This is a genomic window from Achromobacter pulmonis (assembly GCF_902859765.1).
Taxonomy (GTDB): domain Bacteria; phylum Pseudomonadota; class Gammaproteobacteria; order Burkholderiales; family Burkholderiaceae_B; genus Achromobacter; species Achromobacter pulmonis.
This window is the reverse complement of the sequence record NZ_CADIJV010000009.1, coordinates 1-55,597: the sequence shown is the minus strand read 5'-3', so window position 1 is coordinate 55,597 and position 55,597 is coordinate 1. Positions and strand designations below refer to the sequence as shown.

The following is a 55,597-nucleotide window of genomic DNA, read 5'->3' as shown; positions in this document are numbered from 1 at the left end:
GACAAGGTGCTGGCCTACCTGCGCGGGAACAAGCTCAACGACGTGTACATCAAGAACGGCGTGGTGCGTCCTGACGGCCGCGTGGTGCATGACATGTACCTGTTGCAGGTCAAGACGCCCGAGGAATCGAAGGCGCCCTGGGACTACTTCAAGGTGGTGCAGACCATCGACGGCAACGAGGCCTTCACCACCAAGGCCGAAACCCGCTGCGCCCTTTGGAAATAAGAGAACCGCCATGGCAAAACGCAAAGTGATCGTCACCATTGCCCCCACCGGGGGCATGGCGTTCAAGAGCCAGAATCCGCACCTGCCGACCCAGCCGGCCGAGATTGCCGAGGACGTCTACCGCTGCTACAACGCCGGGGCCAGTGTGGTGGCGTTGCATGCGCGCCGTCCCGACGACCAGGCCACCTGCGATGCGGCGATCTATCGCGACATGAACCAACGCATCCGCGAGCGCTGCGACATCGTGCTGAACAACTCCACTGGCGGCGGCGTGCATGGCGACATGGTCAAGGAGACCACGCCGGGCACCTGGGAGATCCTGTGGGAAGAGCGGCTCAAGGGCATGGATGCCGGCGCCGAGATGTGCACGCTGGACGCCACCACGCTGAACCTGGCTTTCGGCGACCGCGAATATCTGATGAACACGCCCTTGACCCGCGCGCGCGAGCTGGCGGCCGGCATGAAGGCGCGCGGCATCAAGCCCGAGTGGGAGGTGTTCAGCCCGACGCACATCCTGCAGGACGCGACCACGCTGATCAACGAGGGGCTGGACGAGGCGCCGCATTTCATCAACCTGGTGATGAACGTGCACCGCAACTTCCAGAACGCGATGCCGTTCTCGCCGCGCCACTTGCAGATGATGGTGGACCTGCTGCCCAAGAACAGCATCTTTTGCGTCAGCGGCATCGGGCCGTCGCAGCTGGAAGCCAACATCAGCGCACTGCTGCTGGGCGGGCATGCGCGGGTGGGGCTGGAGGACAACCTGTATTACCGCCATGGCGAACTGGCGACCAACGTGCAGCTGACCGAGCGCATCGTGCGCATCATCCGCGAACTGGACATGGAACCCGCGACGCCCGCCGAGGCGCGCGAGATCATGGGCTTGCCGCTGCGCAGCGGCGTGCGGCCGGAATTCGCGCTGTAGGCCATGATGCGGGGTGTCTCTAGGAGGGTAGCCTGATGATCGAATCGTTGAAGGGCAAGCGGGTCCTGATCACCGCGGGCGCGGGGGGCATCGGCCTGGCCATCGCGCGCAAGTTCCTGGCCTCGGGCGCGCAGGTGCATATCTGCGATGTGGCCGCGGAAGCGGTGCAGGCGGCGGTGCGGGCGCATTCCGGCTTGAGCGGCAGCGTCACGGACGTGGCCGATGAAGCCCAGGTGCTGGCCATGTTCGGGGACCTGGCGGGGCGCTGGGGCAAGCTGGACGCGCTGGTGAACAACGCCGGCGTCTCGGGCCCCACCAGCCGGCTCGAAGACACGGATCTGGCGGCCTGGCAGGCCACGCTGGACGTCAACCTGACGGGGACCTTCCTGTGCGCGCGCAGCGCGGTGCCGCTGCTGCGCGAGGCGGGGGGCGGGGCGATCATCAACATCTCGTCGGTCGCGGGCCGGCTGGGTTTTTCGCTGCGCAGCCCCTACAGCGCCAGCAAGTTCGGGTTGGCCGGGTTGACGCAGACCTGGGCGATGGAGCTTGGGCCGTCGAACATCCGCGTCAATTCGGTGCTGCCGGGCGTGGTGGCGGGCGAGCGGGTCGAACGCATCATCGCCGCGCGCGCGGCGGCGGCAGGCGTCAGCAACGACGCCATGCGCGCGCAACTGGTGGAAAAGGTGTCGCTGCGCAAGATGACCCAGCCCGAGGACATCGCCAATCAGGTGGCGTTCCTGTGTTCGGACGAGGGGGCGATGATCAGCGGCCAGAGCATTTCGGTTTGCGGCAACGTCGAATACCTGGGGTGACGCGGCTGCGCCGTGGCACGCGCGGGCGCGCCGAGCTCAAGGGGGCGGGATATCCGGGTCATCCCTGAGCCGCCGGCTTGCATTTCGGGACGCGAAACGGGCAAAAATGGTGTCTGATACAGGGGGTTGCCTTAGTGATTTTCCCCTCATAACGAGAACACCATGAGACATTTCCTGCCCGCCCTGGGCGCTGCCCTTGTTTTGTCCCTCGGCGCCCACGCCGCCTCGGCCCAGCAGGCGCCCGCCGCCGCCAGGCCGCCGCACGATCCTTTTTTCTGGCTGGGCGAGATCAACAAGGCCACGGCCGTGATCAATACCGACCAGGGACTGCTCGACAAGTCCATGGCGCCGCGCCTGGCGGCGGGCGTGGCCAAGGTGATCCATGACGGCAACCAGCCGGGCGCCAAGCGGCCGGCCACGGTCATCACCTTCGAGCCGCTGCTGATCAAGGCGGCGGGGGAGGATGTCACGCTGCTGCACGCCGGCCGTTCCAGCCAGGACATGCACGCCACCTACCGCAGCGCCATCCTGCGCGACAAGCTGCTGGACCTGGCCGATCAGCTCAATGCCACCTCGACCACGCTGGTGGAACTGGCCGCCAGGCACCGCGCCACCATCGTGCCGAACTACACCAATGGCGTGGCGGCGCAGCCCAACAGTTATGGCCACTATCTGCTGGGGCAGGCCGCCGGAATGGCGCGCGATGCCCAGCGCATCCGCGAGGCCTACGCGCGCATCGACCGCTCGCCCATGGGCACCACGGTGCTCAATGGCACCAGTTGGCCGCTGGACCGCAAGCGCATGGCGCAGTACCTGGGCTTTACCGCGCTGGTCGACAATGGCTATGACGCCTCGCAGATCTCGTCGATGGATCAGCCGGTGGAAGTGGCGTCGATCGTCACCAGCATCGCGCTGCGCACCGGCAACTTCGTCGAAGACGTGATGACGCAGTACGCGCAGCCGCGGCCCTGGATCCTGCTCGAAGAGGGCGGCGGCAACACCTATGTGTCCAGCGCCATGCCGCAAAAACGCAACCCGGGCCTGCTCAACGGCACGCGTAGCGACGCCTCGACCGCGGTGACGCTGGCCATGGGGCCGGTGATCCAGACGCACAACATCACCCCGGGCATGAGCGATCCGAAGGACGTCAAGCAGAACTCGGCGATGGTCGATGCCGGCATTTCCGCGCTCAAGCGCTGGGACCGCGTGCTCAAGGCCCTGGTGATCAGCCCCGAGCGTGCGCTGGAGGAACTGAACAGCGACTGGACCGCCTCTCAGGAACTGGCCGACGTGCTGATGCGCAAGTACAAGCTGCCGTTCCGCGACGGCCATCACTTCGCCTCGGAGGTGGTGAGTTACGCCAAGGCCAACAACATCAAGCCGCTGGACTTCCCCTACGACCAGGCACGGCGCATCTACGCCGAGGCGATGAAGGGCTCCAAGTATCCGAACGAACTGCCGATGAGCGAGGCCGAGTTCCGTTCGACGCTGGACCCGGTGGCCATCGTCAAGAACCGCGCCACCATCGGCGGTCCGCAGCCGGCGGAAATGGAGCGCATGATCAATGAGGCGCGCGCGCAACTGGCCGCGCAGGACAAGTGGATCAAGGCACGCCGCGCGCACATCGCCGACTCGCTGGCCAGGCTGGATAAGGATTTCGACGCCCTGGCGGCCAGCGCGCCGGAAGACAAGCGCCAGTAAGGCGCGGCCGGCGTGCGCCGGCCCGCGCCTCAGAAGCCGGACTGCGGCACGTGCACCCGGCCTTCCATCAGCACGCGCGCGCTGCGGCTCATGATGGCCTTGGTGACGGTCCATTCGCCGTCGATCAGCTGGGCCTGGGCGCCGACGCGCAGCGTGCCCGAGGGATGGCCGAAGTTGACCTGGTCGCGCTGTCCGCCGCCTGCGGCCAGGTTGACCAGCGTGCCCGGCACGGCGGCGGCAGTGGCGATGGCGACCGAGGCGGTGCCCATCATGGCGTGGTGCAGCTTGCCCATGGACAGGGCGCGCACCAGCACGTCGATGTCGCCGGCGCCGATCGGCTTGCCGCTGGAGGCCGTGTAGGCCTTGGGGCGGGCCACGAACGCCACCTTGGGCGTGTGCTGGCGCGCGGCCGCTTCCTCCAGGGTCTTGATCAGGCCCATGCGCAGGGCGCCGTGGGCGCGGATGGTCTCGAAGCGCGCCAGCGCGGCGGCATCGCCGTTGATGTCGTCCTGCAGCTCGGTGCCGGAGTAGCCCAGGGCTTCGGCGTCCAGGAAGATGGTGGGAATGCCGGAGTTGATCATGGTGGCCTTGAAGGTGCCCACGCCGGGCACTTCCAGGTCGTCCACCAGGTTGCCGGTGGGGAACATCGAGCCGCCGTCGCCTTCTTCGGCCGGGTTCATGAATTCCAGTTGCAGTTCGGCGGCCGGGAAGGTCACGCCGTCCAGTTCGAAGTCGCCGGTCTCCTGCACCGCGCCGTCGGTGATGGGCACGTGGGCGATGATGGTCTTCTGGATGTTGGCCTGCCAGATGCGCACCACGGCGATGCCGTCGTGCGGCACGCGGGCCGGATCGACCAGGCCATTGGTGATGGCGAAGGGGCCGACGGCGGCCGACAGGTTGCCGCAGTTGCCGCTCCAGTCAACGAAGGCCTGGTCGATCGAGACCTGGCCGAACAGGTAGTCGACGTCGTGTTCCGGCCGGCTGCTCTTGCCGATGATGACGGTCTTGCTGGTGCTGGAGGTGGCCGCGCCCATGCCGTCGATCTGTTTGCCGTAGGGGTCGGGGCTGCCGATGACGCGCAGCAGCAGCGCATCGCGCGCCGGGCCCGGCACGCGGGCGGATTCGGGCAGGTCGTCGAGCTTGAAGAACACGCCTTTGCTGGTGCCGCCGCGCATGTACGTGGCGGGAATCTTGATCTGGGGGGCATGGGCCATGGGGGGCAGTCCTGATGTCTTGGGTGGGGAAGGCGGGCGCCTTGGCGCCCGCCATGCGAAGGTGCGTCAGCCGGCCTGCTTGGCCGCGCCGGCGGCCGATTCGGCTTCCAGGAAGTCCTGCGCGAAGCGTTGCAGCACGCCGCCGGCCTCGTAGATCGACACTTCTTCCGCAGTGTCCAGGCGGCAGGTCATCGGCACTTCCAGCGTTTCGCCGTTGCGGCGGTGGATCACCAGCGTCAGGTCGGCGCGCGGCTTGCGCTCGCCCGTCACGTCGTAGGTCTCGGTGCCGTCCAGCGCCAGCGTCTTGCGGTTCACGCCCGGCTTGAATTCCAGCGGCAGCACGCCCATGCCGATCAGGTTGGTGCGGTGGATGCGTTCGAAACCTTCGGCGGCGATGGCCTCGACCCCGGCCAGGCGCACGCCCTTGGCGGCCCAGTCGCGCGACGAGCCCTGGCCGTAGTCGGCGCCGGCCACGATGATGAGCGGCTGCTTGCGGTTCATGTAGGTCTCGATGGCTTCCCACATGCGCATTTCCTGGCCTTCGGGTTCGACGCGGGCCAGCGAGCCCTGCTTGACCGTGCCGTCGGCGTTCCTGACCATCTCGTTGAACAGCTTCGGATTGGCGAAGGTGGCGCGCTGCGCGGTCAGGTGGTCGCCGCGGTGGGTGGCGTAGGAGTTGAAGTCCTCTTCCGGCAGGCCCATCTTGTGCAGGTATTCGCCGGCGGCGCTGTCCATCAGGATGGCGTTGGACGGCGACAGGTGGTCGGTGGTGATGTTGTCGCCCAGGACGGCCAGGGGGCGCATGCCGCGCAGGGTGCGTTCGCCGGCCAGCGCGCCTTCCCAGTAGGGCGGGCGGCGGATGTAGGTGCTTTGCGGGCGCCAGGCGTACAGCGGATCGACGGCGGCATCGCGCTCATTGCGCAGGCCGAACATGGGCGCGTAGACCTTGCGGAATTGCTCCGGCTTGACGGCGGCCTTGACCATGGCGTCGATCTCTTCGTCGCTGGGCCAGATGTCCTTGAGGCGGATCTCGCGGCCGTTGGCGTCCGTGCCGAGCACGTCGCGTTCGATGTCGAAGCGGATGGTGCCGGCGATGGCGTAGGCCACCACCAACGGCGGCGAGGCCAGGAAGGCCTGCTTGGCGTAGGGGTGGATGCGGCCGTCGAAGTTGCGGTTGCCGGACAGCACCGCGGTGGCGTACAGGTCGCGGTCGATGATTTCCTGCTGGATCTTCGGATCGAGCGCGCCCGACATGCCGTTGCAGGTGGTACAGGCAAACGCCACCACGCCGAAGCCGAGCTTTTCCAGGTCTTCGGTCAGGCCGGCTTCGTCCAGGTACAGGGCCACGGCCTTGGAACCGGGCGCCAGCGAGCTCTTGACCCACGGCTTGCGCGTCAGGCCGGCGCGGTTGGCGTTGCGCGCCAGCAGGCCGGCGGCGATGACGTTGCGCGGGTTGCTGGTGTTGGTGCAGCTGGTGATGGCGGCGATGATGACGGCGCCGTCGGGCATCTGGCCCGGCTGGTTCTCGACCGTACCGGCGATGCCGCGCTCGGCCAGGTCGGCCACCGGCAGGCGGCGGTGTGGGTTGGACGGGCCGGCCAGGGTGCGCACCACGGTCGACAGGTCAAAGCGCAGCACGCGCTCGTATTCGGCGGTCTTCATGCTGTCGGCCCACAGGCCGGCGGTCTTGGCGTAGGTTTCCACCAGGGCGATCTGCTCGTCCTCGCGGCCGGTCAGGCGCAGGTAGTCGATGGTCTGCTGGTCGATGGCGAACATCGCGGCGGTGGCGCCGTATTCAGGCGCCATGTTCGAGATGGTGGCGCGGTCGCCCAGCGTCAGGCTGGCGGCGCCTTCGCCGTGGAATTCCAGGTAGGCGCCGACCACTTTTTCCTTGCGCAGGAATTCGGTCAGCGTCAGCACCACGTCGGTGGCGGTGATGCCGGGGCCGGCGCGGCCGGTCAGTTCGACGCCGATGATGTCGGGCAGGCGCATCCACGAGGCGCGGCCCAGCATCACGTTTTCGGCTTCCAGGCCGCCCACGCCGATGGCGATCACGCCCAGCGCGTCGACGTGCGGGGTGTGGCTGTCGGTGCCGACCAGCGTGTCGGGGAAGGCCACGCCGTCCTGCGTGTAGATCACCGGCGACATGCGTTCCAGGTTGATCTGGTGCATGATGCCGTTGCCCGGGGGCACCACTTCGATGTTGCGGAAGGCCTGCTTGGTCCAGTCGATGAAGTGGAAGCGGTCTTCGTTGCGGCGGTCTTCCACCGCGCGGTTCTTGGCGAAGGCGTCGGGGTCGTTGCCGCCGTATTCCACGGCCAGCGAGTGGTCGACGATCAACTGCACCGGCACCACCGGGTTGACCTTGGCGGGGTCGCCGCCCTTGTCGGCGATGGCGTCGCGCAGGCCGGCCAGGTCGACCAGCGCGGTCTGGCCGAGGATGTCATGACAGACCACGCGCGCCGGATACCACGGAAAGTCCAGGTCGCGGCGGCGTTCGATCAGCTGTTTGAGCGCATCCGTCAGCAGCGCCGGATCGCAGCGGCGCACCAGGTTCTCGGCATGCACGCGCGAGGTGTAGGGCAGGCGGTCGTAGGCGCCGGGGGCGATGGCGTCCACGGCGGCGCGCGCATCGAAATAGTCCAGGCGGGTGCCTTGCAGGGGCTTGCGATAGGATTTGTTCATGCCTCGGTGCGCTTCAGGTTGCCCTGAGCGATCTGTTTTTCAATGTTGAGACGGGATGCGCGGATGTGGCGGCGCATCAGGAGTTCAGCCAGCTCGCCATCGCGGTCGGCGATGGCGTCGAGAATGCGGTGGTGCTCGGCATACGACTGCCGCGGGCGGTTGGGGGTGGTCGAGTACTGGATACGGTACATCCGCGCCAGTTGATAGAGTTCGTCGCACAGCATGCGGAACAGCATCTGGTTGCCGCTGCCTTTGACGATACGGTAGTGGAAGTCGTAGTCGCCCTCCTGCTGGTAGTAGCCGATGCCGGCCTGGAAGGCCTCGTCCTTTTCGTGGGCGTGCAGCACCTGGCGCACCTGCTCGACCTCGGCCGGCGCCATGCGCTCGGCCGCCAGGCGACAGGCCATGCCTTCGAGCGATTCGCGGATTTCGTAGAGTTCGGCCAGTTCCTGCGGACTGAGCGATACCACCCGGGCGCCGGCATGCGGCACCCGCACCAGCAGCCGCTGGCCTTCCAGGCGGTGCAGCGCCTCGCGCAGCGGGCCGCGGCTGACGCCATGCTCGCGCGCCAGTTCCGGTTCGGAGATTTTGCTGCCGGGGGCGATCTCGCCCTTGACGATGGCGGCCTGGATCTTGCGGAAAATCTGTTCCGCCAGGGTCTCGCTGTCGTCGGGCAGGGCGCCGGGAAGGGTCAGCACTTTGCTCATGGTGTCAACAATCGGATGTTTTTCCAGGTGAAAACCCGGGTTTGGACGCTGTTCGGCGTTCGATTGTCAACAATTTACCCTTGGTCCGGGAGCGCTGCAAGCGGCCTTGGTAATCCCGGCGTGACAATAGTAATGTTATTACATATCATTTGCAGTCTGGCTGCCGCCTGCGATGGGCGGCCAGACTCGTTCCACCCCCTTGCCGGAGCCTTCCGCATGAAAGTCCTTTCCTCGCTCAAAGACGCCAAGACCCGCCATCGCGACTGCCAGGTGGTCAAGCGCCGCGGGCGCATCTACGTGATCTGCAAATCCAATCCGCGCTTCAAGGCGCGCCAGGGCGGGGCCAAGCACAAGTAGCCGGGCAGCCTGGCCTGGGCCGGCTGCCGGACCGTGGCCGACGGTTCATGCTGCCCGGAGGCGGTCAGGGACCGGTGTCCGGATAGTTCGGACCGGCATCGTGGAAACCGCCGCTGCTGTACGGGTTGACGGCGCCCGGATGGGGCGGACCGCCCGGGCCCAGCGAGGAACAGCCGCCCAGGATCAGCAGGGCGGCCAGCAAGGCAAATGCGCGTATGGGGGTGGCATGCATGGTCATCTCCGGTGGCCGCCCCTCGGCGGCCACATGCAGCGTATGGTGCTGTTGCCAGTTTACGCCCGGCGCGGGGGGCGTGGTTTGTGCGGCTTGGGAGGCGCACGCCGGGTAATGTCGCCCAGTGGCCGCGTGCGCGGGCGACGCGGGGCGGCTTTGTGGCATGCTGCGGGCTGCCCGCCGTTTACCGGTTTTTCCCATGTCCAGATTGCTGTCGCGCCTGTGCGATTTCCTGTTGCTCTTCGCCACGGCGTCGTTGTTCGGCGCCTGTCTCACCGCCAAGCTGCGCACGGGCAGCTATGGGCTGGAAATTCCCCAGGCGCCCTATATGTACGAGCGCGCCGATTTCTTCCTGGATGCGATATTCGCCGGGCTGGTTGCGACGGCGGCCCTGGCGCTGGCGGAGCGGTTGTCGCGGGCCACGCTTTCGTCGCCGGGGCGCGCCGCGCGCTTCGCCGTGGCGGCGTTGCTTGCCATCTATCTCGGGCCGCCGGACCCGCGGCTGTTCGGCAACACCTGGGCGCCCTGGGAGGCGACGGTCGAGCTGTTCCTGGGCCAGTGGGATATCGCGCTGCCGCTGGCGTTGGCCGCCGCGGCCGTACGCGGCCTCATGCGGCAGACGGCCGGATCGCGGCGCTAGCCGCGCAACCTGCGATCCAGCTCCCGCACGGTCTGGTACAGCACGCGCGTGTCGTCCAGCCACTGCGCCCTCGGCTATGGCCCGATCCAGACGGTCTGGGCGGATGGCGGCACGGCGCGCTGAACGGCGGCCGCATGACGCTTGCAGGCGGGTGATTTGCGCTACATTTGCCCGACGCGCCGCCGGCCGGCAGCCGCCGCGAGCGCGGCCTCTCATCGCCACCCGGATCTCCAGGAGTCCCCCCGCATGTCCTCCCTAGACTCGTTCGCCATCACTCGGAAATGGCCCGCCCGCCATCCCGACCGCATCCAACTGTATTCGCTGCCCACGCCCAATGGCGTCAAGGTGTCGATCCTGTTGGAAGAGCTGGGCCTGCCCTATGAACCGCACCGCGTCAGTTTCGATTCGCAGGACCAGTTTTCGCCGGAATTCCTGTCGCTCAGCCCGAACAACAAGATCCCCGCGATCCTCGATCCCAATGGTCCTGACGGCAAGCCGCTGGCACTGTTCGAGTCCGGCGCCATCCTGGTCTACCTGGCCAGCAAGACCGGCCAGCTCATCCCCGCCGATACCGCCGGCCGTTTCGAGACGCTGCAATGGGTGATGTTCCAGATGGGCGGCATCGGCCCGATGTTCGGCCAACTGGGCTTTTTCCATAAATTCGCTGGCAAGGACTACGAGGACAAGCGTCCGCGCGACCGCTACGTGGCCGAATCCAAGCGCCTGCTGGGCGTGCTGGACAAGCGCCTGGAAGGGCGTGACTGGGTCATGGGCGAGCAATACACCATTGCCGATATCGCCATCCTGCCGTGGGTGCGCAACCTTGTCGGTTTCTACGGCGCCGGTGATCTGGTCGAGTTCCCGCAGTTCAAGAATGTCGCCCGCGTGCTGGAAGCCTTCGTGGCGCGTCCGGCCGTGATCAAGGGCCTGACGATTCCGGCCTGAGGGCCTGCGTAGGCGCCGGTCCGGCAGCGCATCGCGGTGCGCCGGACCGGATGGATCCCGCTTCCGCACAATGGCTTCCCTGTTAACTAGTCTGAGGAATCGGACCGGTTTGCGCCACGTCAAACAACGTCGGCGCACTCATGCCTCTTGGTCATATGCTTATTACTGAAAGGCGTAAGCTGCCTCCATAAGCTGGACCACGCAGTACGAACCCCCGACGTGCGCGCTGGCCGGCGGCAACGGAGGGTTGAATGAAGCATTTCGGGATCAAGGCGGTGGCGCTGCTGGCGCTGGCGGGACTGGGCGGCGGTATCGGCGGCGCCCATCTGTTGACCGCCATCCGCAAGACGGACAGCACGGTCGTCGTCGATACGCAGGATCGAAGGCTGGCCGAGGCCGGCGCCTACATCGCGCGCACCGCCGACTGTGTCGCCTGTCACACCGCGCCGGGCGACAAGTCTTTCTCGGGCGGCCTGGCAATGCAGACGCCGGTGGGTACCCTCTATTCTTCAAACATCACGCCCGACAAGGCCGCCGGCATCGGCGCCTACAGCTACGCCGATTTCAAGAACGCGGTGCAGTACGGCATCCGCAAGGACGGCGCGGCGCTTTATCCCGCCATGCCCTATCCGTCGTACGCCATCATGCCCGACGCCGACATCCAGGCGCTCTACGCCTATTTCATGTCGCAGGTCGAGCCGGTCGACAAGCCCAGCGCCGATTCCACCATTCCCTGGCCGTTGAACATGCGCTGGCCCATGGCCTGGTGGCAGTTGCTGTTCGCCGGCAAGCGCGACTTCGCCGCGCCGGTTGGCGCGGACGAGAAAGTGACGCGCGGCGCCTACCTGGTGGAGGGCCCGGGCCATTGCGGCGCCTGCCATACGCCGCGCGGCCTGGCCTACCAGGAAAAGGCGCTGTCCCTGGCCGACGGCGATGCCTTCCTCTCGGGCGCGGTGATCGACGGCTGGCGCGCCAAGAGCCTGCGCGGCGAAGCCCGCGGCCTGGCCTCCTGGCGCGCGGACGACATCGCCCTGTTTCTCAAGACCGGCCGCACCGACAGGGTGGCGGTGTTCGGCGCCATGGCCGACGTGGTCGAGCACAGCACGCGCTATTTCACCGATGACGACCTGGCCAGCATCGCGGCCTACCTGAAGCAGCTGCCGCCGGCGCCGGGCAAGGCGCCGGTGTTCCCAGCCAAGGCAGACACCACCACGGCGTCGTTGCTGGCCGGCCGCTATGATTCGCGCGGCGCGGTGATCTACATGGAGCACTGCGTCATCTGCCGCCGCGCCGACGGCCAGGGCATGCCGCGCATCTTCCCGGCGCTCGCCGGCAATTCGGCCGTCTTCGCGCAGAACCCGCAGTCCATCATCCAGATCACCCTGGAGGGCGGCAGCATGCCGGCCACCGAGCACGACACCATGGCCTTCGCCATGCCGCGCTTCAACCACCTGAACGATCGGGACATCGCCGACGTCATCAATTTCATCCGCACGGCCTGGACCAACCAGGCGCCGCCGATCGCCAGCGACGAGGTGGCGCACATCCGCGATTTCCTGGCCGGCAAGAAGCCCAACATCGTGTCGGGAGGCAAGCATGAATAACCTGCACAAGATTGCCGCCGCGCTGGCGCTGGTGGCCGCGGGCGGCACGGCCGCGCTGGCCGCCACGCCCGCGCCGGCGGACACCCAGACCTTCGCGGTGCTCGACAAGGATGGCAAGCGGCTGCCCGACTACACCATTCCGTCCGACACCCTGATCGACAGCGCGCCCAACGCCGAGCAGATCCGCTACGGCCAGCGGCTGCTCAACGAAACCCGCCGCCTGCTGCCGCACAACACCGGCGCCAGCCTCAATTGCAGCAGCTGCCACGTGCAACAGGGCAAGAAGCCGTTGGGCGCGCCTTACATCAATTCGTTCAACTCGTTCCCGCAGTTCAATCCGCGCGCCGGCCGCGATGTCACACTGGCGGACCGCATCAATGGCTGTTTCCAGCGTTCCATGAACGGCAAGCCGCTGGACAAGGATTCGCCCGAAATGGCGGCGATGCTGGCGTACATGAAGTGGCTGGCGCAGGACGTGCCGCACGGCGCCAAGGTGCAGATCAAGAACGCCTGGCCGATCGATACCAAACTGGTTCCGGATCCGGCGCGCGGCAAGCACCTGTACGCGGCGCAATGCGCTTCCTGCCATGGCGCGGCCGGCGAGGGCAAGCGTGACCGCGCGGGCAACATCGTGTTCCCGCCGTTGTGGGGCGACGAGTCGTTCAATATCGGCGCGGGCCTGGCGCGCACCTACAAGGCGGCCGCGTTCATCCGCAACAGCATGCCGATGGGCGTGAACACCCATGGCAATTGGGGCGAGGGCAAGGTGTTGTCCGACCAGGACGCGGTCGACGTGGCGGAGTACTTCACGCATATGCCACGGCCGGATTTCCCGCCCAAGGACAAGGACTGGCCGGACGGCAAGAAGCCCAAGGACGCGCGCTACTGAGGCCCGCCGGGAGCGGGCCGCCGGCTCGCCCCGCAGCCTACAATCGGCGGATCTTCCTTTGTCCGGGCCCGCCATGGAACTGCGCCAGCTTCGTTATTTCGTTCGTGTCGTCGAAGCGGGCAGCATTGGCCGCGCGGCCATGTCGCTGGGCATGGTGACGTCCGCGCTCAGCCAGCAGATCAGCCGGCTCGAAGGCGAACTGGCCACGCGGCTGCTGCAACGCAGCGCCAGCGGCGTGGTGCCCACCGACGCCGGGCTGGCGTTCTTTCGCCAGGCCCAACTGGCCCTGCGCCATGCCGACGATGCGGTCCAGGCCGCGCAGCAGGCGCGCCTGGCCGGCCACGTCAGTGTCGGCCTGTCGTCCACCACCGCCTCCATCCTGGGGGCGCCGTTCGTGCAGGCCATGAACGTCCGCTATCCGGATATTCGCCTGCACCTGGTCGAGGCGCTGTCGGGCCACCTGGCCGATATGCTCAACGGCCGTCAGCTCGACCTGGCCATCGTGTTCCATGCCGAGGCGGCGCGGCGCTGGAGCGTGACGCCGTTGCTGGACGAGCCGCTGTACCTGTGCGCCGGGCGCGGCATGGCCGGCCTGCCCGCCGGTCCGAACACCCGCCTGGAGGAGATCGCCGGCCTGCCGCTGGTGCTGCCCAGCGGCCGCCACGGACTGCGCGCCTCGGTCAACCAGGCCTTCCAGCAACTGGGCCTGGCGCCCCGCGTGGTGGCCGAGGTCGATGGCCTGGCGTTGCTGATGGATGTGGTGCAGCTGGGCTACGCCGCCACCATCCAGCCCAGTTCCGCCACCGCCCGCATCGCACCCGGGCAGCTGGTCATGGCGCGGATCGACGACGCTAACCTGTTCCGGCCCAATCTGCTGGCCAGCCTGTCGGATGACGAGCTGTCACCGGCGGCGCTGGCCGCGCGCCTGGTGCTGGCCGACGTGTCGCGCACCCTGGCGCGCGAGGGCAAGTGGGCGGTGAGGGCGCTGCATACCGGCTGAGCGGATGCCGCGCCCTTCACGAATCATGAAGACCTGTTGACGCCGCGCTGATATCGCGGCGCGCGGCGCCGGCCTACAGTCCGTTCCTTGATCCGGGAACGATGACATGGTCGATGTATTGGTGATAGGCGGGGGCAATGCGGCGCTGTGCGCGGCGCTGATGGCGCGCGAGGCGGGCGCCAGTGTATTGCTGCTGGAAGCCGCGCCGCGCGCATGGCGCGGCGGCAATTCGCAGCACACGCGCAACCTGCGCTGCATGCATGACGCGCCGCAGGACGTGCTGGTGGACGCCTATCCGGAAGAGGAATACTGGCAGGACCTGCTCAAGGTCACCGGCGGCCAGACCGACGAGAAGCTGGCGCGGCTGGTGATCCGCGAGTCCGCCACCTGTCGCGGCTGGATGCGGCGCCATGGTGTCAATTTTCAGCCGCCGCTGTCGGGCGCGCTGCACGTGGCCCGCACCAACGCCTTCTTCATGGGCGGCGGCAAGGCGCTGGTCAATGCCTATTACCGCAGCGCCGAGGCCCTGGGCGTGCGCATCCGCTATGACGCGCCGGTGGACGCGCTGGAACTGGAGGGCGGCCGTTTCAAGGCCGCCCGCATCGGCGCCGAGCGCATCGAGGCGCGCGCCTGTGTGCTGGCGGCCGGCGGCTTCGAATCCAACCGCGAATGGCTGCGCGAGGCCTGGGGCCAGGACGAGCGCGGCGAATGGCCGGCGGACAACTTCCTGATTCGCGGCACACGCTACAACCAGGGCGTGCTGCTCAAGTTCATGCTGGACGCGGGCGCCGACCGCATCGGCGATCCGTCGCAGTCGCATTGCGTGGCCATCGACGCGCGCGCGCCGCTGTACGACGGCGGCATCTGTACCCGCATCGACTGCGTCTCGCTGGGTGTGGTGGTCAATCGCGAGGCGCGCCGTTTCTACGACGAGGGCGAGGATTTCTGGCCCAAGCGCTATGCCATCTGGGGCCGCCTGACGGCGATGCAGCCGGGGCAGATCGCTTATTCCATCATTGATGCCAAGGCCGTCGGCCGCTTCATGCCGCCGGTGTTTCCCGGCGTCACCGCCGATTCCGTGCCCGAACTGGGGCGCCGCCTGGGCCTGGACCCGGTGGCATTCGAGCACACCATCCGCGAATACAACCAGGCCTGTCGCGCCGGCACCTTCGACCACACGGTGCTGGACGACTGCCGCACCGAGGGTCTCGCGCCCGCCAAGACCCACTGGGCCCGGCCCATCGACACCGCGCCGTTCTACGGCTACGCGCTGCGGCCCGGCATCACCTTCACTTACCTGGGTCTGAAAGTCGACGAAACCGCCGCGGTGCGTTTCGACGGCGTGCCCAGCGACAACCTGTTCGTGGCGGGCGAGATGATGGCCGGCAACGTGTTGGGCAAGGGCTATACGGCAGGGGTCGGCATGTCCATCGGCACCGCCTTCGGCCGTATCGCCGGCACCCGCGCCGCCGCCGCCGCTCAACGTACCCACCGCAACGGAGCCCAGCATGCGGCAGCTTGAGACCCTGGCCCGCGAGGCCGAATCTTTGGCGCAGTCGGCGCCGGCCATGATCGAACAGCCGGTGCGCTGGCATGGCCGGGGCGCCGCCGCCCTCAGTCAGGACGAAACCGAGGTGGCGCGGGTCATGCAGATCTGCAATGCCTGCCGCTACTGCGAGGGCTTTTGCGCCGTTTTCCCGGCGATGACCCGGCGCCTGGAGTTCGGCAAGGCCGATCTGAACTACCTGGCCAACCTGTGCCACAACTGTGGCGCCTGCCTGCATGCCTGTCAGTACGCGCCGCCGCACGAGTTCGCGGTGAACGTGCCGCAGGCCATGGCCAAGGTGCGGTTGCAGACCTATACGGAATACGCCTTCCCGGCGGCGCTGGGCAAGCTGTACCGGCGCAACGGGCTGACGCTGTCGCTGGCCGCGGCGGCCGCCTTGGCGCTGTTCCTGGCCCTGACCGTGATGCTGACGGGCGGCCTGTGGCACGCGCCGCTGGCGGGCAATTTCTATGCGGTGTTTCCGCACAACACGCTGGCGCTGATGTTCGGCGCGGTGTTCGGCTTCGCCATGCTGGCGCTTGGCATCGGCGCGGCGCGCTTCTGGCGCGATGTCAGCCCAGGGGCGGCCAGCGGCGCGGCGGTGGCCGAGGCCGCGCACGACGCGCTGCGCCTGCGTTACCTGGATGGCGGCCATGGGAAGGGCTGCAACAACGCCGACGACGCCTTTACGCTGTGGCGCCGGCGCTTCCACCACTTTACCTTCTACGGCTTCATGTTGTGCTTTGCCGCCACCTGCGTGGCCACGCTCTATCACTACCTGCTGGGCGAGCAGGCGCCGTATCCGTTCTGGAGCGCGCCGGTGCTGCTGGGCACCGCGGGCGGCATCGGCCTGTTGATCGGGCCGGCGGGACTGCTGTGGCTGAACCTGAAGCGCCACCCGTTGCAGGGTGACGCGGCGCAGAAGCCGATGGATCGGGGCTTCATCGCCTTGCTGCTGTTGACCAGCGCCACGGGCCTGGCGCTGCTGGCCGGCCGCGATACCGGCGCCATGGCGTTGCTGCTGGCGGTGCATCTGGGCGTGGTGATGGCGCTGTTCCTGACCCTGCCTTACGGCAAGTTCGCGCACGGCATCTACCGCTGCGCGGCGTTGCTGAAGTGGTCGATCGAGAAGCGCCAGCCCGACACCCTGCGCACGGGCGCCGACTGAGGCGATTGCCTGCCGCCGCGCGCGGGGCCCACGCGTTCGCATGACGGCGCCCTCGAAGGCGCCGCGATTCCAATATTCTTCAGGAGACTTGCATGTTCCCTCATTGCCTTGCCCGCCTGGCGCTCGCCGCCTGTCTCGTGTCAGCCCTGCCGGCGGCCCACGCGCAGTCGTTTCCCGCCAAGCCGATCACCCTGGTGGTGCCGCATTCGGCCGGCGGCACCTCGGACATCCTGGCGCGCACGGTGGCGGCCGAGGCCGCCAAATCGCTCGGCCAGACCATCGTGGTCGACAACAAGGGGGGCGCCAACGGCACCATCGCCGCCAAGCAGGTGGCGTCGGCCGCGCCGGATGGCTATACGCTGTTGCTGGCGACCGCCAGCACCCATGGCATCAATCCCTCGCTGTACTCCCGCATCTCGTACGACGCGGTCAAGGACTTCAAGCCGGTCACGTTGCTGGCGACCGTGCCCAATGTGCTGGTGGTCGGCCCCAATCTGAAAGTGAACAGCGTGCAGGAGCTGATCGCCTACATCAAGAGCCAGGGCGATCGCATCAACATGGGCTCGGCCGGGGCCGGCACGCCGGGCCACCTGGCCGGCGAGATGTTCAAGCGCGAGGCGGGGCTGCAGTTCACGCATGTGCCGTACAAGGGCGGCAGCCCGGCCATCACCGACCTGATCGGCGGCCAGATCGACTTCATGTTCACCACGATTCCGGGCGTGCTGCCGCACGTGAAGGCCGGCACCCTGCGGGCGCTGGCGGTGACCTCGCCGCAGCGCTCGCCCGCCCTGGCTGGGATTCCCACCATGGCGGAGTCCGGTCTGGCGGGTTTCCAGGCCCTGTCGTGGCATGGGGTGGTGGCGCCAGCGGGCACGCCGGATGCGGTGGTGGCCCGCCTGAACGAGGCCTTGAGCGGCGCGTTGGCCGCGCCGGCGGTCAAGCAGCGCCTGATGGAGGAAGGGGCGCAGGCGTCGACGCTGCACACCGCGGCCTTCGGCGAGTTCATCCAGCAGGAGATCGCGGCCTGGGCGCGGGCAGTGAAGGATTCCGGCGCCACCGTGAACTGAGCCCGGCGCCGACGCAGCGCGGCATGGCCGCGCCCGTCAGGCGGGGGCGTTCAGCGCGCCTGATAGGCGTCGCACAGGGCCAGGTATTCGTCGCCGCTGATTTCCAGCGCCATCGCCTGGACCAGCACCCGCTTGCGGTCCGGCAGCGAGGTCTTGAGCTGGATCTGCCGCGCGGTGGGGATGCCGACGTAGGTCTGATTGACGTAAGTGTTTTCGTTGATGGCGTGCCACGGAATGACGGCGCCGTCCGTCAGCCGCAGACCTTCGCGCGTGAAAGTGATCACCGGCTTGGCGGGGCCGAAGGCGCGCATCAGGCAGCGGATCACCAGCCAGACGCCGATGGCCGCGATGGCGGCGAAGAACGCCATGCCGCCGAGATTGTCCCGTGCGCGAACGGCCATGGCGCCGAACGCCAGCGCGGCCACCGTCCAGATGACGGCGCCGGTAATGAGGCGGTTGCGCGAGTAGTACACCGGGCGGTCGGCCAGGGTCTGGGCTTGGTGCGAGGTGGAGCTGTAGATTTCCATGTCGAGAGGTTGCGTGCGAAAGGAGGAGGGGCCGCCAGGGGCGGGATTTCGGCGTCAGGCGGGCAGATAGTGCCGTAGGCAGGCCAGCAGCACCGGCTCGTTGTCGATGCCGGATCGGTCGACTTTGTGGGTCTTGCCTTGGGCGACGATGATCAGCGTCTCGTCGGTTTCCATGCCTTCGCTGTCGGATTGCGTGCGGATGGTGTCGATGCTGGACCATGGAATCGACCGGCCCTTGTAGACCAGGCCGGCCGTGTTCATGCCGAGCGTGCCGAAGTCGACGGTGGCGCCGGCGTCGATGCGGCGTCGGGCGTCGGCTTCGAGATTGCCGCCCACGCGCGCATCCAATTGCTCCAGCAGCGCCTCGGCATGGCCCCAGATCGCCAGGCGCAGGCGTACGCGCCGGCCGTCGGCCAGCGTCAGCAGCAGGTGATCGCGGTTGTGCCGATGGCGCATCGAGGCGATGTCGGCGTAGGGCACCGTAAGCGTGCCCAGATGCAGCGCGCGCTCATCCAGCGTCAGCGCGGCCGGCGCGCGCCACCACGCGACCAGGTCGGCGCCGCGCCACAGCAGATAGCCCACGGTGGGCAGCGTCAGGAAAAAGACCAGCCACATGGCGCGATAGCGCAGCATCTCGACCAGCAGGCGGCGCGGCAGCAGCCAGATGTCGATGACGGCCAGCAGTTGCGCGGCGAACAGATAGAGCAGCGCCGCCGCGCCCAGGTAGCAACCCAGCGCGTGGCGCGGAAGAACACGAGGAAATGAAACCGTCATGGGAGTCGGACCGCGACGCGGCACCGTCCTGAACTTTGAAGGTTTCGCACTCTAAGGCGATGGCCGGCAGCTCGGGGTTTCCATCTGTATCAATATCGCGGATTTCATGTCGTCATCCGCGTGCCGGGCATCGACCTGCCGCGCGGCGCTTCAGAACGTTTCCCCCTGCCGCACCGCCAGCGCCGCCGCCGCCGCGCGGGTTTCCACGCCGAGTTTGACGTAGATGTGTTCCAGATGCTTGTTGACCGTGCGGGGCGCCATACCCAGGATCTCGGCGATATCCCGATTGGTCTTGCCCTTGGCCAACCAGCGCAGCACGTCGGCCTCGCGCGGCGTCAGGCCGTAGGCCGGCGCCAGGGGCGCCGTTTCCTGCAACAGCAGCAAGGTCTCGCCGCTGCGCCGCGATGCCGACAGGCTCAAGGTCAGGCGGCCCCGCGCGGCGACGATCTCCAGGGGCGCGGCGGCCGGCCCGGCCGCCAGATTGCCCGCCACCCAATCCGCCAAGGGCACCGGCAGCTCCGCCGCCTCCTCCGCGCACCCGAAATACGCCGCCAACCAGAGCCGTGCCTTGCCGGTCTTCCAGATCGGCCGCCCGCGCGCATCCAGCGCCACCACGGCACGCGCCGCCGCATCGATTGCATCGAAGGCCGCCGACAGGCTGCGCGCATTGCGCAGATGCGTCTGCAGCCTGGCCACCACCACATCCGGGTCCAGCGGCTTGGTCACATAATCCACGCCGCCCACCCGGAACCCTTTCAATACGTGCTCGGGCTCGGTCAGGCCCGTCATGAACACCACCGGAACCTGGCCCGCCGCCGGATGCGCCTTCAGGCGCGCGCAGGTCTCGAACCCATCCATCCCCGGCATCACCGCATCGAGCAGCACGATGTCGGGCACCACGAAGTCCACCCGTTCTATCGCCGACTGGCCATCGGTTGCCACCAGCACCTGATAACCCGCCTCGTCCAGCGCGGTGGAGAGCATTTTCAGATTGTCCGGCGCATCATCGACCAGCATGACGAGGTTTTTATCGGGCGTGGGCATGGTGACGCTGTACATGGTGTTTGAGCACCTGATTGAACTCACTCAGTTGAAACTCGCCCGCCAGCGCCCGCAGGTGCGCCGTCAACTCACGCGCCTCGGCCCGGCGGCCCTGTATTTCTTCCAGCTTGGCCTGTATGCCCTTGATATAGCCCATGGCCCCCAGTTCCAGCAGCGCCTCGGCATCCTCGCGTTCCAGCGCCACCCGGTGCAGATCGCCCGCCGGCAGCGCCGCCTCCACCTGGGCCACCTGCCAGTCCAGCTTGAGCAAACTGCCGAGCTGGTTGAGCAAGTCTTCGTACATCACCGGCTTGGCGATGAATGCGTTATGCCCGCTCTGCGCCGGGTCTTTCGGATCCAGCCCCAGGATATTGGCCGACAGCATCACAATGGGCACGGCCACGCCCGCTTCGCGCAAGCACCGCAGCACTTCCCATCCCGTCATGTCCGGCATCGAGACGTCCATCAATATCAGGGCCGGCCGCAGCGTGTGCACGCAGGCCAGGCAAGCCGCGCCGTGCGGCGCCTCATGCACCTCAAAGCCCAGCGGCTCCAGCAGATCGCGCACCAGGCGCCGCTGCGAAGGCTGATCATCCACCGTCAGGATCCGCAGCCGCTCTCCGCGATAGCCCACTACCAGCCCCGAGGGTCGGGCATCGCTGCGCGGCGAACGCACCTCCGGCAAAAACAGCTTGAGCGTAAACACACTGCCGCGGCCGACCGCGCTGCGCACCGTCAACTCGCCACCCATGATGCCGGTCAGCATGCGGCAGATGGTCAGGCCCAGGCCGGTGCCGGAATCGGCTTGCTCAGCCGCCGCCCAGCTGCGTTCAAAGGGCAGAAAGATGCGTTCCAGGTCCTCGGCCGGTATGCCCCGGCCGCTGTCCTCCACTTCGAACAGCACCATATCGGCCGCCGACTTCACGCGCATCGACACCCGCCCGGCCGAGGTGAACTTCAGCGCATTGCTCAACAGATTGATCAGAATCTGCCGCAGCCGCTTCTCATCGATATGCACGATGGATGGCAGTTCCGTCGCCTCGTAGCAAAAGGTCAGCCCTTTCAGCGCGCTCTGCGGCCGGAACATCTGCACGATCTGCTCCAGGAACTCCGGCAGGCGCAGTTCGCTGTTCTCCAGCCTCAGCCTGCCCGCCTCGATGCGGGCAATGTCCAGCAAGCCATCGATCAGGCCAATCAAATGCTTGCCGCTGCGGTGAATCACATCGATGGCCTCGCGCCGCGCCGGCGGCAAGGCCGGGTCGCGCTGCAGAATCTGGGCGTAACCCAGGATGCTGTTCAAGGGCGCGCGCAACTCATGGCTCATGCCGCCCATGAAACGGCTCTTGGCAAGATTGGCGCTTTCGGCCGCCTCCTTGGCCTGCTGCAACTGCGCGTCGGTCTGTTTGTGCGCCTCGATTTCGCGCAGCAGCAGATGGGTCTGGCGATCCGATTCCTCTTGCGCCACGCGCCGGCTCTCATGCGCCAGCACCAGCCACCAGGCGGCTACGCCGCCGATCAGCGACAAGGCGGCATACAGCTTGAAGAAGGTGGGCCGCAGACCCGAGGGGTCCAGGCCGGCCCGCATGTGACTGGCGTACTCCTGGTAGTAGATCAAGCCCAGAATGCCGGCCAGCAGCGTCCCCATCCCCGCCACGATCAAGAGGTAATGGCCCAGGCGGCTGTGCAGCAGCGGCGTGATACGCGCCGGCAACAGCCGGCCCAACACCGCCTGCACCTGGTCCTTCAAGCGGCCTTGCTGTTTGCAGCGATCCTGGCAGCGCGCATCCAGCGTGCAGCACAAGGAACAGATGGCGCCGTTATAGGCCGGACAATGGGCCATGTCCGGCTGTTCGAAACGGTTGGCGCAGATCACACAGACGTGATCCGATCCGGCGACGTCGACCGGCGTGCGCGCCAGGTTGTAGCGTCCCCGCGTGCGCCAGGCGATCACCGGCGCGCAGACAAAGGCCGCCAGCAAGGCCACGAAGGGCGACAACGCCTGCGCCAGCGCGCCCGCGGTGCCCGGAAACACGCCGGCAAAGGCCAGCAGGCCGAGTGTCATGGCGATCAGCATGCTGCCCACCCCGACCGGGTTGATGTCATACAGATAGGCGCGGCGAAACTCGATGCGGTCCGGCGACAGGCCCAGGGGCTTGTTGATCACCAGGTCCGCCACCAGCGCGCCGATCCAGGCCAGCGCAACGTGCGAGAACACTGCCAGCACATGCTCCAGCGCGCCGAACACGCCCATCTCCATCAGGACCACGGCGATCAGCACGTTGAACACCAGCCACACCACGCGGCCCGGATGGCTGTGCGTGATGCGGGCAAAGAAGTTGGACCAGGCCAGCGAGCCGGCATAGGCATTGGTCACATTGATCTTGACCTGCGAGACCACCACAAAGGCCGTCACCAGCGCCAGCGCGAGCGCGGGGTCGCTGACCACATAGGTATAGGCCGCCAGATACATATGGGTGGGGTCGCCGGCTTTGTCGGCCGGCGCGCCCAGCGACAAAGCCAGCCAGGCCAGAAAGGCGCCGCCCAGGATCTTGGCCGCGCCCGGCAGGATCCAGCCCGGACCCGCGCAGACCAGGGCGAGCCACCAGCGCCGGCGGTTGGCCGCCGTGCGTTCGGGCAGAAAGCGCAGGAAGTCGACCTGTTCACCGATCTGCGTCACCAGCGAGGCGGCCACCGCCACCGCCGAGCCAAACATCAGCAGGTTGAAGCTGCCGCCCCGGCCGTCATGGCCCGGAAACCGCAGAAATTCCCCCAGCGTTCCGGGATCGCGGAAGGCGATGAAGGCATAGGGCAGGAGCAGCAGCACCAGCCAGAGCGGCTGCGTCCACGACTGCAGCCGGCTGATGAAGGTGATGCCATAAGCCACCATGGGCAGGATGACCACGGCGCACAGGAGATAGCCGATGGACAGCGGCAAGCCAGTGGCCAGTTCGATGGCCAGCGCCATGATGGCCGCCTCCAGCGCAAAAAAGATAAAGGTAAAGGAGGCGTAGATCAGCGAAGTGATGGTCGAGCCGATATAGCCAAAGCCGGCCCCGCGCGTCAGCAGATCCATGTCCAGGCCATGGCGCGCGGCGTAATAGGCGATCGGCAAGCCGGTCAGGAAGGTGACCAGGGCCACGGCAATGATGGCCCAGAAGGCATTCACAAAGCCGTAGTTCAGCGCCAGCGCGCCGCCGATCGCTTCCAGCGCCAGGAAGGACACGGCCCCCAAAGCGGTATTGGCGACGCGGAACTCCGACCATTTGCGAAACGACACCGGCGTGAAACGCAGGGCATAGTCTTCCAGCGTCTCATTGGCGACCCAGGTGTTGTAGTCGCGGCGGATCTTGACAATGCGTTGAGGCGCGCTGGCTGACAAATCGGGCTCCGGGGGGGTAGGGGATACGTCATTGAACGTAGTTGCCGTTGTAACGCCGGGGGGGCTGGCCTGCCTCTACGTCAATCAACGTATGTTGCACTGCGTCATAGGCCCCTAGTATGCCCTCACCCTCCGGGCTGCGGCATGTGCCGCGCATGCTCGGTTTCCCTGGTCGTGATCCACTGAGGAGTCATCGATGTCTGGCAAACCCCCTTTTGATACTGCCCCGGAACTGCCCTCGCGCCGGCGCCTGGCCTTGGCTTTTGCCTCCCTGCCGCTGTTGGGCATACCGGCGCTGTCGCGCGCGGCCGCCCCGGCCACCTCGGCCATCAACACCACCGGCCTGGCCATTACCGACACCGAAGTCACGGTCGGCCAGTTGCACTCGGCGACCGGCACCATGGCCATCAGCGAAACGGGGTCGATTCAGTCCGAGCGTCTGGCCATCGAGCAGATCAACGCCATGGGCGGCATCCTTGGCCGCAAGATCAAGATCATCCAGGAAGACGGCGCCTCCGACTGGCCGACTTTTGCCGAAAAGGCCCGCAAACTGCTGGTCAGCGACAAGGTCGCCACCGTGTTCGGCTGCTGGACCTCGGCCTCGCGCAAGGCGGTCCTGCCGGTATTCGAGAAAGAAAACGGCCTGCTCTACTACCCGACCTTCTATGAAGGCCTGGAACAGTCCAAGAACGTCTTCTATACCGGCCAGGAGGCCACGCAGCAGATCCTGTCCAGCCTGGACTGGCTGGCGCGCGAGAAGAAGGCGCGCTCCTACTACCTGATCGGCTCCGATTACATCTGGCCGCGCACCTCGAACAAGATCGCCCGCAAGCATATCGAGAACGTGCTCAAGGGCGAAGTGGTGGGCGAGGAATACTACCCGCTGGGCCACACGCAATTCGGCTCGCTGATCAACAAGATCAAGCTGAAAAAGCCCGATGTCGTCTTCGCCGTGGTGGTGGGCGGCAGCAATGTGTCCTTCTACAAACAGCTCAAGGCCGCCGGCGTCACCAGCGGCAAGCAAAAGCTCCTGACCATCTCGGTGACCGAGGATGAGCTGCTGGGCATCGGCGGTGAAAACGCCGAAGGCTTCTGGTCGTGCATGAAGTACTTCCAGAGCCTGGACAACGCCAACAACAAGAAATTCGTCGAGGCCTTCAAGGCCAAGTACGGCGCCAATGCCGTCATCGGCGATGTGACCCAGGCGGCCTATCTGGGCCCCTGGTTGTGGAAGATGGCGGTGGAGAAGGCCGGCAGCTTCGATGTCGACAAAGTGGTCGCCGCCTCGGCCGGGCTGGAATTCAAGGAAGCGCCCGAAGGCTACGTCAAGGTCGACCCCAACCACCACCTGTGGAGCAAGACCCGCATCGGCCAGATTCGCAAGGATGGCCAGTTCGACGTGATCTTCGAAACCCCGGAGCTGATCAAACCCGATCCCTTCCCCAAGGGTTATCAGTAATCACCTCGATCCGGGCGCCGCGCGCGGCGCCCTTTCCACTGCCGGGAGCCATTCATGGAATCCTTCTCCGATCTCGGGGCCATCCTGCTGATGCAGGGCTTCAACGGTCTGTCGGTCTTCAGCGTGCTCTTGCTGATGGCCTTGGGCCTGGCGATCATCTTTGGCCAGATGGGCGTCATCAATATGGCCCATGGCGAGTTCCTGGCGGTGGGCGCCTACTGCACCTATCTCTGTTCCGAACTGGTCCAGCAATACGCGCCCGGCCTGATGCCGGCCTACTTCTTCGTCGCCATCATGCTGGCCTTCGCCGTGACCTTCAGCCTGGGCTGGCTGGTCGAGTGGCTGATGATCCGCCATCTCTACCGCCGGCCGCTGGATACGCTGCTGGCGACCTGGGGCCTGTCGCTGGTGCTGCAACAAACGCTGCGCTCGCTGTTCGGCCCGCGTGAAGTCAGCCCCACGCTGCCCGACTGGCTGATGGGCTCCTGGCAACCGCTGGACGGCGTGGACATCCCCATCAACGGCCTGTTCGTCATGTCCATCAGCATTCTGCTGACCGGCGCGCTGCTCTTGGCCTTGTATCGGTCGACCTGGGGCCTGCACGTGCGCGCCACGGTGCAAAACCGCGCCATGAGCGGCGCGGTCGGTATCGATACGAAGCGCGTGGACCGCGTGACGTTCTCGCTGGGTTGCGGGATCGCCGGCATTGCCGGCGCGGCCTTCACGACCATCGGTTCCACCGGTCCGACCAGCGGCTCGCTCTATATCGTCGACACCTTCCTGACCGTGGTGTTCGGCGGCGCGGCCAGTCTTTTCGGCACCATCGCCTCGGCTTTTGTCATCGCGCAGACCCAATCGATCTCGGAGTTCTTCATGACGGGTTCGATGGCCAAGGTGCTGACACTGTCGGCCATCGTGATCATTCTGATGCTGCGCCCGCAAGGCCTGTTCAGCATCAAGGTACGCAAGTAGGAGGCCGCGCATCATGCAGAAATTCTTTCGCAACGTCGTGGGCGGGCGCGAAGGGCTGGCCGGGCTGGCGATTCTGGCGCTGCTGCTCTTTGTGGTGTTTCCGCTGGGCCTGGACGTCTTCCGGCTCAATCTCGTCGGCAAATACCTTTCTTATGCCTTTGTCGCGCTGGGCCTGGTGCTGTGCTGGGGCTATGGCGGCATCCTGAGCCTGGGCCAGGGAGTGTTCTTCGGCTTGGGCGGCTATTGCATGGCCATGTTCCTGAAGCTGGAAGCCTCGACGCCCGAGGCTACCCGGATTCAGTCCACGCCCGGCATCCCGGACTTCATGGACTGGAACCAGCTGACCGCGTTGCCGTGGTTCTGGGTGCCCTTCAAGAGCTTCTGGTTCACCCTGATGGCGGTGCCGGTGCTGCCCTGCCTGCTGGCGTTGATCCTGGGCGTGGCCATGTTCAAGCGCCGCGTCGGCGACACCTACTTCGCCATCGTGACGCAGGCCGTGGCGCTGATCCTGTCGGTGCTCATCATCGGCCAGCAGGGCTGGACCGGCGGCGTCAATGGCATCACTGATCTGAAGACGCTGCTGGGCTGGGATATCCGCACCGACAGCGCCCGGCTGATCCTGTACTTCGTCAACGGCGCGCTGCTGTTCGCCTGCATCCTGTTCGGCCGTTACCTGCTCTCGTCCAAACTGGGCAAGCTGTTGATGGCCATGCGCGACAAAGAGGAACGGGTGCGTTTCTCGGGCTACGACGTCGCCAGCTTCAAGGTCTTCGTCTTCTGCGTGGCCGCCGTCTTCTCGGCCATAGGCGGAGCCATGTTCACCTTGCAGGTCGGCTTCATGTCGCCTTCGTTCGTGGGCATCGTGCCCTCCATCGAAATGGTCATCTTCGCCGCGGTCGGCGGCCGCCTGTCCCTGCTGGGGGCGGTCTACGGCACGCTGCTGGTCAACTTCGGCAAGAGCTATTTCTCCGAGAGTTTTCCGCAGCTCTGGCTGTTCCTGATGGGCGGCCTGTTCATTGCGGTCGTGATGGCCTTTCCCAACGGGCTGGCCGGCCTGTACAACCAATACACCCAGAAACGCCAGGCACGCAAGGCATTGCGCCGTCAGGCCGATGGCGCCACGGAGGCAGCATGAACCCCTCAGCGTTCGCGTTGTACATCGAAGGCCTGACCGTCTCGTTCAACGGCTTTGTCGCCGTCAACGACCTCAACCTGTATGTCGATCAGGGAGAGCTGCGCGTGGTCATCGGCCCCAATGGCGCCGGCAAGACCACGCTGCTGGATCTGATCTGCGGCCGCACCAAGGCCACCGCCGGCTCCATCCGCTTCAAGGACACGGAACTGACTGGCCTGGCCGAGTATGAAATCGTGCGCGCCGGGGTCGGCCGCAAATTCCAGACGCCCTCCATCTATGAAACCCTGTCCGTCCGCGAAAACCTGGAAGTGTCGTTTCCGGCCGGGCGCAGCGTGCTGGGCGCGCTGACCTTCAGACGCAGCCCGGCGGTGCTCGAACGGGTCGAGCAGGTGGCCGAGGAGATCTTTCTCGCCGATCAACTCGACCGCTCGGCAGAGCTGCTCTCGCATGGCCAGAAGCAATGGCTGGAGATCGGCATGCTGCTGATGCAGGAACCCGAGCTGATGATGCTGGACGAGCCGGTGGCCGGCATGAGCGTGTCCGAGCGCGAACGCACCGCCGACCTGCTCAATCGAATCAGCCGCAATCGGTCGCTCATCGTGATCGAGCATGACATGGAGTTCGTCAAGAACATCGCGCACAAGGTCACGGTGCTGCATCAGGGGCGGGTATTGGCCGAGGGCAGCATGGACAAGGTGCAGTCCGACCCGCGCGTGGTTGAAGTCTATCTCGGCCACTGAGGCCAGGAGGCAGTATGTTCAATATCGCTGGCCTGGTCTCAGGCTATGGCCAAAGCAAGGTCATCCACGGTGTCGACCTTGCCGTGGCTCCCGGTGAAATCGTCGCCGTGATGGGCCGCAACGGCATGGGCAAGACCACGCTCTTCAAAACCATGATGGGCATGCTGCCCGCCATGCACGGCTCGATCTCGCTGGACGGCAAGGCGCTCGAACGCCTGGAGAGCCATCAGCGCGTGCGCAGTGGGGTGGCTTACGTGCCGCAGGGCCGCATGATCTTCCCGACGCTGACCGTCGAAGAGAACATCCGCACCGGTATGCGCGGGCGGGCGCTGCGCAACACCATTCCGGAGGACATCTATGCCCTGTTCCCGGTGTTGCACGACATGCGCGGCCGGCGTGGCGGCGATCTGTCGGGCGGGCAGCAACAGCAGCTCGCCATCGCCCGCGCGCTGGTCACCAATCCGCGCGTGCTGCTGCTGGACGAGCCCACCGAGGGGATCCAGCCGTCCATCATCAAGGACATCGCCCGCAGTCTGCTGGAGATCCGCAAGCTGCGCCATCTGGCGATTGTGGTGTCCGAACAAGTCTTGAGTTTCACCATGCAGATCGCCGACCGGCTCATCGTGATCGACAAGGGCCGCTTCGTGCACGAAGACCCGCGCGAGCGCGTTGACGAGCAGACGATCAGCAAATACCTGTCTGTCTAAGTCGCTGTCCATCTCAAAGGAGCATGACATGCCCGAAACCCTGATCAAGGTCGATCTGGCCCAATCCCCCTACGAAAACGAAGGCGTGCACAATCGCTGGCATCCCGATATTCCCATGGCGACGTGGGTCAGGCCGGGCGATGATTTCGTGCTCGAAACCTACGACTGGACCGGCGGCGCGATCAAGAACGATGACGATGCCTCCGATGTGCGCGATGTGGACTTGTCCACGGTGCACTTCCTGTCCGGCCCGGTCGGTGTCGAAGGCGCCGAGCCTGGCGACCTGTTGGTGGTGGACCTGCTGGATATCGGCGCCAAGCAGGAGAGCCTGTGGGGCTTCAATGGTTTTTTCAGCAAGAACAACGGCGGCGGTTTTTTGACCGAGCACTTTCCCTCGGCGCAGAAATCGATCTGGGATTTCGAAGGCATGTTCACGACCTCGCGCCATATTCCCGGCGTGCGCTTCGCCGGCCTGATCCATCCGGGCCTGATCGGCTGCCTGCCGGATCAGGCGCTGCTGGACAAGTGGAACGAGCGTGAACAGAAGCTGATAGACAGCGATCCGCAGCGCGTTCCGCCCCTGGCCAATCCGCCGGCGCCCAAGACGGCGCACATGGGCAAGCTCAAGGGGGCTGAGCGCGATCGCGCCGCCGCCACCGGCGCGCGCACGGTACCGCCGCGCGAGCATGGCGGCAACTGCGACATCAAGGATCTGTCGCGCGGTTCCCGAGTGTTCTTCCCGGTGTACGTCAAAGGGGGCGGCCTGTCCGTGGGCGATCTGCACTTCTCGCAGGGCGATGGCGAGATCACCTTCTGCGGCGCCATCGAGATGGCTGGCTGGGTGCATATGCGGGTGTCGCTCATCAAGGGCGGCATGGCCAAGTACGGCATCCGCAATCCCATCTTCAAGCCCAGTCCCATCACGCCCAACTACAAGGACTACCTGATCTTCGAAGGCATTTCGGTCGATGAGGGCGGCAAGCAGCACTATCTGGACGTGCACATCGCCTATCGCCAGGCCTGCCTGAATGCCATCGAATATCTGAAGAAGTTCGGCTATTCGGGCGCGCAGGCGTACTCGATATTGGGCACGGCGCCGGTGCAGGGCCATATCAGCGGCGTGGTGGACATTCCCAACGCCTGCGCCACGTTGTGGCTGCCGACCGAGATCTTCGAGATCGACATCCAGCCGAATGCGCTGGGCGAGGTGCCGCAGATACAGCGTGGCATGGACATGCCCATCGCCAAAGACCTTTGAGGAGCCGGCATGCCGCTCTATGACTATCGCTGCCAGGACTGCGGCGAGTTCTCCGTGCTCAGGCCCTTGTCGCAATGGCGCGATCCCGCGCCGTGCCCCGATTGCGGCAGCGCCTGCGAGCGTTGCGTCAGCGGCGCGCCGGCGGTATCGGCGCTGTCTTCGGCCATCAACCGCGCCCGCGCCGTCAACGAACGCGCCGCCCATGAGCCCCGCAGCACCCGCGGCGGCCATGGCATGGGGTGCGGTTGCTGCTCGGGCGCCAAAGCCACTGGCCGGACACGCCAGACGGCCGACGGCGGCAAGACCTTCGCCGGCGCCCGGCCGTGGATGATCAGTCACTGAAAGCGGGCCGCGATCGTCGCCGGCTCCGAAAGGGGAGGGGCTGACCGAGCAGGGCGGCGGCGCGGTCGCGGATTGCCGGCCGCGCGCGCCATTCATGTCGCCATCAGTTTGCCCAATGTCGCCATGCCCTGTTCCATCGCGTCGTTCCAGGGATGCCCGTAGTTGAGCCGCAGGAAATTGCCGAACGCGCCGGATGGCGAGAACAGCGGCCCCGGCGCGATGCTGATGCCGTGGCCGAGCGCCGCGCGGTGCAGGCGCAGGGTGTCTATGCGCGTGGGCAGTTCGACCCAGGTGAAGTAGCCGCCCAGCGGCCGCGTGGCGCGCGTGCCCTCGGGAAAGTAGCGCGCCACCGCTTGCAGCATTTCGCCCTGCTGCAGGGCCAGCGTCTGGCGGAATTGGCGCAGGTGGCGGTCGTAGCCGCCTTGCGCCAGGTAGGCGGCGATGGCGGCCTGCGTCGGCGCGGCGGTGGCCAGGCTGGTGGTGAGCTTGTTGCGCATGATGGCGCGGGTGTAGCGCCCGGCCGCGACCCAGCCGACGCGGTAGCCCGGCGCCAGCGTCTTCGAGAACGAGGCGCAGTGCATCACCATGCCGTCGGTGTCGAAGGCCTTGGCCGGCCGCGGCCGGTTGGCGCCGAAATACAGCTCACCGTAGACGTCGTCCTCGATCAGCGCCACGCCGTGGCGCGTCAGCAGCTTGACCAGCGCCTCCTTCTTGGCCTCGGGCATCAGGCTGCCGAGCGGATTCTGGAAAGTCGTCATCAGCCAGCAGGCGCGCGGCTGGTGCTGAACGATGGCCTGTTCCAGCGCCTGCAGGTCGATGCCTTCGCGCGGATGCGTGGCCACTTCGATGGCGTGCAGCTGGTTGCGTTCGAGCGATTGCAGGGCGGCGTAGAACGTGGGCGATTCTACGATCACCGCGTCGCCGGGCCGCGTGACCGCGCTCAGGCACAAGTTGAGCGCATCGAGCGCGCCGTTGGTGATGATGATGTCGTCCACCGGCACCGACAGGCCGTCGGCCAGGTAGCGCAAGGCGATGGCGCGGCGCAGCGCAGCGTCGCCGGGACTGAGGTCGTCGATTGATCCCCACGGGTCCAGTTGCTGCACGGTGGCCGCCATGAAGCGCGCCAGCCGGCCATAGGGCAGCAGCGATGGGCTGGGAAACGCGGAGCCGAACGGCAGCATATCGCGCCGCAAGGTGGCGTTGAGCACCTGCAGCACGTTGTCGCTGACGTCCACCGGGTGGCGGCCGGCGGCGGCGCTGGACAGATCGTCGGGTTCGGGCAGCGCGGCCTGCGGGTCGCGCAGCACGTAGTAGCCGGAACGGTCGCGCGCGCGGATCAGGCCGCGCGCTTCCAGCAGGTAGTAGGCCTTGAACACCGTCGACGGGCTGACGCCCCGGCTGGCGCTGGTCTGGCGCACCGAGGGCAGGCGGTCGCCCGCCCGCAGCAGCCCTGACAGGATCGAGGCGGTGATTTCTTCGGTCAGCCGTTCGTAGCGTTTCATGAGGGGGGCCGGGGAGTACGGCGGTTCAGGTCGACATGCCGATGGCGCGCATCACCAGCCGCAGCGCGCCGGCGGCCAGGCCCAGCGCCGCCACGCCGCCGGCCCAGATCAACAGCAGCCACAGCAACCGGCTGCGCCAGGAAGGCAGGGAGGTCGGCGCGGCCATCAGTGAAACGCCTCGCCGGTGCGCACCTTGCCGCGGAACACATAGTAGGACCAGGCGGTATACATCAGGATAATCGGAATGATGGCGAGCGCGCCGACCAGCGCGAAGCCCAGGCTCTGCGGCGGCGCGGCCGCGGTCCAGATCGACACGTCGGGCGGGATCACGGCGGGCCAGATGCTGATGCCCAGGCCGCTGTAGCCCAGGAAAACCAGGCACAGCGCCAGCACGAACGGCCCCGCGCCGGGCGTGCCGCGCACGCGCCGCATCAGGTCGATGCCGGCGGCCGCCACCAGCAGCGGCACCGGCAGGAACCAGAACATATTGGGCAGGCTGAACCAGCGCTGCGCGATGTGCGGCTGCGCCAGCGGCGTCCACAGGCTGATCGCGGCGATCACCGCCAGCAGCGCCAGCGTCAGCGGCCGCGCCAGCGCGCACATGTGGCGGTGCAGGCGGCCTTCGGTCTTCATGATGAGCCAGGTGCAGCCCAGCAGCGCGTAGGCCGCCACCAGGCCCATGCCGGTGAACAGCGAGAACGGGCTGATCCAGTCCCACGGCCCGCCCTGGTAGGCGCGGCCGACCATCGGGATGCCCTCGATGTAGGCGCCCAGCGTCACGCCCTGGAAGAAGGTGGCGCACAGCGATCCCAGCACGAAGGCGCGGTCCCACAGCGCGCGGTGGCGCGGGTCGGCCTTGAAGCGGAACTCGAACGCCACGCCGCGAAAGATCAGCCCCAGCAGCATGAACACCAGCGGCAGGTGCAGCGCGCTCAGGATCACCGAGTAGGCCAGCGGAAACGCCGCCAACAGCCCCGCGCCGCCCAGCACCAGCCAGGTCTCGTTGCCGTCCCACACGGGGGCGACGGTGTTGACCATGGCGTCGCGCTCCTCGGCGTCGGCGACCAGGGGAAAGAGGATGCCGATGCCCAGGTCGAAGCCATCCATCACCACGTACATCATCACGCCGAACAGGATGATGACGGCCCATATCAATGCAAGGTCGATGCCCATGGCGTCAGGCTCCTTTGAATCCGGGTTGGGCGGACGTCGCGTCCGCCGAGGTGGACGCGGCCGACAGCGGCCGCGACGGTTGGCGCGGCTCGCCCGGGCCGCCGGACAGCGGCGCGTGGCCGGGCGCCGGGGTCGGGCCCATGCGGATCAGGCGCAGCATGTACGACACGCCGGCGCCGAACACGAACAGGTACACCGCCACGAACAGCGCCAGCGTCAGCGTCAATTCGCCCAGGCCGTGGCGGGTGGCGGCGTCGGCCGTGCGCATCACGCCGTAGACGATCCACGGCTGGCGGCCGATCTCGGTGACATACCAGCCGGCCAGGATCGCCACCAGGCCGGACGGCCCCATCCACAGCGCGAAGCGTTGCAGCGCGCGCGACTGGTACAGGCGGCCGCGCCAGCGCGCCCACAGCGCCCAGCCGGCCAGCAGGATCATCAGCATGCCCAGGCCCGCCATGACACGGAATGACCAGAACACCACGGTGGCGTTGGGACGGTCCTCGGGCGGATACGATTTCAGGCCGGGAAACTGGCCGTCCCAGCTGTGCGTGAGGATCAGGCTGCCCAGGCGCGGCAGGTTGAGCGCGTAGCGGGTCTCCTCGCGTGCCATGTCGGGAATGCCGAACAGGGTCAGCGGCACGCCCGCGCCGGGCTCGTTGTCCCAATGGCCTTCGATCGCGGCGATCTTGGCGGGCTGGTGCCTGAGCGTGTTCAGGCCGTGGAAGTCGCCCACCAGCGCCTGCAGCGGCGCGCAAATCGCCAGCATGGCCATCGCCATCGCGAACATCTTCTTCACGGCCGGGCCGCGGTCGCCGCGCAGCAGATGCCAGGCGCCGGACGCGCCCACCATCAGCGCGGTGGCCAGAAACGCGGCGATACCCATGTGCGCCAGCCGGTAGGGGAACGAGGGGTTGAAGATCACCGCCAGCCAGTCGGTCGGCACCACGCGGCCGTCCAGGATCTCGTAACCCGCGGGGGTCTGCATCCAGCTGTTGGACGCCAGGATCCAGGTGGCCGAGACCAGCGTGCCCAGCGCCACCATGATGGTCGAGAAGAAGTGCAGGCCCGGGCCCACGCGCGACCAGCCGAACAGCATCACGCCCAGAAAGCCGGCTTCCAGGAAGAACGCGGTCAACACTTCGTAGGCCAGCAGGGGGCCGGTGATGCTGCCGGCGAAATCGGAAAAGAAGCTCCAGTTGGTGCCGAACTGGTACGCCATCACCAGGCCGGACACCACGCCCATGCCGAAGTTGACGGCGAAGATCTTGGTCCAGAAGTGGTAGAGGTCGCGGTAGACGGTGTTGCGGGTGCGCAGCCAGCAGCCTTCGAGCACGGCCAGGTAGCTGGCCAGGCCGATGGTGATGGCCGGAAAGAGGATGTGGAAGGAAATGGTGAACCCGAACTGTATCCGGGCAAGTAGTAGCGCGTCGCTATCCATGGCGGGTGATTCCTGACTTCAAGGCCCGCGCGATCCTGCCGCCGAGGGGCGGCGCGCGCGGACAGGCCGATGCCTGCCGCGCCAGAATAGGTCCGTGACACTGTGCAGTACAGATTCAGACGGCGACGAAAAAAGCGGATCAGTTTGGCGCGGCGGTCACGCCTCGATCCGGATTCCCATAGGGAAAACGAGGTGGATGCGATGAGGGGGGCAGATGACGGCGTTACAAAAAAAACGGCGCAGCGGTGAGGCTGCGCCGCTCGATCCGGCCGCCGCGCAGGGGCAACTGGCGGCGGGCCCCGTCAGGTTGCCTGCGCGGCGCGCTGTCGCTGGCGCAGCGCCGTGACGGTTTCGCCGGCCACGCCCCAGCTGTCGGTGTCGACTTCCTCGATGACCACGAACGTGGCCTGCGGGTCCTTGCCGAGCACACGGACCACCAGGTCGGTGGCGCCCTTGATCAGCTCGGCCTTCTGCTCGCGTGTGGCGCCTTCGCGGGTGATCTGGATGTTGATGTAAGGCATGCGGATTCCTCGATGTAGGCCGGCGCGCGCGCCGGCGGGGCTTGTCAAAGGGCTTACCAACGACCGGCCGCGGCGCCGCCATCGACGGGCAGGATGGCGCCGGACGTGAACGACGAATCGGTCAGGTACAGCACCGCATCGACCACGTCGCGGGTGTTGCCGCGGCGGCCGGACGGCGACAGGCGGTCCAGGAAATCCGTGTCGCCGCCGTCATGCATGGGCGTCTCGATGATACCCGGGGCGACCGCGTTGACGCGGATGTTGTGCGGCGCCAGTTCCAGCGCCAGCGCTTCGGTGGCCTGGTTCAGGCCGCCCTTGACCAGGACCGGCAGCAGCGCGGGCACCTGTTGCTGCGGTTGCAGCGCGATGCTGGCGGTGATGTTGACGATGTGGCCGCCGCCGTGCGCCGCCATGTGCGCGGCGGCCTGCTGCGACGGGTAGAAAAAGCCCTTGAGGTTGGTGCTGAACAGCGCGTCGGCGTCGTCGGTGGTGTACTCGCCCAGCGGCTTGGCGATGAAGATGCCGGCATTGTTGACCAGCACGTCGACCTTGCCGAAGGCCTGCGTGGCGCGTTCGAACAGGGCGCGCGCGGTGTCGGGGTGGCCGATGTCGCCGGCCACGCCCAGAAAGCGCGGCGGGTTGCCCAACTGGCGGGCGGCGTGGGCCAGGCGTTCGGCGCTGCGGGCATTGCCCACCACGTTGTCGCCGCGCTCCAGGTAGGCGCGGGCGATGGCCAGGCCGATGCCGCTGGAGGCGCCGGTCACGATGATGGTCTTGGTTTGCTTGGACATGTGTGGACTCCGAGATAAGAGGGGGTAGCGCCACTCTACTTATGACTCGAAACGTGATAAACACATCAAATATCAAATCAATGAATACACCATGTAATGAATTGGGTGGCCGCGCTTCGGCCGGTTCGACGCGCGGCCGAACCGCCGCGGTGAACCCCGCGCGCGGTTCCGTCATGCACGAGGACATGTCATGCAGCGCCGTTTTGAAGACCTGATGCTGGGCAGCGTCGAACTGTTCTGTCTGGCGGCCGAACTGCAGAGCTTCACCGCCGCCGCCAATGCCGCGGGCGTGACGCCGGCCGCGGTCAGCCGTTCCGTGTCGCGGCTGGAAGAGCGCCTGGGTGTGCGGTTGTTCGTGCGCACCACGCGCCAGATCCGCCTGACCGCCGCCGGCCAGCGCTACATGGAGCAATGCCGTTCGGCCCTGGCCCTGTTGAACGAGGCCGAGCGCGAGGTCACCGGCCAGCAGGCCGAGCCGGCCGGCAAGCTGCGCATCAGCCTGCCGACGCCGTATGCCCATCACCGCGTGCTGCCGCTGCTGGGCGAGTTCCGCCAACGCTATCCGCTGGTGCAGGTCGACGTCCACATCAGCAACCGCAACATCGATTTTGCCGAGGAAGGCTACGACCTGGCGATCCGTGGACGCCTGCCGCCCGATTCCAACCTGGTGGCGCGCAAGCTCGAGGACGCGGAGGTGGTGCTGGTCGCCGCGCCCGGCTATCTGCGGCGGGCGGGCACGCCGCGTACGCTGGAGGACCTGCGCGAGCACGACTGCATCCAGTTCGAACTACCCAGCACCGGCCGCGACATCCCATGGATCTTCATGCGCGATGGCCGCCAGATCGAGCTGCCGACCACCGGCGGCACCCGCTGTTCGGGCGACGTGCTGGGCGGCGTCAGCCTGGCGCGCCATGGCGCCGGCTTGTTCCAGACTTATCGCTTCGTGGTGCAGGACGACCTGCGGCGCGGCGATCTGCTTGAAATCATGCCGGCGTTCGGTGGCGCCTCGCGCGCATTCACCCTGCTTTATCCCCATGTGCGCCATGTGTCGCTGCGGGTGCGGACGTTCGTGGATTTTCTGCTGGAACGCCTGCGCCCGTGAGCGCCGCGCGCCGTTGCACGCGTTGGCTCAGCCACACGCTGGCCACCACGATCGCCATGCCGGCTGTCTGCGCCGCGCTCAGGCGCTGGTCCAGCAGCGCCCAGCCCAGCAGCACCGCCGACACCGGGCTTAAAAAGCCCAGCGACGACACCACCGCGGGCTCCAGCCGCGCCAGGCCGCGGAACCAGATGACGTAGGTCAGCGCGGCGCCGATGAGTCCCAGGTAGGCGATGCCCAGCACGTTCAGCATGGTCGGCGCGGGCAGCGCCGGTTCGGCCAGCAAAGCGAGGGGCACGAGCAGCACGCCGCCCGCCGTCAATTGCCAGGAGGTGAACGTCAGCGCCGACACCGGCGGCTGCCAGCGGCGGCTCAGCACGGTGCCCAGCGCCATTGACGCGGCGCTGGCCAGCCCGGCGGCCACGCCCACCGGATCGAGCGCCGCTTTGGGGCCGAGCACCAGCAGCGCCACGCCGCCGATGCCGGCCAGCGCCGCCAGCACCGCCAGCCCGCGCACCGGCGACCCAAGCAAGGCGCGCGCCAGCAGGATCACCACCAGCGGCTGTATCGCGCCCAGGGTCGCGGCCACGCCGCCCGGCAGGCGGTAGGCGGCCACGAACAGCAGCGCCCAGAACACGGAGAAGTTCAGCGCGCCCAGGATCGCGGTGCGCAGCCACCAGATGCCGTGCGGGAGCTGGCGCACGGCCAGCAGCAGCAGGATGCCGGCGGGCAGGGCGCGCAGCATCGCCACGGTCAGGGGATAGCCCTGCGGCAGCATCAGGGTGGTGACGACGTAGGTGCTGCCCCAGATGGCGGGGGCGGTGGCGGTCAGGAGCAGGTCGGTGCTGCGGTTCATAAGGCGTTCCTTCAGGCGGGCGCGCGTGGCGCCAGAGGCAGTACCGACAGGCTAATTGAATCGCTTCATGGCGATAATATGCATTTCAATCGTTAGATAATTCACCGCTGGTAAATAATAGCGCCCATGGACCATCTCACCGCCCTCAAGGTCTTCCGCCAAGTGGTCGAGCAAGGCGGCTTTGCCGCCGCCTCGCGCCAGGTGGGGTTGTCGCCCGCCGCCGTCAGCAAGAACATCGCCGAACTCGAGGCGCACGTGGCGGTGCGCCTGCTGAACCGCACCACCCGTCGCATGAGCCTGACCGAGGCGGGGCGGCAATACTACGAGCAGATTGTCCGCGTCCTGGATGACCTGCACGAAGCCGAGATGTCCCTTGGGCCATTGCAGCATGAACCCACCGGCACGCTGCGCGTCAGCGCGCCCATGTCGTTGAGCCTGACGCTGTTGTCGACCGCCATGCCGCGCTTCCTGGCGCGCCATCCGCGCCTGTCGCTGGACCTGCATCTGGAGGATCGTCGCATCGACCTGGTGCGGGAAGGATTCGACGTAGCCATCCGGGGCAGCGACCGGCTGGAAGAATCGAGCCTGGTGGCGCGCAAGCTGATGACGCTGGAACATGTGCTGTGCGGCGCGCCGGCCTACCTGCGCGAGCACGGTGAACCGCAGCAGCCCGCCGACCTGCGGCGCCTGGAGTGCGTGCGCTTCACGCTGTCCGGGCATGCCGATGAATGGACCTTCCAGCGCGGCGGCCAGCTCGAACGGGTGCAGGTGCGGGGACGCTACAAGGTCAATTCCAGCCTGGCGGTGCGGGATGCGTTGCGCGCCGGATTGGGCGTGAGCCTGGTGCCGCGCGTCTACGTGCAGGCCGACCTGGAAAGCGGCGCGCTGCGCCGTGTGTTATCCGACTGGACGCCGGCGAAAACCGACGTCTACGTGGTCTATCCCTCGCGCCGCCACATGGTGGCGAAAGTGCGCGCGCTGGTCGACTTCCTGATCGAGGAAATGGCGTCGCCGGCAGCCTGAGGCCGGCGGCGGCGCCAGCGTTGCGCGGCCCGCATCAATACATGTGCTGCCCGCCGTTCATGGCGACATTGCTGCCGGTCATGAACGCCGCCGCGTCGCTGCAGATAAATGCCACCAGCGCGGCGATTTCGGCGGGCTGGCCCAGCCGGCCCAGCGGGATCTGCGGCAGGATCTTCTCCTTGAGCACGTCCTCGGGCACCGCCTCGACCATGCGCGTGGCCAGGTACCCCGGCGATACGGTGTTGACCGTGACGCCCTTCCTGGCCAGCTCCAGCGCCAGCGACTTGGTGAAGCCATGGATGCCGGCTTTCGATGCGGCGTAGTTGGTCTGGCCGAAAGCGCCCTTGGAACCGTTCACCGACGAGATGTTGACGATGCGTCCCCAGCCGCGGTCGGCCATCGGCCCGCACAGGGGTTGCGTCATGTTGAACATCGAGTCGAGATTGCTGTGCAGGACGTCGTGCCAGTTTTCGTAGCTCATCTTGCGCAGGCTGGCGTCGCGGGTGATGCCGGCGTTGTTGACCAGGATGTCGATCTGGCGGCCATCGTCGGCCAGGCGCCGCGCCAGCGCCTGGCATGCATCGTAGTCGGCCACGTCGATCTTGACCTGGTCGAAGCGGCGTCCCTGGCGGGCCTCCTCGTCGATCCAGGCCCGGGCGCCGGCTTCGTCCGAGTGATAGGTGACGATGACGTCGTGGCCGGCGTCGTGCAAGGCCAGGGCGATGGCGCGTCCCAGGCAGCCGGTGCCGCCGGTGACGAGCGCGGTGCGTTTAGTCGCCATGGCGTGCTCCGAACTGGCTGGCTTCGCGCATGGCCGAGCAGGCCGAGGTCATCTGGTCGAAATAGGAGGACCACATGCGCGTCAGCGGCGATTCGGCCAGGCCGCCGCTGGCCGCGGCCGAGGCGCTGCGCAACCAGCCGCTGACGGCTTCGCTGACGCCCGCGGCCAGCGCCGCCTGGTCTTCCAGCGCGGCGTGGGTGATGGCCTGGCTGGCCTCGAGCTGGCTCTGCCATTGCTTGCGCGTGACCTCGCCCAGCGCGGGAGCGATGTTCTGCCAGTTGCCGTCGAGTTTGAGCGGCGCCAGCGTTGACAGGTACTGGCCGGTGCCGTCGCTGGCCAGGCGCTGGCCCAGTTGCAGCCAGCGCTGCTGGCTCTCGCGCGCCAGTTCGCCCAGGCGTTGGCAGTAGGCGGCGTTGGCGCCGGCGAGGTCCTGGGGCGTGGAAGCGGTTGTCTTCTTCATCATGCGTCCTTTTAAGAGTGAGTGGTAAGGGGCAACGAATGCACAGGCCTCACGCCATCTGGCTGAGGGTCTTGCGGAAACGGGTCAACGAGAAGGCGAACAGGACGCTGCCGATCAGCGCCAGCGCCAGGAACGGTTGCCAGACGACGCTCAATCCCGCGCCGCGAAAGAGAATGGCCTGGCCGAGTTCCACGAAATGGGTGGTGGGGGCGGCCAGCATGATGTTCTGCACGAATTCCGGCATGCTCTCGCGCGGCGTGGTGCCGCCGGACAGCAGTTGCAGCGGCAGCAGCACCAGCACCAGCAGCATGCCGAATTGCGGCATGCTGCGCGCAAGGGTGGCCATGAAGATGCCCATGGAGGTGGTCGCGAACAGATGCAGCGCCACTCCGGCCAGGAACAGCGCCACCGATCCCTCGACCGGCACGTGCAGCAGGCCACGCACGACGAATGTCAACGATAGCGCAGCGGACACCAATACCACCAGCCCCATGGACCACACTTTCGCCAGCATGATCTCGGTGGGAGTAACAGGCATGACCAGCAGGTGTTCGATGGTGCCGTGCTCGCGTTCGCGGATCAGGGCCGCGCCGGTCAGGATGATGGACAGCATGGTGACGTTGTTGATGATCTCCATCAGGCTGCCGAACCACGCCTGGGTCAGATTCGGGTTGAAGCGCATGCGCACCGCCAGGTCCACCGGCAGTTCGGTCGGCTTGCGGTAGCGCTGGACGAATTCGTTGATCTCGTCGGTGATGATCTGCTGGATGTAGCTGCTGCCGGTGAACGCCTGGCTCATGCGGGTGGCGTCCACGTTCAGCTGGATCTCGGCCGGCCTGCCGGCCAGCACGTCGCGCTGCAAATTGGGGGGCACGTTGACCACGAAGGTATAGCGCCCGGCGTCCATGCCGGCGTCGGCCTCGGCCAGGTTGACCATCGCCGGCCGGGTGAAATGCGGCGGATAGAACGCCGAGGTGATGCGCGCGGACAGGGGCGAGGCGTCCTCGTCCACCACCGCGATCGCGGCGTTGTGCAGCGATTCGGGCACGGCGGTGGCGGCCGTGTAGATCATCAGCGTGAACGACACGCAGATCAGCACCAGCATCATCGGGTCGCGCGCCAGGCTCCACAGTTCCTTGACGCCCAGGCGGAAGATATTGGCGGCATGTCGCGGCATGGCTCAGGTCTCCTGCTTTCTCAAAAGGAGTGTCGACGCGCCCAGGATCACGGGAATGGCGACCAGCAGCGGCCAGAACGATCCCTGCAGATTGGAGAAGTCCAGCGCCTTGCTGAACACGCCGCGGCTGATGGTCAGCATGTGCGTGGCGGGGTAGACCTGGCCGATCAGCTTGCCGGCGCCTTCCAGCGACGATACCGGGTTGAGCAGGCCGGCGAACTGCACCGCCGGCACCAGCGTGCCGATCATGGTGAAGAACAGCGCGGCGATCTGGCTGCGGGTGAAGGTCGAGGCCAGCAGACCGATGGCGGTGGCCACCACGTTGTAGATAAAGGCCGCCGCCAGCAGGGTGGCGAAGCTGCCGGTGATCGGCACTCCGAACAGGGTCACGGCCATCAGCGCCATCAACAGGAAATTCAGCATCGCCAGCGCCACGTACGGCGCTTGCTTGCCCAGCAGGAATTCCAGCCGCGTCACCGGGGTGACGTACAGGTTGATGATCGAGCCCAGTTCCTTCTCGCGCACCACCGCCAGCGCTGTCAGCATTGCCGGCATCATCAGCAGCAACAGCGGAATCACGGCCGGCACCATGGCCGGCAGGCTGCGCACATCCGGGTTGTAGCGAAAGCGGGTTTCGATGCCGACCTGCTGGGTGGCTGCCGCGCCCAGGCGTTCGCGCGCCTGTTGCTGCAGCCAGCCCTGGTGCATGCCGAGCACGTAGCCGCGGATGGTTTCGGCGCGCTGCGGCATGGCGCCATCGATCCACACGCCGATCTGGGCCTTGCGGCCGCGTTCGGCGTCGCGCGCAAAGCCCTGTGGAATCTCGATCGCCAATGACAGTTCGCCGCTGCGCATGCGCGCGTCCATGTCCTGGTAGCTGGTGATGGGGGGCTGCTCGATGAAGTAGCGCGATCCCGCCAGGTTCAGGCTGTAGTTCTGGCTCAGCGCGGTCTGGTCGCGGTCCATGACGGCATAGCGCAAGTCTTCGACATCCAGGCTGATGCCGAAGCCGATCACGAACATCAGCAGCAGCGACCCGGCCAGCGCCAGGGTGGCGCGCACCGGGTCGCGGCGCAGTTCCAGCGCCTCACGCCACATATAGCTGTACATGCGCTGCAGACTGAAGCCGCGCATTTCTTGGGCCGGTTCCGCGGCCTCCTGCGTCGGCCCGGCCGCTGCCGCCGCGCCGGGTCGGGTGCCCGCGCCGGCGTCGACCAGATAGGCGATGAAGGCCTCTTCGAGCGTGCTGGCGCCGCGCATCCGGGTGATCTCGTCGGGCGCGGCGCTGACCAGCACTTTGCCCGCATGCATCAGCGACATGCGGTCGCAGCGCTGGGCCTCGTTCATGAAGTGGGTCGAGATGAAAATGGTGACCTGGTCCTGCCGCGCCAGCGCGATCAACAGGCGCCAGAAGTTGTCGCGCGCCACCGGGTCCACGCCCGAGGTCGGTTCGTCCAGGATCAGCAGCTCGGGCTTGTGCACCATGGCCACCGCCAGCGACAGGCGCTGGCGCACGCCCATGGGCAGTTTCTCGGGCAGTTCGTCCAGCGCTTCGCCCAGATCGAAGCGCGCTACCATTTCGTCCACGCGCGCCGGGATGTGCGCCTCGGGCACGTGGAACAGCCGCGCGTGCAGCACCAGGTTCTGGCGGACGGTCAGCTCGCCATAAAGCGAGAATGCCTGCGACATATAGCCGACACGCCGGCGCGTGTCGAGATCGCGCGGGTCGACTTCGGTGCCGAACAGCCAGGCGCGGCCCTCGCTGGCCGGCAACAGGCCGGTCAGCATCTTCATGGTGGTGGACTTGCCGCAGCCGTTGGAGCCGAGAAAGCCGAAGATCTCGCCCTTGCGGATACGGAAGTTGACGTGGTCCACCGCGACGAAGTCACCGAAGCGCATGGTCAGGTCGCGCGCCTCGATGGCAATGGGCGCGTCGTCGCCCAGCGCCAGCGGCGTGATCTCGACGGGCTTGTGCCCGCGCCGTTTCTCCTCGGGCAGCAGGGCGATGAAGGCGGCCTCCAGCGATCCCGTGCCGGTGCGCTGACGCAGTTCGTCCGGGGTGCCGGTGGCCAGCACGCGGCCGTCGTCCATGGCGATGAGCCAATCGAAACGCTGCGCCTCGTCCATGTAGGCCGTGGCGACGATCACGCTCATGCCCGGGCGGTCGCGCCGGATCTGGTTGATCAGGTCCCAGAATTGCGCCCGCGCCAGCGGGTCGACGCCGGTGGTGGGTTCGTCCAGGATCAGCAGGTCGGGGTCGTGGATCAGCGCGCAGCACAGGCCCAGCTTCTGCTTCATGCCGCCGGACAGCTTGCCGACCGGGCGCGACAGGAACTCGGCCAGGCCGGTGCTTTGCGTCAGGCTGTCGATGCGGCGGCGCCGCTCGGCCGCGCCATGGCCGAACAGGCGGCCGAAGAACTGCAGGTTCTCTTCCACCGACAGGGTGGGGTAGAGGTTCTTGCCCAGCCCCTGCGGCATGTAGGCGATGCGGGGGCAGACGTCATCGCGGTGGCGCTTGTCGGCCATGTCGCCGCCCAGCACCTGGACCGTGCCGGTCTGCACCGCGCGCGAGCCCGCGGCCAGCGCCAGCAGGCTCGACTTGCCCACGCCGTCCGGGCCGATCAGGCCCACCATGCGGCCGGCCGGGATGTCCAGCGAAATGGCGTCCAGCGCCAGCGTCTTGCCGTAGCGCAGCGATACCCCCGACAGCTTGACCACCGGAGCGGGGGAGGCCGTCGTGGTCGCGGTCATCACGGCACCTTGACTTCAAGGTTGGCGGGCCACTGCGCATCGGCGTCCAGCTTGAGCCAGGCCACGCCGGGCAGGCCGGTCTTGACCTGGCGCAGGTGCTGGCGCAGCAGCTCGGGGTCGATCTGCGCCTTGACGCGGAACATCAGCTTCTGCCGCTCGGTGGCCGTCTCGACCGTCTTGGGCGTGAACTGCGCGGTGCTGGCCACGAACGATACCTTGGCAGGAATCACATATTGGGGCGCCGCGTCCAGCACGATGCGCACGTCCTGGCCCAGGGCGACGCGGCCGGCGGCCTGCTCCGGCAGGAAGAACGTCATGTAGACATCGGCCAGATCGACCATATTCAGCACCTTGCCGCCGGCGCCCAGCACCTCGCCGGCCTGGGCCACGCGATACTGCACGCGGCCGTCGCGCGGGGCGCGCAGTTCGCTGTCGGCGATATCGGCCTCGATGCGGGCAATGGTGGCCTGCGCCGCGTCGATCGCCGAGCGGGCGCCCACCTGCGCGGCGCGGGTGGCGTCAATGGCGGCCTGCGCCGCGTTGACCTGCGCGCGTGCGGCGTTGACCGCGGCCTGCGCGCTGCGCACCCGGGCGCGGTCGTCGTCCAGCTCCTGAATCGACGAAGCGCCTTCCTTGGACAGGGTCTCGGACCGCGCCAGGCGCCGGCGCGCGGCGTCCAGTTCGCTTTCGCGCTGCACCACCACGGCCTCGGCGGCGAGCTTGTCGCTTTCGCGCTGCGCCACCTGCGCGGCGGCGCTGGCGGCGTTGTTGACGGCCTGCTGGTACTGGGCGCGGGCCTCTTCGCGTTGCGCCTGCAGCGTGTCGATCTGCATGCGGGCCAGCGGCTGGCCGGCGCTGACGAAATCGCCCTCGGCCACCAGCACGTCCTGCACCCGTCCGGCCAGTTTGGTGGCAACGTCGACCTCGGTGGCCTCGATGCGGCCATTGCCGCTGATGAAGCCCGGGCCGGGGCCGGTGTCCGACAGCATGCGCCAGCCATAGTAGCCGGCGGCGGCCAAGACCGCGATCGCAAGCAGGGGAATCAGTTTTCGGGTGGGCAGCTTCATGGTGCGTATCCTGTATTGATCGGCGCGGGGGCGGTGGCAGCGGGAGCCGCACCGGCGCGGTCTGGCGTCGCGCGCCCCGCCGGCGGGGCGGATGCCGCTTGCGGCGAGGGGGCGGCCGGCGTCGCCACGCGCGTGCCGCCGCCAAGCGCGGCATACAGCCCGACCCGTGCCGCCAGCAGGGCGCGGCGCGTCTGCACCAGCGCCTGCTGCGCCGCCAGCAGGTCGCGCTGTGCGTCCAGCACCTCCAGGTAGGGCGAGGCGCCGTGGTCGTAGCGCAGCTTGGCCAGGCGCGCGCGCTCGCTCTGCGCCTGCACGGTGGCGCGCAATACCTGCACCTGTTCGGCCAGCCAGCGGCGTGCCGACAGCGCATCGGCCACATCCTTGAAGGCGCTCTGAATGGCGCGTTCGTAGCCGGCCACCGCCTGGTCGCGGCGCACCTCGGCCAGGTCCAGATTCGCGCTCCGGCGCCCGGCGTCGAACAGGGGCAGGTCGAGGCTGGGCGCGAAGTTCCAGGCGCGGCTGCCGCCGCCGAACAGGCCATCCAGTTCGGCGCTGGCGGTGCCGAACGCGCCGGTCAGCGTGATGCGCGGAAAGAAGGCGGCGCGGGCCGCGCCGATGTTGGCATTGGCGGCGCGCAGTTGGTGTTCGGCGGCAACGATGTCGGGCCGGTTGGCCAGCAGGTCCGAGGGCAGCCCGGCTGGCAGGTCGCGCATCACGCTGTCGTCGTCCAGGCCCGCGCGCGGCAGTGGCAGGGCCAGCGGCTCGCCGGTCAGCAGTTCCAGCGCATGGGCTTGCGTGGCGCGGGCCTGCTCCAGCTCGGCGCCGAGCGCCCGCGCCTGCTGCCATAGCGTTTCGACCTGGGTCAGGTCCAGCTTCGAGATCGATCCCACCTCGAAGCGGCGGCGGAAGATGCGCAGCGATTCCTCGCGCGAGGCAATGGTGGCGCGGGTCAATGCCAGCCGTTCGTCCAGTTCGCGCAGCGACAGGTAGCTGTCCGCGACCTGCGTCACCAGGCTGAGCGTGGCTGCCTTGGCGGCCGCGTCGGAGGCAAGGTAGTTCTCCAGCGCAGCATCCTTGAGGCTGCGCACGCGGCCCCAGAAATCCAGTTCCCAGGCCGCCATGCCCACGCCTACCTGGTACTGGCTGGTCACTTGCGGCTGGCCGGTGAGGTTCAGGTCGCCCGGCGTGCGGGCGCGGGCGCCTTCGGCCTGCGCGCCGATCGTGGGGAACTGGTCGGCGCGCTGGATGCCGTAGAGCGCGCGCGCTTCCTCGACACGCAGCAGGGCCACGCGCAGGTCGCGGTTATACGCCAGGGCGGCGTCGATCAGGCCCTGCAGCACGGGGTCGGTGAAGTAGTCGCGCCAGCCGATCTGCGCCGCGTCCCGCGCGGTGGCGCCGGGCGTGGCGGAGGCGGCCTGGCCGGGATAGACGGCGGCCACCGGCGCCGCGGGCCGGACGTATTGCGGCGCCATCGATACACAGCCCTGCGCCAGCAGCGCCGCCAGGATGGCCGGCGCCAGGCGGGCGGCGCGCCGCAGCGGAAGGGGGCGGCGGGTCATGCTCATTTCTCCGTGACGTAAATGCCCGGCGCATCGTCCAGCGCCGGATAGCCCTTGCGCGCGGCGCCGAGGCCGGGGGGGCTGACCGGCTTGCCAGAGCGCGCGTCCAGCCAGGCGAGCCAGTGCGGCCACCATGAGCCCTCGTGCGGCGCGGCGCCGGCCAGCCAGGCGTCCGGCGTCAAGGCCGGTTCACCGGCCGCGCGCAAGCGGCTGCGGAAGTGCCGCCGCGGATGCCCTGGCTCGCTGACGATGCCGGCGTTGTGGCCGCCGCTGGTCAGCACGAACGTCAAGGGCGCCGGCGCCAGGCCATGCAGCTTGTAGACCGAACGCCACGGCGCGACGTGGTCGGTTTCCGTGCCGACGCAGAATATCGGCAGGCGCAGGTCCTGCAGCCGCACCGGACGGCCGTCCACGAGATAGCGGCCGGAAGCCAGGTCATTGTCCAGGTACAGGTGGCGCAGGTATTGGCCATGCATGCGCGCCGGCATGCGGGTGGAATCGGCGTTCCAGGCCTGCAGGTCATTCATGGGGCGGCGCTGGCCCAGCAGATATTCCGAGATCATGGGCGCCCACAGCAGTTGCTGCGCGCGCAGCAACTGGAACGCGCCGCTCATCTGGCGCGCGGGGAAGTAGCCCAGCGCCGCCATTTCCGTCTCTATCAGCGCCACCTGGTAGGCGTCGATGAACAGGCCCAACTGGCCGGGCTCGCTGAAGTCGGTCTGCGCCGCCAGCAGGCTCAGGCTGGCCAGGCGCCGGTCACCGTCGCGCGCCATGGCGCTGGCGGCCATGGTCAGCAGGGTGCCGCCCAGGCAGTACCCCACCGCGTGCACCGCAGCGCCGGGCACGATCGCCTCGATCGCCGCCAGCGGCTCGCGCACGCCCAGGCGCAGGTAATCGTCCAGGCCCTGGTCGCGGTCGGCGGGCGTGGGATTCTTCCAGGACACGCAGAACACCGTATACCCCTGATCGACCAGATAGCGGATCAGTGAGTTGTGGGGCGACAGATCCAGCACGTAGTACTTCATGATCCAGGCCGGCACGATGAAAATCGGCTGGGGGCGCACGCGCCCGGTGGTGGGCCGGTATTGGATCAGTTCGGCCAAGGCATTGCGCAGCACCACCTTGCCCGGCGTGGTCGCGACCTCATGGCCGGGGCGGAAGTGTTCGGCGCCGACGGGCGGCTGCCCGCTCCATTGCCGCACGCCGTCTTCCCAGGCGTTGTAGGCGCCGCGCAGCAGGTTGACGCCGCCTTCGCTCAGGGTCTGGCGCCACACCAGGGGGTTGGTATAGGGATTGTTGTCGGGGGCCAGCGGTTCCAGCCACAGGCGCGCCGCGAACGCCGCCAGTTGGCGCTGGTGCGCGTCCGTCAGCGGCAGGGCGCCCGCCCACGCATCCCAGCCCTGCTGGGCCAGCTCGAAACCCTGTCGCCACAGCGCGAACGGCCACTGCTGCCAGGCCGCATCATCGAACCGGCCTGCGGGTCGCGCATGCTGCTGGGGGGGGCGCTGGGGGCATGATCGGCATGGTGGCTCCGGGATGCAAGAGCGGCGGGAGTGCCGCTCGAGGAACGGTTTGTCGCGCAACCGGGCGATGGCCCTGGGGTCGGACAAATCCGACTTCTTGATCATTGTGCCGCCGCCCTCCTGGGCTCTCCTTGATCAGGATCAAGATAACGACTGACCGGTCGGTTTTTAATGGAGGGGTCGGCGCGCGGCATGGCCACGCGTCGATTCGCACAGGGAGCAGTGGTGATGAGCACGCAACGTTTGCGTCTGCCTCCGACCGTGCGCGTCGAGCAGATTCTTGACGCCGCGCTGCAGGAGTTCTCGGCCGCCGGCTATGCCGGCGCACGGATGGATGACATCGCCTTGCGCGCCGGTTTGTCCAAAGGCGGCCTGTACGCGCATTTCGCCAGCAAGGAAGAGGTGTTCGAAGCCCTGCTGGCGCGTTATCTGAGTCCGCCGCGGATCGATGCCCGCGCCCTGGTTGACGGGTCGGACACGCCCCGTCAACTGGCCGAGCGTATCGTCAATCACCTCCATGCCAGCCTGGCGAATCCGGCCATGATTACCGCCATGCGGCTGCTGCTGGCCGAGAGCGCGCGCGTGCCGCACCTGGCGCGACGCTGGCGCCAGGCGACCGTCGACGCGCATCTGGCCGATATCGCGCAATTGCTGGCATTGGCCCGCGAGCGCGGCCTGTGCGGCGATGGCCCGGCGCTGCGGCACCCCTGGCTGCTGCTGTCGCCGGTGGTGCATGCCATCTTCATGGCAATGCTGCCGGGACCGGACGAGCGTCTCAACCTGCCCGAACGGCGCGAGGCGCATGTGGCGATGATCTGCCACTTGCTGTAATGGCAGCCATCCTGGATGCGGGGTGCGCAGCGGATGCGTCACCCTGTATCCTTGCGTCACTCCATGACTGAACGCAGCGAGGACGATGTGCCTACCTCAGGAATGACGGTCCGCGTACCGTCCTGGCGCTATTTCCCGGTGGCCCTGGCCCTGGTGCTGCCCGCGCTTGGCTGCATCGGCTGGAGCTGGCTGTACGCATTGAACAGCGAACGCGCGCAGGCCGCCACGGTGGGGCGGATCGTGCGGGTCCAGACCGAGCAGATCCTGACGCACGCCCTGGATATCCTGCCGCGTGTCACCGCCTTGGCCGCGCAGCCTTGCCCGGCCGTGCATGCCAGTCTGTTGCGTTGGGGGACGCTGAACCCGTATTTCCGCTCATTGCTGCTGGTCCGGCGCGATCGCATCTATTGTTCCTCCGTGCTGGGCGACGTGGACTATGACACCGGCACTTTCCCGCGCTGGCCGGTCGGCACGCCGCCGACGCAGTGGTTTGTCAGCGTGACGGGGACGCCGCTGGCCCCCGAGCGGCCGGCCCTGCTGCTGGGCATGGCCGGGGAGGACGGCCGTGGCGGGGTGGTGGTGATCGATGGCCGCTACGTGCAGGATCTGCTCAACGCGGTGTCGTCACTGGGGGCCTACCAGTTGGAGGTGACGCTGGGCCGGGGCGCGCCTATCCGCAGCGAGGCCTGGAGCGCGGCGGCTTCGGAGCGGCTGTTCGCATCGTCCGAGCCGATTGCCGGTCGCGATGACCTGAGCGTCACGGTGATGGCGCCGGCCGAAACCGTGGTGCGGGCCTGGCAGCAATTGTTGATCGCCTATCTGCCAGTGGCCTTGCTGTGCGGTGCGTTGCTGGCCTTCGGCGCCTACCGCCTGCAGGTGAGCCGGCAATCGTTCAAGGAACAATTGCGGCGCGCCATGCTGGCCGGGGAATTCCACGTTGAATACCAGCCGGTGTATGGCAAGGTCACCGGCCGGTGCGAAGGCGTCGAGGCGCTGATGCGCTGGCACCGCCCGGGAGTGGGCCCGGTGCGGCCCGACATCTTCATCGCGGCGGCCGAGGCCGAGGATATGATCGTGCCGCTGACGCAGCATCTGCTCAAGCTGATCCAGCGCGACATGCAGGGCTGGGCGACGCCGCCGGATTTCCACATCGCCGTGAATGTGGCGCCCGAACACCTGTCGAGCACGACGCTGGTGGCGGATATACAGGCGTTTCGCGCCGCCATCCGGCCCTCCCTGATGGTGCTGGAGATCACCGAGCGCAGCCTGATCACCGACAACGGCCAGGCCCGCGCCAACCTCGACGCGCTGCGCGCGCAGGGCGTGTTCGTGGCCATCGACGATTTCGGCACGGGCCATTGCTCGCTGTCGTACCTGCAGAAATTCCCGGTCGACTACCTGAAGATCGACAAGGGTTTTGTGCACGCCATCCAGCCCACCGGGGAAGAGGCGCCGGTGCTGGACGTGATCATCACACTGGCGCATCGCCTGGGCCTGGCCGTGGTGGCCGAAGGCGTTGAAACGCCCGAGCAGTTCAACTATCTGACGCAGCGCGGCGTGGCGTTCATTCAGGGTTACCTGTTTGCCCGGCCCATGCCGGCGGCCGATTTCGTGCGGTGGTATGCCGAGAAAGCGGCGCAGCCGCCGGTGCCCGCGGCGTCATAGCGCGCGCAGCGGCAGGTTCAATAACGAAAAGCGGTTTCCCAGCGACCACAGAACCCCGCCGCGCCCGCCTGGCGCGAAGGCCGCGCCGCGGCAGGGCCGTTCGTCCGGGTCGGCAGCGTGGCCGCATGGGGCTGAAAACACGAAGTACAGCAGCACGGCGAGCAGCAATGCCAACGCCAGGGAGAGGCGCATGATTTTCCTTTTTCAGGATAAAAAATTATTGTAAAACGATAATTTATTGCTACACTACAGCAACTTAATTTCCCCAGCAATGTCATCCGGAGACCGCCATGACAACCGCGCCGACCTCTTCATCCGCCCCGCAGACCTCGCCCCCCGCCAGCGGCGCGCGGCGCCTGGCCCGCATTCGTGGGCTGTCGCGCTGGATGCGCGGCCTGCTGGTCGTTGCCGCGGTGATCCTCGTCGCGGCGCTGGTCGGCATGTGGTTCTTCACGCCCGAGGCCGTGCTGGCCCGCGGCCTGTATTCCTTTCTCGGCGTCACGGCGCCGGCCTATACGGAACCGGCCGCGCCTGTCGCGTTGCCGCGCCTGCACCTGGGGCCTGCGTACCGGGTGCTGGGCTTTGTCTTGTTCGGGGTGGTGGCGGCGTTGGCGTTGCGCGCCATTGCGCATGCCCATGCGATGTTTTCCGACTTCAGCCGCGGCGATGTGCTGACCGTGACCTCGGCCCGGCACCTGCGTGGCATCGCCTTGCTGGTCACGGTGTTCAGCGTCGCCGTGCCGGCCTTGAAAACCGTGTTGATGTTGGCGCTCACGCTGGCCAACGGGCCGGGCGGGCGCTACATGATGGTCGGCATCGACGTCAGCGACATCCTGCTCGGCTTGCTGGGCGGCCTGTTGTTCACGCTGGCCTGGGCCATGGAAGAGGCGGCCCAGGTCGCGGAAGAGAACCGGGGATTCATCTGATGGCGATCATCGTACGGCTGGATGTGATGCTGGCGCAGCGCAAGATGAAGGCGCGCCAACTGGCCCAGGAGATCGGCATTACCGAGCCGAATCTGTCGCTGCTCAAATCGGGCAAGGTCAAGGGCATGCGCTTCGATACGCTGGAGCGCATCTGCGAAGTGCTGCAGTGCCAGCCCGGCGACCTGCTCGAATATCAACCGGGCCCGGCGCCGGGCGACGCGGACCCCGACTGACGCCGCTTCCACTTTGCCAATTTCCGCCGCGCGCCCGGTCCGAAGCCGGGCGCCGGGTTCCCACGTCTTCTCGATGGATGCCTGCTGTCATGCAAACCTTGTTCGCGCTGTCCCGCGATACGCTGCGTATCGCTTCCCTCATGGCCTGCGCCGCCACGCTGGCGGCCTGCGCACCCACCGCGCTGGCGCCCGGCGCCGCCGCGAGCGTGCGCATTACCCACAACGAACCCGGCAGGGAATGCGTCTTCCTGGGCGATGTGACCGGCAGCCAGGGCAATTTCCTGGCCGGCGCGATCACCTCCAACGCCGACCTGGAGACCGGCGCGCGCAATGACTTGAAGAACCGCGCCGCGGCCATGGGGGGAAACGTGGTGTATCTGTTGACGCAACGCGCCGGGCAGACCGGCGGCAAAGATCACGTGGAACAGACCAATGTCACGCTGTCGGGCAACGTCTATCGCTGTGGCTGACGGGCGTTGGCCGTGACGGCGCCGCGCACTCGGCGCGGCCCGCGCCGGCCGTCTCAGCCCGCCTTGGCGTGGGGCGTGGCCTTGGCGAAGAACAGGTCGGTGATCGACTGGCTGTCCAGCGGCTCGCCGGTGATGGTGCGCGCCAGCAGCTCGGCGCCCAGCAATTGCACCGAAAACACCAGGTCGGGCTGCACCCGCCGGATCTTCTCCAGGTGCTTGCTGGTGTTGACCAGGGCCACCGTCTTGGCGCCCTGTTCGCCGCTGGCCTCCTTGGCGGCCAGCACGATGAACGCGTTCTCCGCGTCGTCCTCGCGTAGCGCCAGGACGTAGCGCGCGCGGGCGACGCCAGCGCTGCGCAGCACCTCGACGCTGGAGGGGTCACCCTCGATCAGGTCGGTGGCGGCGGGGTATTCCTGTGGCAGGCCCGGGGGCACGATGACGGTGACCTCGTCGCCACGGCGGCGCAGGCCGTCGTAGACGCTCATGGCCAGGGGCGTGGCGCCGGCGATGATGATATGGTTTTTTCTCATGGCGATGGAAAACCGGCCCTTCACCAGCCGCTTCAGGTTGCCGCCTATCACCGGGCCGGCGATAGCGCTGATGGAGGTAGCGAAGACGGTGATGCCAAGAATGATAATCGACGCGGTGAACAAGCGCGCCGCGTTGCTGTGAGGAGTGATGTCGCCATAGCCTACGGTCGACATCGAGACGATGGAGAAATACAGGGCGGTGGCCGCGTCCTCGATCGGCGGCTTGAATTCCTCGCCAAGGTAGAGCGTGCCGAAGACTGCATAGATCAGCAGCGACAACATACTGACCAGGGCGAACAGCGAGCCGGCGGTGACGCTGGCACGGTCGAAGCGGCGCCAATAGGCGATCAGCGCGATCACCAGCACCAGCGTGTAGACACCCAGGCCGATGCGTCCGCTTTCGCCCAGGATGGCGAAGGTGCCCACGCCGATCAACAGCACCAGCGAGAAGGCCCAGGCGATGCGCGCCTTGAGGATCAGGCCGAGGGCGATGACCTGCAGGCCGACGCCCAGCACCAGCCGGGGGATTTCCAGCAGGCCCACCACCTGCATCAGGTCGCGCCAGTTATCCAGCGCCAGCCAGAAGGAGTACTCGCGCGCGCGCACCTCGCGCAGCACCGGGTGCATGAAGGCATAGCCGTCCAGCGCCACCAGGACGGCAAGGCACCAGTTGGGGGGAACGAGGGCGAGCAGGCGGCGTAGGCGGCGCGCAAGGCTGGTCAGGGGATTGGGCATGTCAGGGGATCCTTTGCCAGCATTCTATCGGTCCACGCGGCGGCCTTGCTATATCTGATATGTATAGAAGGCTATCAACAAAGAATTACTTGAATTGCGCCTGGCGTCCTAAACTTCCTTCATCACGCGGCTATCCGGAAGGAACGCCGCTGATACGGGCGACAAGCCCGCCAGTTGTAGCGGCGGACGAAATCCCCGGGCGTTATCACGCTGCAGCTTGGGCGGGGACTAGAGACCCTGGCCGGGCTCACGGCCAGCCCGTGCGTGAGCAGTATGAGGCACGAATGTTGGAATCGCGTGATCCAGGTAGAAGGCATCAGTGCCGGCTGATGACTCCAGGCTCACGTGTTGTTTTAGCGCGGCGTCTTACCTTCGGGGCAGCGCCGCGTTTTTTTCGCCTGCCGCCAGCCAATCGTTAGCGTATCAGTAAGTTGACGCGTTCGCATCCACGGCGGCGCGCCGCCAGCTTCCCAGTCCGTCCGGACGGCTCTCCTCCCCCCCCTCCCGCGGTTCCAGTTCCAGCGCGATATCCGCCGCGAACATGTAGCCCCAGCCATGTACCGCCCGGATCGGCAGCGTCATGTGCTGGGCGGCGGCCTTGCGCCGCAGGCGGCTGATCATCACGTCGACGAAACGGCGCCGCGTGATGGCGCCATCCGCGTCTTCGGCGCCGTCCGGATAGAACGCGTCGCGGCTGACCTTGCGATCAGGCGCCTGGACCAGGCGCGTCAGGAAATCGCGCTCGCCCGTGGTCAGCCCCAGGCGGTGGCCGGCGGGGCTGATCAGCGTCCAGCCTTTGTTGGCGAGCCGCCAGGATTCCTGCAGCGGTTCCTCGGGCGTCGGCTCGGCGGCCGGATCGGACAGATCCAGGCCGACGGCGCGCCGTACCAATGCCTGCAGCACCGCCGCCAGTTCCAGCCCGGTCACCTCCGGCGGCAGGCAGGCGTCGGCGCCGCAAAGCAAGGTGCGGATGCGGTTTTCCTCGCTGCCGAACGGCGCGATGGCGACAATACCCAGTCCGCGGTCGATGGCGCGCAGGCGCACCGCCGCATTGTGGATGTCGGGCAGGGGGGCTTCCAGGATGATCAATGGGCTGGGCCGGCGCGAATAGCGGTCGTAGACGTCGGCCAGGTCGTGGCAGCGCCGCACGCCGAAGCCCAGATGGGACAGGGCTTCGACCAACCGGGCATGGCGGGCGTCGGCCTGGCCCAAGAAAATGACATCCAGGGTGTTGTTCATGGATGCCCGCCTGTGCTTGCGCCTGCGACCGCCCGATCCTTGCGTGTCATGCCCGTCTCCCTGTGCTGCGCCACGATGTGGCGGCATCTGGCGATGTTGTCTGATGGCGGGCGAAGGTCTTGAACTATTGATCCGAGTCTGGGCCGCGGCAGAAGCCGCGGTCGCGGTCTGGGCGGCGCTTGGCTCGAGCGCGCTGCGCTCTGGCCGCCGATGGTCCGATTCCGCATGGAAGTCACGCCCGTGTTTCATTTAAACACGGGCGTGTTTTTTTGTGAAGATACGTTTCTGTAGTTTCTACTGGTAACAGTGCCGAGAGCGGATATTCCGGCGAAGCGCTTGAAACGCTGTTTGTTTACGCGATTGCGACGACAGGATATTAAGTATTACCGATACATTATTTTCTATTTTTGCATGATGAAAGGTCATAAACTCGGGCGCGGTTTTATCGTGGCGGCTGTCCGCCGTCCAACCGGGCGAAGGCCTCGCTGGGGGCCTGCGGTGCAAGCGCAAGTCAATGATAGAAATGGATTTTTTCGATAGGGCCAGGGCCGTGGATGAGGTCCTGCAAGCCATGCGCCTGACGGGCCGGGAGAGCCTGCCGCGATTTACGGATTAGCCCCCGGAATTGGGGTGTAATCGGTTTATTTGGCGGCAGTATTGAGATGTTTTAATCAAATAAATAAATTCATATTAATGTCTCAGGTTGATCGATTGGACACGTTTAGCCATCGTCTGCGCAATGCAAGAATGCTTCAGGGATGGACACAGAAGGACTTGGCAGTCGCAAGCAACCTGTCGCAGAGCGCCATTGGCAACTACGAAAGCGGCCAGCGCCTGCAGCCCTCCAGCGAGGCCCTGATCAAGTTGACCCGCGCATTGCGGGTCAATCCCATGTGGCTGAGCACCGGCGAGGGGCCGATGCTCAATCCCGGTTACGCCGAAGCCGTCACCCGCGCCGGAGAGCATCCGGAGCCGCCGCCCTGGCCGTTTGAAACCGTGTCGTACGCCACCTGCGCGCGCTTGAGCCAGCAGGAAAAGCGCCAGATTGAGCAGGTGCTGGCGGCCTATATCAAGGCACGCGGCGAATAGTCGACGGCGCGTGCCGTATCGGCGCGGTGCCGCCCGAGGCGCGCGGCCGCGCGCGTGCCCCGGCCGCGGGCGTCGCATCGGCCGCTAGCGGGGCGCGGGGCAAG

Annotated in this window: 53 protein-coding genes (1 of these 53 cut by a window edge); 28 read left to right on the top strand and 25 right to left on the bottom strand. The window is 67.1% G+C overall.

Annotated features, from left to right (window positions below; all coding sequences use genetic code 11):
• From HV701_RS10075 to HV701_RS10060, 4 genes are all read left to right on the top strand, one after another.
• Positions 1-225, top strand: the final stretch of a protein-coding gene (locus HV701_RS10075) for an ABC transporter substrate-binding protein (protein ID WP_175132926.1). It extends 999 nt beyond the left edge of the window; 225 of the gene's 1,224 nt are visible here — the last part of the coding sequence; the start codon falls outside the window, past its left edge; the stop codon is at positions 223-225.
• A gap of 10 nt (positions 226-235) precedes the next feature.
• On the top strand, positions 236-1,150 hold the full coding sequence (locus HV701_RS10070; RefSeq protein ID WP_175132925.1) for a beta-keto acid cleavage family enzyme: 915 nt from the start codon (positions 236-238) through the stop codon (positions 1,148-1,150).
• A gap of 35 nt (positions 1,151-1,185) precedes the next feature.
• Positions 1,186-1,962 (top strand): SDR family oxidoreductase, encoded by a 777-nt coding sequence (locus HV701_RS10065; RefSeq protein ID WP_175132924.1) that lies wholly within the window; start codon positions 1,186-1,188, stop codon positions 1,960-1,962.
• Between the two features lie 162 nt (positions 1,963-2,124).
• Entirely contained in the window at positions 2,125-3,663 is a 1,539-nt protein-coding gene (locus HV701_RS10060) for an argininosuccinate lyase (protein WP_175132923.1), read from the top strand.
• A gap of 29 nt (positions 3,664-3,692) precedes the next feature.
• Here HV701_RS10060 and prpF read toward each other — a convergent pair whose 3' ends face one another.
• From prpF to HV701_RS10045, 3 genes are all read right to left on the bottom strand, one after another.
• Positions 3,693-4,877 carry a 2-methylaconitate cis-trans isomerase PrpF gene (gene prpF, locus HV701_RS10055; protein ID WP_175132922.1) on the bottom strand — a complete coding sequence of 395 codons (1,185 nt, stop codon included), beginning with the start codon at positions 4,875-4,877 and terminating at the stop codon, positions 3,693-3,695.
• Between the two features lie 66 nt (positions 4,878-4,943).
• On the bottom strand, positions 4,944-7,562 hold the full coding sequence (gene acnD, locus HV701_RS10050) for a Fe/S-dependent 2-methylisocitrate dehydratase AcnD (protein WP_175132921.1): 2,619 nt from the start codon (positions 7,560-7,562) through the stop codon (positions 4,944-4,946).
• On the bottom strand, positions 7,559-8,269 hold the full coding sequence (locus HV701_RS10045; RefSeq protein WP_175132920.1) for a GntR family transcriptional regulator: 711 nt from the start codon (positions 8,267-8,269) through the stop codon (positions 7,559-7,561). The genes acnD and HV701_RS10045 overlap by 4 nt, the downstream gene beginning before the upstream one ends.
• A gap of 216 nt (positions 8,270-8,485) precedes the next feature.
• Between HV701_RS10045 and ykgO the strand changes: the two genes are divergently transcribed.
• Complete coding sequence (gene ykgO, locus HV701_RS10040) at positions 8,486-8,626, top strand: type B 50S ribosomal protein L36 (RefSeq protein WP_006385796.1); 141 nt, start codon at positions 8,486-8,488, stop codon at positions 8,624-8,626.
• A 64-nt stretch (positions 8,627-8,690) separates the two neighbouring features.
• Here the strand turns inward: ykgO and HV701_RS10035 are convergent, their stop codons facing one another.
• Positions 8,691-8,858 carry a hypothetical protein gene (locus HV701_RS10035; protein ID WP_175132919.1) on the bottom strand — a complete coding sequence of 56 codons (168 nt, stop codon included), beginning with the start codon at positions 8,856-8,858 and terminating at the stop codon, positions 8,691-8,693.
• A gap of 199 nt (positions 8,859-9,057) precedes the next feature.
• Here HV701_RS10035 and HV701_RS10030 point away from each other — a divergent pair, with 199 nt between their 5' ends.
• The 8 genes from HV701_RS10030 to HV701_RS09995 all read left to right on the top strand — a co-directional run bounded on the left by HV701_RS10030 (position 9,058) and on the right by HV701_RS09995 (position 17,717).
• Entirely contained in the window at positions 9,058-9,498 is a 441-nt protein-coding gene (locus HV701_RS10030; protein ID WP_254595150.1) for a hypothetical protein, read from the top strand.
• Between the two features lie 246 nt (positions 9,499-9,744).
• Entirely contained in the window at positions 9,745-10,443 is a 699-nt protein-coding gene (locus HV701_RS10025) for a glutathione S-transferase N-terminal domain-containing protein (RefSeq protein WP_175132918.1), read from the top strand.
• A 251-nt stretch (positions 10,444-10,694) separates the two neighbouring features.
• On the top strand, positions 10,695-12,047 hold the full coding sequence (locus tag HV701_RS10020) for a c-type cytochrome (protein WP_175132917.1): 1,353 nt from the start codon (positions 10,695-10,697) through the stop codon (positions 12,045-12,047).
• Positions 12,040-12,936 (top strand): c-type cytochrome, encoded by an 897-nt coding sequence (locus HV701_RS10015; protein ID WP_175132916.1) that lies wholly within the window; start codon positions 12,040-12,042, stop codon positions 12,934-12,936. The genes HV701_RS10020 and HV701_RS10015 overlap by 8 nt, the downstream gene beginning before the upstream one ends.
• A gap of 73 nt (positions 12,937-13,009) precedes the next feature.
• Positions 13,010-13,936, top strand: a complete 927-nt coding sequence (locus HV701_RS10010; protein WP_175133012.1) for a LysR family transcriptional regulator — start codon at positions 13,010-13,012, stop codon at positions 13,934-13,936.
• 106 nt (positions 13,937-14,042) lie between these two features.
• Complete coding sequence (gene tcuA / locus HV701_RS10005) at positions 14,043-15,458, top strand: FAD-dependent tricarballylate dehydrogenase TcuA (protein ID WP_175132915.1); 1,416 nt, start codon at positions 14,043-14,045, stop codon at positions 15,456-15,458.
• Entirely contained in the window at positions 15,445-16,650 is a 1,206-nt protein-coding gene (gene tcuB / locus HV701_RS10000; protein ID WP_175132914.1) for a tricarballylate utilization 4Fe-4S protein TcuB, read from the top strand. The genes tcuA and tcuB overlap by 14 nt, the downstream gene beginning before the upstream one ends.
• A gap of 92 nt (positions 16,651-16,742) precedes the next feature.
• Positions 16,743-17,717, top strand: a complete 975-nt coding sequence (locus tag HV701_RS09995; protein ID WP_175132913.1) for a Bug family tripartite tricarboxylate transporter substrate binding protein — start codon at positions 16,743-16,745, stop codon at positions 17,715-17,717.
• Positions 17,718-17,767: 50 nt separating this feature from the next.
• On the opposite strand, the gene HV701_RS09990 is transcribed toward HV701_RS09995, so the two are convergent.
• The 4 genes from HV701_RS09990 to HV701_RS09975 all read right to left on the bottom strand — a co-directional run bounded on the left by HV701_RS09990 (position 17,768) and on the right by HV701_RS09975 (position 23,438).
• Complete coding sequence (locus HV701_RS09990; protein ID WP_175132912.1) at positions 17,768-18,244, bottom strand: hypothetical protein; 477 nt, start codon at positions 18,242-18,244, stop codon at positions 17,768-17,770.
• A 54-nt stretch (positions 18,245-18,298) separates the two neighbouring features.
• Positions 18,299-19,018: a hypothetical protein gene (locus HV701_RS09985; RefSeq protein ID WP_175132911.1), complete on the bottom strand. Its 720-nt coding sequence runs from the start codon at positions 19,016-19,018 to the stop codon at positions 18,299-18,301.
• A gap of 150 nt (positions 19,019-19,168) precedes the next feature.
• Positions 19,169-20,077: a response regulator gene (locus HV701_RS09980; protein WP_175132910.1), complete on the bottom strand. Its 909-nt coding sequence runs from the start codon at positions 20,075-20,077 to the stop codon at positions 19,169-19,171.
• The gene (locus HV701_RS09975) at positions 20,046-23,438 is read right to left on the bottom strand and encodes a hybrid sensor histidine kinase/response regulator (protein WP_175132909.1); all 3,393 of its coding nucleotides are present in this window, start codon (positions 23,436-23,438) and stop codon (positions 20,046-20,048) included. Before HV701_RS09975 ends, HV701_RS09980 begins: the two co-directional genes overlap by 32 nt.
• Positions 23,439-23,634: 196 nt before the next feature.
• Between HV701_RS09975 and urtA the strand changes: the two genes are divergently transcribed.
• The 7 genes from urtA to HV701_RS09940 are packed head-to-tail and all read left to right on the top strand — an operon-like array spanning position 23,635 to position 30,051.
• Positions 23,635-24,897 carry an urea ABC transporter substrate-binding protein gene (urtA, locus tag HV701_RS09970; RefSeq protein WP_175132908.1) on the top strand — a complete coding sequence of 421 codons (1,263 nt, stop codon included), beginning with the start codon at positions 23,635-23,637 and terminating at the stop codon, positions 24,895-24,897.
• Between the two features lie 54 nt (positions 24,898-24,951).
• Complete coding sequence (gene urtB, locus HV701_RS09965; RefSeq protein ID WP_175132907.1) at positions 24,952-25,869, top strand: urea ABC transporter permease subunit UrtB; 918 nt, start codon at positions 24,952-24,954, stop codon at positions 25,867-25,869.
• A gap of 13 nt (positions 25,870-25,882) precedes the next feature.
• On the top strand, positions 25,883-27,004 hold the full coding sequence (urtC, locus tag HV701_RS09960; RefSeq protein WP_175132906.1) for an urea ABC transporter permease subunit UrtC: 1,122 nt from the start codon (positions 25,883-25,885) through the stop codon (positions 27,002-27,004).
• Positions 27,001-27,744, top strand: coding sequence for an urea ABC transporter ATP-binding protein UrtD (gene urtD, locus HV701_RS09955; protein WP_175132905.1), 744 nt, complete (start codon positions 27,001-27,003; stop codon positions 27,742-27,744). Before urtC ends, urtD begins: the two co-directional genes overlap by 4 nt.
• Positions 27,745-27,758: 14 nt before the next feature.
• Positions 27,759-28,451: an urea ABC transporter ATP-binding subunit UrtE gene (urtE, locus tag HV701_RS09950; RefSeq protein ID WP_175132904.1), complete on the top strand. Its 693-nt coding sequence runs from the start codon at positions 27,759-27,761 to the stop codon at positions 28,449-28,451.
• Between the two features lie 28 nt (positions 28,452-28,479).
• On the top strand, positions 28,480-29,709 hold the full coding sequence (gene fmdA / locus HV701_RS09945; protein ID WP_175132903.1) for a formamidase: 1,230 nt from the start codon (positions 28,480-28,482) through the stop codon (positions 29,707-29,709).
• 9 nt (positions 29,710-29,718) lie between these two features.
• Entirely contained in the window at positions 29,719-30,051 is a 333-nt protein-coding gene (locus HV701_RS09940; protein WP_175132902.1) for a zinc ribbon domain-containing protein, read from the top strand.
• Between the two features lie 92 nt (positions 30,052-30,143).
• Here the strand turns inward: HV701_RS09940 and HV701_RS09935 are convergent, their stop codons facing one another.
• From HV701_RS09935 to HV701_RS09910, 6 genes are all read right to left on the bottom strand, one after another.
• Complete coding sequence (locus HV701_RS09935; protein ID WP_175132901.1) at positions 30,144-31,553, bottom strand: aminotransferase-like domain-containing protein; 1,410 nt, start codon at positions 31,551-31,553, stop codon at positions 30,144-30,146.
• Positions 31,554-31,578: 25 nt separating this feature from the next.
• Positions 31,579-31,719, bottom strand: a complete 141-nt coding sequence (locus tag HV701_RS09930) for a DUF2474 family protein (protein ID WP_006391468.1) — start codon at positions 31,717-31,719, stop codon at positions 31,579-31,581.
• Entirely contained in the window at positions 31,719-32,726 is a 1,008-nt protein-coding gene (gene cydB, locus HV701_RS09925) for a cytochrome d ubiquinol oxidase subunit II (protein WP_175132900.1), read from the bottom strand. The genes HV701_RS09930 and cydB overlap by 1 nt, the downstream gene beginning before the upstream one ends.
• 4 nt (positions 32,727-32,730) lie before the next feature.
• Entirely contained in the window at positions 32,731-34,167 is a 1,437-nt protein-coding gene (locus HV701_RS09920) for a cytochrome ubiquinol oxidase subunit I (RefSeq protein ID WP_175132899.1), read from the bottom strand.
• Positions 34,168-34,469: 302 nt separating this feature from the next.
• Complete coding sequence (locus HV701_RS09915) at positions 34,470-34,688, bottom strand: tautomerase family protein (protein WP_006391465.1); 219 nt, start codon at positions 34,686-34,688, stop codon at positions 34,470-34,472.
• Between the two features lie 53 nt (positions 34,689-34,741).
• Positions 34,742-35,479 (bottom strand): SDR family NAD(P)-dependent oxidoreductase, encoded by a 738-nt coding sequence (locus tag HV701_RS09910; RefSeq protein ID WP_175132898.1) that lies wholly within the window; start codon positions 35,477-35,479, stop codon positions 34,742-34,744.
• Between the two features lie 190 nt (positions 35,480-35,669).
• On the opposite strand from HV701_RS09910, the gene HV701_RS09905 reads away from it, so the two are divergent.
• The gene (locus HV701_RS09905; RefSeq protein ID WP_175132897.1) at positions 35,670-36,581 is read left to right on the top strand and encodes a LysR family transcriptional regulator; all 912 of its coding nucleotides are present in this window, start codon (positions 35,670-35,672) and stop codon (positions 36,579-36,581) included.
• Here HV701_RS09905 and HV701_RS09900 read toward each other — a convergent pair.
• Positions 36,496-37,434: an EamA family transporter gene (locus tag HV701_RS09900; RefSeq protein ID WP_175132896.1), complete on the bottom strand. Its 939-nt coding sequence runs from the start codon at positions 37,432-37,434 to the stop codon at positions 36,496-36,498. The genes HV701_RS09905 and HV701_RS09900 overlap by 86 nt on opposite strands.
• 126 nt (positions 37,435-37,560) lie before the next feature.
• On the opposite strand from HV701_RS09900, the gene HV701_RS09895 reads away from it, so the two are divergent.
• Positions 37,561-38,457: a LysR family transcriptional regulator gene (locus HV701_RS09895; RefSeq protein WP_175132895.1), complete on the top strand. Its 897-nt coding sequence runs from the start codon at positions 37,561-37,563 to the stop codon at positions 38,455-38,457.
• Positions 38,458-38,491: 34 nt separating this feature from the next.
• Here HV701_RS09895 and phbB read toward each other — a convergent pair whose 3' ends face one another.
• The 7 genes from phbB to HV701_RS09860 are packed head-to-tail and all read right to left on the bottom strand — an operon-like array spanning position 38,492 to position 47,880.
• The gene (phbB, locus tag HV701_RS09890; RefSeq protein ID WP_175132894.1) at positions 38,492-39,238 is read right to left on the bottom strand and encodes an acetoacetyl-CoA reductase; all 747 of its coding nucleotides are present in this window, start codon (positions 39,236-39,238) and stop codon (positions 38,492-38,494) included.
• Entirely contained in the window at positions 39,228-39,701 is a 474-nt protein-coding gene (locus tag HV701_RS09885) for a hypothetical protein (protein ID WP_175132893.1), read from the bottom strand. Before HV701_RS09885 ends, phbB begins: the two co-directional genes overlap by 11 nt.
• A 46-nt stretch (positions 39,702-39,747) precedes the next feature.
• Positions 39,748-40,875 carry an ABC transporter permease gene (locus HV701_RS09880; protein ID WP_175132892.1) on the bottom strand — a complete coding sequence of 376 codons (1,128 nt, stop codon included), beginning with the start codon at positions 40,873-40,875 and terminating at the stop codon, positions 39,748-39,750.
• Between the two features lie 3 nt (positions 40,876-40,878).
• The gene (gene rbbA, locus HV701_RS09875; RefSeq protein WP_175132891.1) at positions 40,879-43,626 is read right to left on the bottom strand and encodes a ribosome-associated ATPase/putative transporter RbbA; all 2,748 of its coding nucleotides are present in this window, start codon (positions 43,624-43,626) and stop codon (positions 40,879-40,881) included.
• Complete coding sequence (locus HV701_RS09870) at positions 43,626-44,693, bottom strand: HlyD family secretion protein (RefSeq protein WP_175132890.1); 1,068 nt, start codon at positions 44,691-44,693, stop codon at positions 43,626-43,628. Before HV701_RS09870 ends, rbbA begins: the two co-directional genes overlap by 1 nt.
• Positions 44,690-46,252, bottom strand: a complete 1,563-nt coding sequence (locus HV701_RS09865) for an efflux transporter outer membrane subunit (protein ID WP_175132889.1) — start codon at positions 46,250-46,252, stop codon at positions 44,690-44,692. Before HV701_RS09865 ends, HV701_RS09870 begins: the two co-directional genes overlap by 4 nt.
• A 2-nt stretch (positions 46,253-46,254) precedes the next feature.
• Positions 46,255-47,880 carry a PHA/PHB synthase family protein gene (locus HV701_RS09860; RefSeq protein WP_175132888.1) on the bottom strand — a complete coding sequence of 542 codons (1,626 nt, stop codon included), beginning with the start codon at positions 47,878-47,880 and terminating at the stop codon, positions 46,255-46,257.
• A gap of 123 nt (positions 47,881-48,003) precedes the next feature.
• Here HV701_RS09860 and HV701_RS09855 point away from each other — a divergent pair, with 123 nt between their 5' ends.
• On the top strand, positions 48,004-48,606 hold the full coding sequence (locus HV701_RS09855) for a TetR/AcrR family transcriptional regulator (protein WP_175132887.1): 603 nt from the start codon (positions 48,004-48,006) through the stop codon (positions 48,604-48,606).
• A gap of 63 nt (positions 48,607-48,669) precedes the next feature.
• Positions 48,670-50,271, top strand: a complete 1,602-nt coding sequence (locus HV701_RS09850; protein WP_336885391.1) for an EAL domain-containing protein — start codon at positions 48,670-48,672, stop codon at positions 50,269-50,271.
• Here HV701_RS09850 and HV701_RS09845 read toward each other — a convergent pair.
• A complete protein-coding gene (locus tag HV701_RS09845; RefSeq protein WP_175132886.1) occupies positions 50,266-50,463 on the bottom strand; it encodes a hypothetical protein in 198 nt (65 codons plus the stop codon). The genes HV701_RS09850 and HV701_RS09845 overlap by 6 nt on opposite strands.
• 98 nt (positions 50,464-50,561) lie before the next feature.
• Between HV701_RS09845 and HV701_RS09840 the strand changes: the two genes are divergently transcribed.
• The 3 genes from HV701_RS09840 to HV701_RS09830 all read left to right on the top strand — a co-directional run bounded on the left by HV701_RS09840 (position 50,562) and on the right by HV701_RS09830 (position 51,900).
• Positions 50,562-51,197 carry a DUF2975 domain-containing protein gene (locus HV701_RS09840; RefSeq protein ID WP_175132885.1) on the top strand — a complete coding sequence of 212 codons (636 nt, stop codon included), beginning with the start codon at positions 50,562-50,564 and terminating at the stop codon, positions 51,195-51,197.
• Positions 51,197-51,430 (top strand): helix-turn-helix domain-containing protein, encoded by a 234-nt coding sequence (locus HV701_RS09835; RefSeq protein WP_175132884.1) that lies wholly within the window; start codon positions 51,197-51,199, stop codon positions 51,428-51,430. The genes HV701_RS09840 and HV701_RS09835 overlap by 1 nt, the downstream gene beginning before the upstream one ends.
• A gap of 89 nt (positions 51,431-51,519) precedes the next feature.
• Positions 51,520-51,900, top strand: coding sequence for a DUF4156 domain-containing protein (locus tag HV701_RS09830; protein ID WP_217467956.1), 381 nt, complete (start codon positions 51,520-51,522; stop codon positions 51,898-51,900).
• Between the two features lie 53 nt (positions 51,901-51,953).
• Here the strand turns inward: HV701_RS09830 and kch are convergent, their stop codons facing one another.
• Complete coding sequence (gene kch / locus HV701_RS09825) at positions 51,954-53,153, bottom strand: voltage-gated potassium channel protein (protein ID WP_419761644.1); 1,200 nt, start codon at positions 53,151-53,153, stop codon at positions 51,954-51,956.
• A 435-nt stretch (positions 53,154-53,588) separates the two neighbouring features.
• The gene (locus HV701_RS09820) at positions 53,589-54,404 is read right to left on the bottom strand and encodes a response regulator transcription factor (protein WP_175132882.1); all 816 of its coding nucleotides are present in this window, start codon (positions 54,402-54,404) and stop codon (positions 53,589-53,591) included.
• Positions 54,405-55,097: 693 nt separating this feature from the next.
• Here HV701_RS09820 and HV701_RS09815 point away from each other — a divergent pair.
• Positions 55,098-55,493 (top strand): helix-turn-helix domain-containing protein, encoded by a 396-nt coding sequence (locus HV701_RS09815; RefSeq protein ID WP_175132881.1) that lies wholly within the window; start codon positions 55,098-55,100, stop codon positions 55,491-55,493.
• Positions 55,494-55,597: the final 104 nt, after the last annotated feature.

Coding starts and splice junctions, on each gene's coding strand:
- HV701_RS10070 (WP_175132925.1), top strand. CDS start 236: ATGGCAAAACGCAAAGTGATCGTCACCATTGCCCCCACCGGGGGCATG.
- HV701_RS10065 (WP_175132924.1), top strand. CDS start 1,186: ATGATCGAATCGTTGAAGGGCAAGCGGGTCCTGATCACCGCGGGCGCG.
- HV701_RS10060 (WP_175132923.1), top strand. CDS start 2,125: ATGAGACATTTCCTGCCCGCCCTGGGCGCTGCCCTTGTTTTGTCCCTC.
- prpF (WP_175132922.1), bottom strand. CDS start 4,877: ATGGCCCATGCCCCCCAGATCAAGATTCCCGCCACGTACATGCGCGGC.
- acnD (WP_175132921.1), bottom strand. CDS start 7,562: ATGAACAAATCCTATCGCAAGCCCCTGCAAGGCACCCGCCTGGACTAT.
- HV701_RS10045 (WP_175132920.1), bottom strand. CDS start 8,269: ATGAGCAAAGTGCTGACCCTTCCCGGCGCCCTGCCCGACGACAGCGAG.
- ykgO (WP_006385796.1), top strand. CDS start 8,486: ATGAAAGTCCTTTCCTCGCTCAAAGACGCCAAGACCCGCCATCGCGAC.
- HV701_RS10035 (WP_175132919.1), bottom strand. CDS start 8,858: ATGCATGCCACCCCCATACGCGCATTTGCCTTGCTGGCCGCCCTGCTG.
- HV701_RS10030 (WP_254595150.1), top strand. CDS start 9,058: ATGTCCAGATTGCTGTCGCGCCTGTGCGATTTCCTGTTGCTCTTCGCC.
- HV701_RS10025 (WP_175132918.1), top strand. CDS start 9,745: ATGTCCTCCCTAGACTCGTTCGCCATCACTCGGAAATGGCCCGCCCGC.
- HV701_RS10020 (WP_175132917.1), top strand. CDS start 10,695: ATGAAGCATTTCGGGATCAAGGCGGTGGCGCTGCTGGCGCTGGCGGGA.
- HV701_RS10015 (WP_175132916.1), top strand. CDS start 12,040: ATGAATAACCTGCACAAGATTGCCGCCGCGCTGGCGCTGGTGGCCGCG.
- HV701_RS10010 (WP_175133012.1), top strand. CDS start 13,010: ATGGAACTGCGCCAGCTTCGTTATTTCGTTCGTGTCGTCGAAGCGGGC.
- tcuA (WP_175132915.1), top strand. CDS start 14,043: ATGGTCGATGTATTGGTGATAGGCGGGGGCAATGCGGCGCTGTGCGCG.
- tcuB (WP_175132914.1), top strand. CDS start 15,445: ATGCGGCAGCTTGAGACCCTGGCCCGCGAGGCCGAATCTTTGGCGCAG.
- HV701_RS09995 (WP_175132913.1), top strand. CDS start 16,743: ATGTTCCCTCATTGCCTTGCCCGCCTGGCGCTCGCCGCCTGTCTCGTG.
- HV701_RS09990 (WP_175132912.1), bottom strand. CDS start 18,244: ATGGAAATCTACAGCTCCACCTCGCACCAAGCCCAGACCCTGGCCGAC.
- HV701_RS09985 (WP_175132911.1), bottom strand. CDS start 19,018: ATGACGGTTTCATTTCCTCGTGTTCTTCCGCGCCACGCGCTGGGTTGC.
- HV701_RS09980 (WP_175132910.1), bottom strand. CDS start 20,077: ATGTACAGCGTCACCATGCCCACGCCCGATAAAAACCTCGTCATGCTG.
- urtA (WP_175132908.1), top strand. CDS start 23,635: ATGTCTGGCAAACCCCCTTTTGATACTGCCCCGGAACTGCCCTCGCGC.
- urtB (WP_175132907.1), top strand. CDS start 24,952: ATGGAATCCTTCTCCGATCTCGGGGCCATCCTGCTGATGCAGGGCTTC.
- urtC (WP_175132906.1), top strand. CDS start 25,883: ATGCAGAAATTCTTTCGCAACGTCGTGGGCGGGCGCGAAGGGCTGGCC.
- urtD (WP_175132905.1), top strand. CDS start 27,001: ATGAACCCCTCAGCGTTCGCGTTGTACATCGAAGGCCTGACCGTCTCG.
- urtE (WP_175132904.1), top strand. CDS start 27,759: ATGTTCAATATCGCTGGCCTGGTCTCAGGCTATGGCCAAAGCAAGGTC.
- fmdA (WP_175132903.1), top strand. CDS start 28,480: ATGCCCGAAACCCTGATCAAGGTCGATCTGGCCCAATCCCCCTACGAA.
- HV701_RS09940 (WP_175132902.1), top strand. CDS start 29,719: ATGCCGCTCTATGACTATCGCTGCCAGGACTGCGGCGAGTTCTCCGTG.
- HV701_RS09935 (WP_175132901.1), bottom strand. CDS start 31,553: ATGAAACGCTACGAACGGCTGACCGAAGAAATCACCGCCTCGATCCTG.
- HV701_RS09930 (WP_006391468.1), bottom strand. CDS start 31,719: ATGGCCGCGCCGACCTCCCTGCCTTCCTGGCGCAGCCGGTTGCTGTGG.
- cydB (WP_175132900.1), bottom strand. CDS start 32,726: ATGGGCATCGACCTTGCATTGATATGGGCCGTCATCATCCTGTTCGGC.
- HV701_RS09920 (WP_175132899.1), bottom strand. CDS start 34,167: ATGGATAGCGACGCGCTACTACTTGCCCGGATACAGTTCGGGTTCACC.
- HV701_RS09915 (WP_006391465.1), bottom strand. CDS start 34,688: ATGCCTTACATCAACATCCAGATCACCCGCGAAGGCGCCACACGCGAG.
- HV701_RS09910 (WP_175132898.1), bottom strand. CDS start 35,479: ATGTCCAAGCAAACCAAGACCATCATCGTGACCGGCGCCTCCAGCGGC.
- HV701_RS09905 (WP_175132897.1), top strand. CDS start 35,670: ATGCAGCGCCGTTTTGAAGACCTGATGCTGGGCAGCGTCGAACTGTTC.
- HV701_RS09900 (WP_175132896.1), bottom strand. CDS start 37,434: ATGAACCGCAGCACCGACCTGCTCCTGACCGCCACCGCCCCCGCCATC.
- HV701_RS09895 (WP_175132895.1), top strand. CDS start 37,561: ATGGACCATCTCACCGCCCTCAAGGTCTTCCGCCAAGTGGTCGAGCAA.
- phbB (WP_175132894.1), bottom strand. CDS start 39,238: ATGGCGACTAAACGCACCGCGCTCGTCACCGGCGGCACCGGCTGCCTG.
- HV701_RS09885 (WP_175132893.1), bottom strand. CDS start 39,701: ATGATGAAGAAGACAACCGCTTCCACGCCCCAGGACCTCGCCGGCGCC.
- HV701_RS09880 (WP_175132892.1), bottom strand. CDS start 40,875: ATGCCGCGACATGCCGCCAATATCTTCCGCCTGGGCGTCAAGGAACTG.
- rbbA (WP_175132891.1), bottom strand. CDS start 43,626: ATGACCGCGACCACGACGGCCTCCCCCGCTCCGGTGGTCAAGCTGTCG.
- HV701_RS09870 (WP_175132890.1), bottom strand. CDS start 44,693: ATGAAGCTGCCCACCCGAAAACTGATTCCCCTGCTTGCGATCGCGGTC.
- HV701_RS09865 (WP_175132889.1), bottom strand. CDS start 46,252: ATGACCCGCCGCCCCCTTCCGCTGCGGCGCGCCGCCCGCCTGGCGCCG.
- HV701_RS09860 (WP_175132888.1), bottom strand. CDS start 47,880: ATGATCAAGAAGTCGGATTTGTCCGACCCCAGGGCCATCGCCCGGTTG.
- HV701_RS09855 (WP_175132887.1), top strand. CDS start 48,004: ATGAGCACGCAACGTTTGCGTCTGCCTCCGACCGTGCGCGTCGAGCAG.
- HV701_RS09850 (WP_336885391.1), top strand. CDS start 48,670: ATGACTGAACGCAGCGAGGACGATGTGCCTACCTCAGGAATGACGGTC.
- HV701_RS09845 (WP_175132886.1), bottom strand. CDS start 50,463: ATGCGCCTCTCCCTGGCGTTGGCATTGCTGCTCGCCGTGCTGCTGTAC.
- HV701_RS09840 (WP_175132885.1), top strand. CDS start 50,562: ATGACAACCGCGCCGACCTCTTCATCCGCCCCGCAGACCTCGCCCCCC.
- HV701_RS09835 (WP_175132884.1), top strand. CDS start 51,197: ATGGCGATCATCGTACGGCTGGATGTGATGCTGGCGCAGCGCAAGATG.
- HV701_RS09830 (WP_217467956.1), top strand. CDS start 51,520: ATGCAAACCTTGTTCGCGCTGTCCCGCGATACGCTGCGTATCGCTTCC.
- HV701_RS09820 (WP_175132882.1), bottom strand. CDS start 54,404: ATGAACAACACCCTGGATGTCATTTTCTTGGGCCAGGCCGACGCCCGC.
- HV701_RS09815 (WP_175132881.1), top strand. CDS start 55,098: ATGTCTCAGGTTGATCGATTGGACACGTTTAGCCATCGTCTGCGCAAT.